This is a genomic window from Acidiphilium multivorum AIU301 (assembly GCF_000202835.1).
GTDB lineage: Bacteria > Pseudomonadota > Alphaproteobacteria > Acetobacterales > Acetobacteraceae > Acidiphilium > Acidiphilium multivorum.
Genome location: NC_015186.1, coordinates 3,280,341 through 3,334,504, shown reverse-complemented (window position 1 = coordinate 3,334,504; position 54,164 = coordinate 3,280,341). Strand labels below are relative to the sequence as shown.

At 70.7% G+C, this 54,164-nt stretch carries 58 protein-coding genes, 1 tRNA gene and 1 pseudogene (2 of these 60 cut by a window edge); 26 read left to right on the top strand and 34 right to left on the bottom strand.

Going from position 1 to position 54,164, the window contains the following annotated elements:
* The 6 genes from ACMV_RS15205 to ACMV_RS15180 all read left to right on the top strand — a co-directional run.
* Nucleotides 1-670 carry the 3' portion of an ABC transporter ATP-binding protein gene (locus ACMV_RS15205; RefSeq protein ID WP_013640978.1) on the top strand. The gene continues 134 nt to the left of window position 1, outside the view, so 670 of the gene's 804 nt are visible here — the last part of the coding sequence; the start codon falls outside the window, past its left edge; it ends in the stop codon at nucleotides 668-670.
* Between the two features lie 7 nt (nucleotides 671-677).
* Nucleotides 678-1,460 carry an urea amidolyase associated protein UAAP1 gene (locus ACMV_RS15200; RefSeq protein WP_013640977.1) on the top strand — a complete coding sequence of 261 codons (783 nt, stop codon included), beginning with the start codon at nucleotides 678-680 and terminating at the stop codon, nucleotides 1,458-1,460.
* A 7-nt stretch (nucleotides 1,461-1,467) separates the two neighbouring features.
* Nucleotides 1,468-2,100: an urea amidolyase associated protein UAAP2 gene (locus ACMV_RS15195; protein ID WP_013640976.1), complete on the top strand. Its 633-nt coding sequence runs from the start codon at nucleotides 1,468-1,470 to the stop codon at nucleotides 2,098-2,100.
* Complete coding sequence (locus ACMV_RS15190; RefSeq protein WP_013640975.1) at nucleotides 2,097-5,585, top strand: 5-oxoprolinase/urea amidolyase family protein; 3,489 nt, start codon at nucleotides 2,097-2,099, stop codon at nucleotides 5,583-5,585. Before ACMV_RS15195 ends, ACMV_RS15190 begins: the two co-directional genes overlap by 4 nt.
* On the top strand, nucleotides 5,582-7,348 hold the full coding sequence (gene atzF, locus ACMV_RS15185) for an allophanate hydrolase (protein WP_013640974.1): 1,767 nt from the start codon (nucleotides 5,582-5,584) through the stop codon (nucleotides 7,346-7,348). The genes ACMV_RS15190 and atzF overlap by 4 nt, the downstream gene beginning before the upstream one ends.
* A 518-nt stretch (nucleotides 7,349-7,866) precedes the next feature.
* A complete protein-coding gene (locus tag ACMV_RS15180) occupies nucleotides 7,867-8,409 on the top strand; it encodes a hypothetical protein (protein ID WP_012040262.1) in 543 nt (180 codons plus the stop codon).
* 55 nt (nucleotides 8,410-8,464) lie between these two features.
* Here the strand turns inward: ACMV_RS15180 and ACMV_RS15175 are convergent, their stop codons facing one another.
* The 7 genes from ACMV_RS15175 to ACMV_RS15145 form a co-directional block, all read right to left on the bottom strand.
* Complete coding sequence (locus ACMV_RS15175; protein ID WP_007424262.1) at nucleotides 8,465-9,769, bottom strand: MFS transporter; 1,305 nt, start codon at nucleotides 9,767-9,769, stop codon at nucleotides 8,465-8,467.
* A 96-nt stretch (nucleotides 9,770-9,865) separates the two neighbouring features.
* The gene (tcuB, locus tag ACMV_RS15170) at nucleotides 9,866-10,984 is read right to left on the bottom strand and encodes a tricarballylate utilization 4Fe-4S protein TcuB (protein WP_013640973.1); all 1,119 of its coding nucleotides are present in this window, start codon (nucleotides 10,982-10,984) and stop codon (nucleotides 9,866-9,868) included.
* Nucleotides 10,971-12,377, bottom strand: a complete 1,407-nt coding sequence (gene tcuA / locus ACMV_RS15165) for an FAD-dependent tricarballylate dehydrogenase TcuA (RefSeq protein ID WP_013640972.1) — start codon at nucleotides 12,375-12,377, stop codon at nucleotides 10,971-10,973. Before tcuA ends, tcuB begins: the two co-directional genes overlap by 14 nt.
* 180 nt (nucleotides 12,378-12,557) lie before the next feature.
* Nucleotides 12,558-13,172, bottom strand: a complete 615-nt coding sequence (locus ACMV_RS21575) for a PEP-CTERM sorting domain-containing protein (protein ID WP_041665139.1) — start codon at nucleotides 13,170-13,172, stop codon at nucleotides 12,558-12,560.
* Nucleotides 13,173-13,484: 312 nt separating this feature from the next.
* Nucleotides 13,485-13,560 (bottom strand) — tRNA-Glu (locus ACMV_RS15155).
* Nucleotides 13,561-13,597: 37 nt separating this feature from the next.
* The gene (locus tag ACMV_RS15150) at nucleotides 13,598-13,870 is read right to left on the bottom strand and encodes a DUF2256 domain-containing protein (protein WP_081432895.1); all 273 of its coding nucleotides are present in this window, start codon (nucleotides 13,868-13,870) and stop codon (nucleotides 13,598-13,600) included.
* Nucleotides 13,791-14,159: a hypothetical protein gene (locus ACMV_RS15145; protein WP_012040258.1), complete on the bottom strand. Its 369-nt coding sequence runs from the start codon at nucleotides 14,157-14,159 to the stop codon at nucleotides 13,791-13,793. Before ACMV_RS15145 ends, ACMV_RS15150 begins: the two co-directional genes overlap by 80 nt.
* A 50-nt stretch (nucleotides 14,160-14,209) precedes the next feature.
* Between ACMV_RS15145 and ACMV_RS15140 the strand changes: the two genes are divergently transcribed.
* Both ACMV_RS15140 and rpoH read left to right on the top strand, forming a co-directional pair.
* Nucleotides 14,210-15,208: an RluA family pseudouridine synthase gene (locus ACMV_RS15140; RefSeq protein ID WP_013640970.1), complete on the top strand. Its 999-nt coding sequence runs from the start codon at nucleotides 14,210-14,212 to the stop codon at nucleotides 15,206-15,208.
* 263 nt (nucleotides 15,209-15,471) lie between these two features.
* Entirely contained in the window at nucleotides 15,472-16,383 is a 912-nt protein-coding gene (gene rpoH, locus ACMV_RS15135; RefSeq protein WP_172637335.1) for an RNA polymerase sigma factor RpoH, read from the top strand.
* A 63-nt stretch (nucleotides 16,384-16,446) separates the two neighbouring features.
* Here rpoH and ACMV_RS15130 read toward each other — a convergent pair whose 3' ends face one another.
* Complete coding sequence (locus ACMV_RS15130) at nucleotides 16,447-17,283, bottom strand: MBL fold metallo-hydrolase (protein WP_007424133.1); 837 nt, start codon at nucleotides 17,281-17,283, stop codon at nucleotides 16,447-16,449.
* A gap of 199 nt (nucleotides 17,284-17,482) precedes the next feature.
* Here ACMV_RS15130 and ACMV_RS15125 point away from each other — a divergent pair, with 199 nt between their 5' ends.
* Nucleotides 17,483-18,028: an ester cyclase gene (locus ACMV_RS15125; protein WP_007424132.1), complete on the top strand. Its 546-nt coding sequence runs from the start codon at nucleotides 17,483-17,485 to the stop codon at nucleotides 18,026-18,028.
* Nucleotides 18,029-18,047: 19 nt separating this feature from the next.
* Here the strand turns inward: ACMV_RS15125 and ACMV_RS15120 are convergent, their stop codons facing one another.
* The 18 genes from ACMV_RS15120 to ACMV_RS15035 form a co-directional block, all read right to left on the bottom strand.
* Complete coding sequence (locus ACMV_RS15120; protein WP_013640968.1) at nucleotides 18,048-18,335, bottom strand: acyl carrier protein; 288 nt, start codon at nucleotides 18,333-18,335, stop codon at nucleotides 18,048-18,050.
* Nucleotides 18,336-18,582: 247 nt separating this feature from the next.
* On the bottom strand, nucleotides 18,583-18,981 hold the full coding sequence (locus ACMV_RS15115; protein ID WP_007424130.1) for a hypothetical protein: 399 nt from the start codon (nucleotides 18,979-18,981) through the stop codon (nucleotides 18,583-18,585).
* 16 nt (nucleotides 18,982-18,997) lie between these two features.
* Entirely contained in the window at nucleotides 18,998-19,567 is a 570-nt protein-coding gene (locus ACMV_RS15110; RefSeq protein ID WP_013640967.1) for a chemotaxis protein CheD, read from the bottom strand.
* A complete protein-coding gene (locus tag ACMV_RS15105) occupies nucleotides 19,564-19,959 on the bottom strand; it encodes a response regulator (protein WP_007424128.1) in 396 nt (131 codons plus the stop codon). The genes ACMV_RS15110 and ACMV_RS15105 overlap by 4 nt, the downstream gene beginning before the upstream one ends.
* Nucleotides 19,959-21,011, bottom strand: a complete 1,053-nt coding sequence (locus ACMV_RS15100) for a protein-glutamate methylesterase/protein-glutamine glutaminase (protein WP_012040254.1) — start codon at nucleotides 21,009-21,011, stop codon at nucleotides 19,959-19,961. Before ACMV_RS15100 ends, ACMV_RS15105 begins: the two co-directional genes overlap by 1 nt.
* A complete protein-coding gene (locus ACMV_RS15095) occupies nucleotides 21,008-21,904 on the bottom strand; it encodes a CheR family methyltransferase (RefSeq protein WP_007423752.1) in 897 nt (298 codons plus the stop codon). The genes ACMV_RS15100 and ACMV_RS15095 overlap by 4 nt, the downstream gene beginning before the upstream one ends.
* The gene (locus ACMV_RS15090; RefSeq protein ID WP_012040253.1) at nucleotides 21,901-22,365 is read right to left on the bottom strand and encodes a chemotaxis protein CheW; all 465 of its coding nucleotides are present in this window, start codon (nucleotides 22,363-22,365) and stop codon (nucleotides 21,901-21,903) included. The genes ACMV_RS15095 and ACMV_RS15090 overlap by 4 nt, the downstream gene beginning before the upstream one ends.
* Before the next feature lie 3 nt (nucleotides 22,366-22,368).
* On the bottom strand, nucleotides 22,369-24,507 hold the full coding sequence (locus ACMV_RS15085) for a chemotaxis protein CheA (protein WP_013640966.1): 2,139 nt from the start codon (nucleotides 24,505-24,507) through the stop codon (nucleotides 22,369-22,371).
* Between the two features lie 14 nt (nucleotides 24,508-24,521).
* Complete coding sequence (locus tag ACMV_RS15080) at nucleotides 24,522-24,887, bottom strand: response regulator (protein ID WP_007423757.1); 366 nt, start codon at nucleotides 24,885-24,887, stop codon at nucleotides 24,522-24,524.
* Complete coding sequence (locus tag ACMV_RS15075; protein WP_012040251.1) at nucleotides 24,884-25,186, bottom strand: STAS domain-containing protein; 303 nt, start codon at nucleotides 25,184-25,186, stop codon at nucleotides 24,884-24,886. Before ACMV_RS15075 ends, ACMV_RS15080 begins: the two co-directional genes overlap by 4 nt.
* Nucleotides 25,187-25,191: 5 nt before the next feature.
* A complete protein-coding gene (locus tag ACMV_RS15070) occupies nucleotides 25,192-26,721 on the bottom strand; it encodes a methyl-accepting chemotaxis protein (protein ID WP_013640965.1) in 1,530 nt (509 codons plus the stop codon).
* Nucleotides 26,722-27,065: 344 nt separating this feature from the next.
* Complete coding sequence (gene proC, locus ACMV_RS15065; RefSeq protein ID WP_012040249.1) at nucleotides 27,066-27,878, bottom strand: pyrroline-5-carboxylate reductase; 813 nt, start codon at nucleotides 27,876-27,878, stop codon at nucleotides 27,066-27,068.
* On the bottom strand, nucleotides 27,875-28,378 hold the full coding sequence (locus tag ACMV_RS15060; RefSeq protein WP_007423650.1) for a type III secretion system chaperone family protein: 504 nt from the start codon (nucleotides 28,376-28,378) through the stop codon (nucleotides 27,875-27,877). The genes proC and ACMV_RS15060 overlap by 4 nt, the downstream gene beginning before the upstream one ends.
* 201 nt (nucleotides 28,379-28,579) lie before the next feature.
* A complete protein-coding gene (gene rpmB / locus ACMV_RS15055) occupies nucleotides 28,580-28,882 on the bottom strand; it encodes a 50S ribosomal protein L28 (protein WP_007423649.1) in 303 nt (100 codons plus the stop codon).
* A 146-nt stretch (nucleotides 28,883-29,028) separates the two neighbouring features.
* Complete coding sequence (locus ACMV_RS15050; protein WP_013640964.1) at nucleotides 29,029-29,736, bottom strand: SDR family oxidoreductase; 708 nt, start codon at nucleotides 29,734-29,736, stop codon at nucleotides 29,029-29,031.
* Between the two features lie 25 nt (nucleotides 29,737-29,761).
* The gene (rlmN, locus tag ACMV_RS15045; RefSeq protein ID WP_012040247.1) at nucleotides 29,762-30,934 is read right to left on the bottom strand and encodes a 23S rRNA (adenine(2503)-C(2))-methyltransferase RlmN; all 1,173 of its coding nucleotides are present in this window, start codon (nucleotides 30,932-30,934) and stop codon (nucleotides 29,762-29,764) included.
* A 16-nt stretch (nucleotides 30,935-30,950) separates the two neighbouring features.
* Nucleotides 30,951-31,469: an invasion associated locus B family protein gene (locus ACMV_RS15040; RefSeq protein WP_007423646.1), complete on the bottom strand. Its 519-nt coding sequence runs from the start codon at nucleotides 31,467-31,469 to the stop codon at nucleotides 30,951-30,953.
* Between the two features lie 92 nt (nucleotides 31,470-31,561).
* On the bottom strand, nucleotides 31,562-31,810 hold the full coding sequence (locus ACMV_RS15035; RefSeq protein ID WP_041665136.1) for a hypothetical protein: 249 nt from the start codon (nucleotides 31,808-31,810) through the stop codon (nucleotides 31,562-31,564).
* 174 nt (nucleotides 31,811-31,984) lie between these two features.
* Between ACMV_RS15035 and ACMV_RS15030 the strand changes: the two genes are divergently transcribed.
* A complete protein-coding gene (locus ACMV_RS15030) occupies nucleotides 31,985-32,203 on the top strand; it encodes an EexN family lipoprotein (protein WP_012040245.1) in 219 nt (72 codons plus the stop codon).
* On the opposite strand, the pseudogene ACMV_RS21995 reads toward ACMV_RS15030, so the two are convergent.
* From ACMV_RS21995 to ACMV_RS15015, 3 genes and pseudogenes are all read right to left on the bottom strand, one after another.
* A pseudogene (locus ACMV_RS21995) lies at nucleotides 32,195-33,076 on the bottom strand (NAD(P)-dependent oxidoreductase); the annotation flags it as partial. The gene ACMV_RS15030 and the pseudogene ACMV_RS21995 sit on opposite strands and share 9 nt — an antisense overlap.
* 18 nt (nucleotides 33,077-33,094) lie before the next feature.
* Nucleotides 33,095-34,273 (bottom strand): CaiB/BaiF CoA transferase family protein, encoded by a 1,179-nt coding sequence (locus ACMV_RS15020; RefSeq protein WP_013640962.1) that lies wholly within the window; start codon nucleotides 34,271-34,273, stop codon nucleotides 33,095-33,097.
* Between the two features lie 10 nt (nucleotides 34,274-34,283).
* Nucleotides 34,284-35,204, bottom strand: coding sequence for a hydroxymethylglutaryl-CoA lyase (locus ACMV_RS15015; protein WP_035188942.1), 921 nt, complete (start codon nucleotides 35,202-35,204; stop codon nucleotides 34,284-34,286).
* Nucleotides 35,205-35,293: 89 nt separating this feature from the next.
* Here ACMV_RS15015 and hisG point away from each other — a divergent pair, with 89 nt between their 5' ends.
* From hisG to ACMV_RS14985, 6 genes are read left to right on the top strand one after another with little or no spacing between them, the layout of a single operon-like run.
* A complete protein-coding gene (gene hisG, locus ACMV_RS15010; RefSeq protein ID WP_007423640.1) occupies nucleotides 35,294-35,989 on the top strand; it encodes an ATP phosphoribosyltransferase in 696 nt (231 codons plus the stop codon).
* Complete coding sequence (gene hisD / locus ACMV_RS15005) at nucleotides 35,986-37,296, top strand: histidinol dehydrogenase (RefSeq protein ID WP_013640960.1); 1,311 nt, start codon at nucleotides 35,986-35,988, stop codon at nucleotides 37,294-37,296. Before hisG ends, hisD begins: the two co-directional genes overlap by 4 nt.
* Before the next feature lie 52 nt (nucleotides 37,297-37,348).
* Entirely contained in the window at nucleotides 37,349-37,567 is a 219-nt protein-coding gene (gene infA / locus ACMV_RS15000; protein ID WP_007423639.1) for a translation initiation factor IF-1, read from the top strand.
* A 13-nt stretch (nucleotides 37,568-37,580) separates the two neighbouring features.
* On the top strand, nucleotides 37,581-38,147 hold the full coding sequence (locus ACMV_RS14995; RefSeq protein ID WP_013640959.1) for a Maf family protein: 567 nt from the start codon (nucleotides 37,581-37,583) through the stop codon (nucleotides 38,145-38,147).
* Nucleotides 38,144-39,016: a ribonuclease E/G gene (locus ACMV_RS14990; RefSeq protein ID WP_012040239.1), complete on the top strand. Its 873-nt coding sequence runs from the start codon at nucleotides 38,144-38,146 to the stop codon at nucleotides 39,014-39,016. The genes ACMV_RS14995 and ACMV_RS14990 overlap by 4 nt, the downstream gene beginning before the upstream one ends.
* Nucleotides 39,013-39,207, top strand: coding sequence for a DNA gyrase inhibitor YacG (locus tag ACMV_RS14985; protein ID WP_013640958.1), 195 nt, complete (start codon nucleotides 39,013-39,015; stop codon nucleotides 39,205-39,207). Before ACMV_RS14990 ends, ACMV_RS14985 begins: the two co-directional genes overlap by 4 nt.
* Here ACMV_RS14985 and ACMV_RS14980 read toward each other — a convergent pair.
* Nucleotides 39,162-39,746, bottom strand: a complete 585-nt coding sequence (locus ACMV_RS14980; protein ID WP_013640957.1) for an LOG family protein — start codon at nucleotides 39,744-39,746, stop codon at nucleotides 39,162-39,164. The two genes, ACMV_RS14985 and ACMV_RS14980, sit on opposite strands and share 46 nt — an antisense overlap.
* Nucleotides 39,747-39,839: 93 nt before the next feature.
* Here ACMV_RS14980 and ACMV_RS14975 point away from each other — a divergent pair, with 93 nt between their 5' ends.
* The 3 genes from ACMV_RS14975 (at nucleotide 39,840) to ACMV_RS14965 (ending at nucleotide 42,565) form a co-directional block, all read left to right on the top strand.
* Nucleotides 39,840-40,925 (top strand): LysM peptidoglycan-binding domain-containing protein, encoded by a 1,086-nt coding sequence (locus tag ACMV_RS14975; RefSeq protein WP_013640956.1) that lies wholly within the window; start codon nucleotides 39,840-39,842, stop codon nucleotides 40,923-40,925.
* 75 nt (nucleotides 40,926-41,000) lie between these two features.
* A complete protein-coding gene (locus ACMV_RS14970; protein ID WP_012040237.1) occupies nucleotides 41,001-41,690 on the top strand; it encodes a phosphatidylserine decarboxylase in 690 nt (229 codons plus the stop codon).
* The gene (locus ACMV_RS14965) at nucleotides 41,687-42,565 is read left to right on the top strand and encodes a CDP-alcohol phosphatidyltransferase family protein (RefSeq protein ID WP_012040236.1); all 879 of its coding nucleotides are present in this window, start codon (nucleotides 41,687-41,689) and stop codon (nucleotides 42,563-42,565) included. The genes ACMV_RS14970 and ACMV_RS14965 overlap by 4 nt, the downstream gene beginning before the upstream one ends.
* A 10-nt stretch (nucleotides 42,566-42,575) precedes the next feature.
* Here the strand turns inward: ACMV_RS14965 and ACMV_RS14960 are convergent, their stop codons facing one another.
* Complete coding sequence (locus ACMV_RS14960; protein ID WP_012040235.1) at nucleotides 42,576-43,535, bottom strand: M14 family metallopeptidase; 960 nt, start codon at nucleotides 43,533-43,535, stop codon at nucleotides 42,576-42,578.
* Nucleotides 43,536-43,653: 118 nt separating this feature from the next.
* Here ACMV_RS14960 and ACMV_RS14955 point away from each other — a divergent pair, with 118 nt between their 5' ends.
* From ACMV_RS14955 to ACMV_RS14930, 6 genes are all read left to right on the top strand, one after another.
* Nucleotides 43,654-44,673 (top strand): mitochondrial fission ELM1 family protein, encoded by a 1,020-nt coding sequence (locus ACMV_RS14955; RefSeq protein WP_013640954.1) that lies wholly within the window; start codon nucleotides 43,654-43,656, stop codon nucleotides 44,671-44,673.
* A 5-nt stretch (nucleotides 44,674-44,678) separates the two neighbouring features.
* Entirely contained in the window at nucleotides 44,679-46,580 is a 1,902-nt protein-coding gene (locus tag ACMV_RS14950; protein WP_013640953.1) for a hypothetical protein, read from the top strand.
* Nucleotides 46,581-46,643: 63 nt separating this feature from the next.
* On the top strand, nucleotides 46,644-49,331 hold the full coding sequence (locus tag ACMV_RS14945) for an AsmA family protein (protein ID WP_013640952.1): 2,688 nt from the start codon (nucleotides 46,644-46,646) through the stop codon (nucleotides 49,329-49,331).
* Nucleotides 49,332-49,341: 10 nt separating this feature from the next.
* Nucleotides 49,342-50,043: an ATP12 family chaperone protein gene (locus ACMV_RS14940; RefSeq protein ID WP_012040231.1), complete on the top strand. Its 702-nt coding sequence runs from the start codon at nucleotides 49,342-49,344 to the stop codon at nucleotides 50,041-50,043.
* On the top strand, nucleotides 50,040-50,315 hold the full coding sequence (locus ACMV_RS14935) for an acylphosphatase (RefSeq protein WP_012040230.1): 276 nt from the start codon (nucleotides 50,040-50,042) through the stop codon (nucleotides 50,313-50,315). Before ACMV_RS14940 ends, ACMV_RS14935 begins: the two co-directional genes overlap by 4 nt.
* A gap of 8 nt (nucleotides 50,316-50,323) precedes the next feature.
* Nucleotides 50,324-51,382: an AI-2E family transporter gene (locus tag ACMV_RS14930; protein ID WP_012040229.1), complete on the top strand. Its 1,059-nt coding sequence runs from the start codon at nucleotides 50,324-50,326 to the stop codon at nucleotides 51,380-51,382.
* A gap of 15 nt (nucleotides 51,383-51,397) precedes the next feature.
* On the opposite strand, the gene ACMV_RS14925 is transcribed toward ACMV_RS14930, so the two are convergent.
* The 3 genes from ACMV_RS14925 to ACMV_RS14915 all read right to left on the bottom strand — a co-directional run bounded on the left by ACMV_RS14925 (nucleotide 51,398) and on the right by ACMV_RS14915 (nucleotide 53,701).
* On the bottom strand, nucleotides 51,398-51,856 hold the full coding sequence (locus ACMV_RS14925; RefSeq protein ID WP_013640951.1) for a hypothetical protein: 459 nt from the start codon (nucleotides 51,854-51,856) through the stop codon (nucleotides 51,398-51,400).
* Nucleotides 51,857-52,000: 144 nt separating this feature from the next.
* Nucleotides 52,001-52,450: a manganese-binding transcriptional regulator MntR gene (gene mntR, locus ACMV_RS14920; protein ID WP_007423558.1), complete on the bottom strand. Its 450-nt coding sequence runs from the start codon at nucleotides 52,448-52,450 to the stop codon at nucleotides 52,001-52,003.
* A 60-nt stretch (nucleotides 52,451-52,510) separates the two neighbouring features.
* The gene (locus tag ACMV_RS14915; RefSeq protein WP_013640950.1) at nucleotides 52,511-53,701 is read right to left on the bottom strand and encodes an MFS transporter; all 1,191 of its coding nucleotides are present in this window, start codon (nucleotides 53,699-53,701) and stop codon (nucleotides 52,511-52,513) included.
* A 91-nt stretch (nucleotides 53,702-53,792) separates the two neighbouring features.
* Here ACMV_RS14915 and gltX point away from each other — a divergent pair, with 91 nt between their 5' ends.
* Nucleotides 53,793-54,164 carry the 5' end (the start) of a glutamate--tRNA ligase gene (gene gltX / locus ACMV_RS14910; RefSeq protein WP_013640949.1) on the top strand. The gene runs 963 nt beyond the window's last position, so 372 of the gene's 1,335 nt are visible here — the first part of the coding sequence; it begins with the start codon at nucleotides 53,793-53,795; the stop codon falls past the right edge of the window.

Here is a 54,164-nt window from a genome sequence, read left to right as displayed (position 1 = left end):
CGGCAAGACGACGTTCCTGCGCATGCTGATGAGCGAGGAGACGCCGAGCCACGGCACGATCCGGCTGGCGGGGGCGGCGCTGCCGGGCGAGCCGACGGCGGACCGCGGCGTGGTGTTCCAGCGCTATTCGGTGTTTCCGCATCTGAGCGTGCTCGGCAACGTGGTGCTGCCGCTGGAGATCGCGGCGGCACCGCTGCTCGGGCGGCTGTTCGGCGCGGCGCGGCGGCGGGCGGAGGCGCGGGCGCGGACGCTGCTGGAGGAGGTGGGGCTCGGGCATGCGGCGTCGCTCTATCCCGCGCAACTGTCGGGCGGGATGCAGCAGCGGCTGGCGCTGGCGCAGGCGCTGATCCTGAAGCCGCGCGTGCTGCTGCTGGATGAGCCGTTCAGCGCGCTCGATCCGGGCACGCGGGCGGATATTCACGGGCTGATGCGGCGGCTCTGGGAGGAGACGCGGATGACCGTGGTGATGGTGACGCACGACATCAGCGAGGCGTTCCGGCTGGGCACGCGGGTGCTGGTGTTCGAGCGGCCGGAGCCCGACGATCCGGCGCGGGGGGCGCGGATCACCCATGACATTCCCGTGCGGCGCCGGGCGCCGCGCAACGGGCCGGGGGACGACCCCGCGGCCGGGACGATCGCCCGCGAGGACGGCCTCGCTAACATCGCGTGAGGGAATGATGGACAATCTCGATACGATGACGCCGGAGCAGTATCGCGCGCGCTACGAGGCGTTGCAGGCGGGGGCGCGGGCGAGGGCGGCGGCGATGCCGGACCTCGGCGCGCCGCCGGCGATCGGCGCTGGCGACGTGATTTCGCGGGAGGTGATTCCGCCGGGTTGGTATGTGGCACTCCGGCTGCGGCGGGGCGAGGCGCTGCATGTGGAGAACCCGCGCGGCACCCCGGGGGCTTCGGTTTTCCTGTGGAATGCCGACGATGTTTCGGAACGGTTCAATGCCGGGGATACGGCGAAGCTGCAATGGACGACGCTGATCGGCGGCGGGCGGGTGCTGTTTTCGGACATGGGGCGGGTGATGGCCTCGGTGATTTCGGATAGCGGCGCGGGGCATGATCCGATCCTCGGGCCGTCGACGCCGGAGACGGCGGGCGGGGCGCGCAACGGGCGCGACAACCTGCGCAGCGCCGCGGCGAAGTTCGGGCTCGGGCGGCGGGATGTCGGGCCGTGCCTGACGCTGTTCGCGAAGATGCGGGTGGACGACGCGGGGCGGCCGGCGCTGGCGGGCGCGCCGCCGCCGGGGGCGTTCGTGACGCTGCGGGCGGAGATGAACCTGCTCGTCGCGCTGTCGAACACGCCGCATCCGTTGGCGACATCGCAGGCGGCGAGCGGGGAAATCGGGATCGTGCGGTATCGCGCGGCGGCGGCGGGGGCGGACGATCCGTGCCGGTGCGCGACGGAGGAGGCCGCGCGCGGCTTCGGGAACAATGACCGCTATTTCGCGTGAGGGCATGATGGAACACCATTTCGACGCGGCGATCCTCGATGTCGTGGTGCCGGCGCGCGCGCCGTTCTCGGCCACGCTGAAGGCGGGGCAGGTGCTGCGGATCATCGACCTGGAAGGCCAGCAGGCGGTGGATGCGCTGTTCTATAACGCCGCCGATCCGGGCGAGCGCTATTCGGCGCAGGACACGCTGGCCGCACAGGCGCGGGCCGGCGGGCGGTATGACCTGTCGGCCGGGTCGGTGCTGCGCTCGAACGAGGGGCGGGCGATGGCGACGATCGTCGCCGATACCTGCGGGTTTCACGACACCAGCGCGGGGGCGTGCTCGTGCGAGAGCAACACCGTGCGGTTCGGGTACGCCACGCGGTTCATGCACGCGTGCCGGGAGAATTTCCTGACGGCGCTCGCGAAATACGGGATGGACAAGCGCGATCTCGTTTCGAATGTGAACTTTTTCATGAACGTGCCGATCCGGCCGGATGGGGAGCTGACGGTGGATGACGGGGTGTCGGCGCCGGGCGGGTATGTCGAGCTGCGGGCGGAGATGGATCTGCTGGTGCTGATTTCGAACTGCCCGCAGGTGAACAACCCGTGCAACGGGTTCCGGCCGACGCCGATCCGCTGCGTGGTGTGGGAACCATGAGGCGGGAGGCCGGGTTTTCCAGAGTTCTCATCGCCAACCGGGGGGCGATCCTGGCACGGATCGGCCGGACGCTGAAGCGGATGGGGATCGAGTCCGTCGCGGTGCATTCGCCGGCTGACCGGTTCACCGCGCCGGTGCTGGCGGCGGATCATGCGGTGGCGCTGGCGGGGAACGCGGCTTCGGAGAGTTATCTCGATGTCGGGGCGATCGTGGCCGCGTGCCGGGCGAGCGGGGCGGAGGCGGTGCATCCGGGCTACGGGTTCCTCGCCGAGCGGGCGGATTTCGCCGAGGCGCTGGCGGATGCGGGGATCGTGTTCATCGGGCCGCGCCCGGAGCAGATGCGGGCGTTCGGGCTGAAGCACACGGCGCGGGCGCTGGCGCGGGACGCGGGCGTGCCGCTGCTGCCGGGCTCGGGGCTGCTCGGCTCGGTGGAGGCGGCGGCCGAGGCGGCGGCCGGGATCGGCTATCCGGTGATGCTGAAGAGCACGGCGGGCGGCGGCGGGATCGGCATGGCGCCTTGCGCCGATGAGGCGGAACTGCGGGCGCGCTTCGCCGGGATCAGCCGGCTGGCGCAGGCGAATTTCGGCGAGGCGGCGCTGTATCTGGAGAAGTTCGTCACCGCGGCGCGGCATGTCGAGGTGCAGATCTTCGGCGACGGCGCGGGCGGGGTGATCGCACTCGGGGCGCGGGATTGTTCGTTGCAGCGTCGTAACCAGAAGGTCGTGGAGGAGACGCCGCCGCCGGGGATTCCCGCGCCGGTGCTGGCGGCGATGGAGGACGCGGCGTGCGGCCTCGCGCGGTCGGTGCGGTATCTCTCGGCCGGGACGGTGGAGTTCATCTACGACGCGGCGACGGAAGGATTTTACTTTCTAGAGGTGAACACGCGGCTGCAGGTCGAGCACGGGGTGACCGAGGAGGTGTTCGGCATCGATCTGGTGGAGTGGATGGTCCGTGCCGCCGCCGGCGGGTTCGCGCTGCCGGCGGGGCTGACCCCGCGCGGGGCGGCGGTGCAGGCGCGGCTCTATGCGGAGGACCCGGCGGAAGGGTTCCGGCCCTCGACCGGGCGGATCACCGCGCTGCGCTATGGCGCCGGCGCGCGGGTGGACGGGTGGATCGCGCCGGGGAGCGAGGTGACGCCGTTCTACGATCCGATGCTGGCGAAGCTGATCGGGCGCGGGGCGGACCGGGCGGCGGCGATCGCGGCGCTGCGGGCGGCGCTGGCGGCGACGGTGGTGACCGGGATCGAGACCAACCGCGCCTATCTGCTGGCGGCGCTGGACGATGCGGATTTCCGCGCCGGGACGATGACGACGGCGACGCTGGGGCGGCTGGACTGGCCGGGCGAAGGGATCGCGGTGCTGGAGCCGGGCGCGCAATCGTCGTTGCAGAGCCTGCCGGGGCGGCTTGGCGCCTGGGAGGTGGGGATTCCGCCGAGCGGGCCGATGGATGCGCGGAGTGCCGCGCGGGCGAATGCGCTGCTTGGCAATCCGCCGGGGGCGGCGGTGCTGGAATGCACGCTGACCGGGCCGGTGCTGCGCTTCCGCAGCGATGCCGAGATCGCGCTTGCCGGGGCGCGGATGGGGGCGACGCTCGATGGCGCGCGGGTGCCGCATGACGCGGTGGTTGCGGTGCGGGCGGGGCAGGTTCTGGCGCTGGGGGCGATCGAGGGGCCGGGGCAGCGCTGCTATCTCGCCGTGGGCGGCGGGTTCATGGCGGCGGAATTCCTCGGTTCGACCGCGACCTTCGCGCTGGGCGGGTTCGGCGGGCATGGCACCGGCTGCCTGAACGCGGGGGATGTGCTGCATCTCGCCGGGCTGGCGCGTGGCGAAGCGCCGGTGCCGGAGGCGGCGGAACTGACCGCGCGCTGGGAGATCGCGCTGCGCTACGGGCCGCACGGGGCGCCGGATTTCTTCACCGAGGCGGATATCGAGACCCTGTTCTCGGCCTCCTACGAGGTGCACCACAACTCGGCGCGGACCGGGGTGCGGCTGGTCGGGCCGAAGCCGGAATGGGCGCGGGCGGATGGCGGCGAGGCGGGGCTGCATCCCTCCAACATCCATGACGTGCCCTATGCGGTGGGGGCGGTGGATTTCACCGGGGACATGCCGATCCTGCTCGGGCCGGACGGGCCCTCGCTCGGCGGGTTCGTCTGCCCCGGCGTGGTGGCGTCGGGCGATCTGTGGAAGCTCGGGCAGGTGCGGCCGGGGGATGTGGTGCATTTCACCCGTGCCGACGCCGACCCGGCGGTGCTGCACCGCTCGGAGACGATGGTGGTGCGGCGGCAGGGGGATGCGAACCTGCTGGTCGAGTTCGGCGCGATGACGCTGGATTTCGCGCTGCGGCTGCGGGCGCACGCGTTGCAGGCGGCGCTGCGGCTGGCGGGGCTGGCCGGCATCGTCGATCTCACGCCGGGAATCCGCTCGTTGCAGGTGCATTTCGACCCGGACGCGGTGCGGGCGCAGGTGCTGCTGGAGGCGATCCGCGCGATCGAGCCGGATTTGCCCGATCCGGCGGCGATGACGGTGCCCTCGCGCATCGTGCATCTGCCGCTGTCCTGGAAGGACGGGCAGGTGATGCTGGCGATGCGGAAATATCAGGAGACGGTGCGGCCGGACGCGCCCTGGTGCCCGGACAATGTGGAGTTCATCCGGCGGATCAACGGGCTCGAGTCCGAGGACGCGGTGCGGCGGATCGTGTTCGACGCCGATTATCTCGTGATGGGGCTGGGCGATGTGTATCTCGGCGCGCCGGTGGCCACCCCGATCGACCCGCGGCACCGGCTGGTGACGACGAAATACAACCCGGCGCGGACCTGGACGCCGGAGAACGCGGTGGGGATCGGCGGGGCGTATCTCTGCGTCTATGGCATGGAGGGGCCGGGCGGCTACCAGCTGTTCGGCCGCACCGTGCAGATGTGGAACAGCCATCCCGGCGGGCGGGCGCCGTTCGGCGACACGCCCTGGCTGCTGCGGCATTTCGACGTGCTGCGGTTCTACCCCGTGGACGCGCGGGACCTGGCCGAGGCGCGGGCGGCGTTTCCGCACGGGCGCTATCCGCTGCGGATCGAGGAGACGACATTCTCGCTCGCGGCGCAGCAGGCGCTGATGGCGGCGGAGGCGGAGAGCATCGCCGCCTTCCGGGCGCGGCAGGGAGCGGCCTTCGCCGCCGAGCGCGAGGCCTGGCGGGCGATGGGGCTCGACGCCGCCCCGGCCGAGGACCTGACGCCGCCGCCGGCGGCGACGGCACTGGCGGCGGGGATGCGCGCCCTGCCCGCCCCGGTGCCGGGCAGCGTGTGGCAGGTGCTGCGCGGGACGGGCGAGCGCGTCGCCGCCGGGGAGACGGTGATGATCGTCGAATCGATGAAGATGGAGGTCCGGGTGACGGCGCCGGCGGCGGGGGTTCTCGCCGCGATCGAGACCGCGCCGGGACAGGTGGTGCGGGCGGGGCAGCGCCTCGCCGTGATCGCGCCGGAGGATGCGGCATGATTCCCGATCTGCTCGATATCGCGACGCTGCGGGCGGGGTTCGCCGCCGGGGCGTTCACGCCGGGGGAGCTGGTGGATGAGGTCTATGACCGGATCGAGGCGTATCGCGATCCGGCGGTGTTCATCGCGCTGCGGCCGCGCGCGGCGGCGCGGGACGAGGCGATGGCGGCCGACCCCTCGTTGCCGCTCGCCGGGCTGCCCTTCGCGGTGAAGGACAATATCGACGTCGCCGGGATGCCGACCACGGCGGGATGCCCGGCCTTCGCCTACATGCCGGCGCGGGACGCGGCGGTGGTCGCGCGGCTGCGGGCGGCGGGGGCGGTGCCGATCGGCAAGACCAATCTCGACCAGTTCGCGACCGGGCTGAACGGCACGCGCTCGCCCCATGGCGCGCCGCGCTGCGTGTTCGACGAGCGCTATATCTCGGGCGGGTCGTCCTCCGGTTCGGCGGTCGCGGTGGCGGCGGGGCTCGCGGTGTTTTCGCTCGGGACCGACACGGCGGGATCGGGGCGGGTGCCGGCTTCGTTCAACAATCTGGTCGGGCTGAAGCCGACACGGGGATTGCTGCCGGCGAGCGGCGTGGTGCCGGCGTGCCGGAGCCTCGACTGCGTGTCGGTGTTCGCCAATGCGGCGGCGGATGCGGCGACGGTGCTGGCGGCGGCGCAGGGGGTGGATGCGGAGGATCCGTATTCGCGGGCGCCGGAGACGGTGGCGCTGCCGGCGCGGCCGCGTGTCGGCATCCTGGGGGCGGCGGAGCGGATCGGCGGCAACGAGGCGGGGTATGCGGCGCTCTATGCGCGGAGCTGCGCGGTGGCCGAGGGGCTCGGCTGGACGCTGGTGGAGATCGACGACGCGCCGTTCCGCGCCGCGGCTTCGCTGCTCTACGAGGATGCGTTCGTGGCCGAGCGGCTTTCGGCGCTGCGGGGGTTTTTCGCGCAATCGCCGGAGGCGTTCGACCCGGCGGTGCGGGCGATCCTGGAGCGGGCGCGCGGGTTCGACGCGGCGGACCTGTTCGACGCGCAAGCGCGGCTGATGGGGCTGCGGCGGCAGGCCGGGGCGGAGCTGGCGAAGGTGGACGCGCTGCTGCTGCCGACCGCGCCGGAGATTTTCACCGTGGCGGCGATGCTTGAGGCGCCGATCGCGCTTAACGCGGCGCTCGGGCGCTATACCAATTTCGTCAACCTGCTGGACATGGCGGCGGTGGCGGTGCCGGCGGGGTTCCGCGCCGACGGGCTGCCGTTCGGCGTGTCGCTGATCGGGCCGGCCTTCAGCGACGCCGGGCTGCTGGCGCTGGGCGATGCGCTGCACCGGGCCGGGTCGCCGGGATGCGGGGTGTCGCGGCGGGCGGCGCCGGGGGCGCTGGCGATGCCGGAGGCGGCGCGGATCTCGATCGTCGTCGCCGGGGCGCATCTTTCGGGCATGGCGCTGAACCATGAGCTGACCGCGCTGGGGGCGCGGCTGGAGGAGACGACGACGACGGCGCCGGACTACCGGCTTTACGCGCTGGCGACGGCGCCGGCGAAGCCGGGGCTGGTGCGGGCGCCGGGATTCGCGGGGGCGGGCATCGCGGTGGAGCGGTGGTCGCTGACGGCGGAGGGGTTCGGACGGTTCGTGGCCGGCGTGCCGGGGCCGATGACGATCGGCCAGGTGACGCTGGCGGACGGGCGGCGGTTTGCCGGCTTCCTGTGCGAGCCGGCGGCGCTGGAGGGGGCGCGCGAGATTACCGGGTTCGGCGGCTGGCGCGCCTATCTGGCGGCGGCCTGACGCGCTAGAGCATCATCCGATCAGATGGAGTCATCTGACCGGATAAAGATGCTCGGGTTATCAGTATGATAGAGCACGACATCCGATCCGAAAGGATCGGAAAGTGCTCTAGCGTCCCGAATCTGAAATCCATCGGATTTCAGATTCAAAGTGGACACTGGAAAAAACAATAGTTTAGTGGCCTGCTTGTCCCTGAAATTCACCCACGAATTTCAGGGGCAGGACACTAGAGCATCATCCGATCAGATGGAGTCATCTGATCGGATAAAGATGCTCTGTTTATCAATATGATAGAGCACTACATCCGATCCGAAAGGATCGGAAAGTGCTCTAGGCGGTTGCCCGAATCGAAACGGCGCGTCCGATGCGGGCGCAAGTCAGGACATTGATAATTCGATTCGGAATGGCATCGAACGATTCGCCGTGGCGGCCGGAATCCGGTTAATATGTTGTTTATATGTCCATAATACTTTGCATCAACAAAAATCAGAAAGGCAGGAATAGATATCGGGTTCGAAATGAGTTTTTTCCAGAAGTCGAAATGGCTGATCCTTGGCGTGCTGTCCGGGTGCGTGGCGGCGCTGGCGGTCGTTCTGCTGGTGAAATACGCGTATGACGATCCGCATCCGTTCAGTAGCCGGCGCGAGGTGTACGACCGGATGAGCGTTTCATATTTCCACAAGATTCGACAGTATGGGAAACTCGACGCGGGGCAGATCCTGCATATCGCGAAAAATCAGGACGTGCGGGACCATAATTTCGTGATGCAATTCGACCCGCATGACATCAACGCCTATCACGTCGAGATCTCGAACGTTCCGCGCCGCGTGTGCCGCTACATGGTCGACATGTCCTATAGCTCGAACATCATCAAGAACATCTATATCGACAATAAAGTGGTGGATCTGGTCCAGGACCAGCCTATCGGCGGGCGGTTCCTGATGGTGAACGGCAAGGCGGTCACGGCCAGCCAGGATGCCTATGCGCGCAGCCTCTGCGCGAGGCGAAGCGGCGCGTTGCGGATCGGGCTCAGCGTGGTTGTCCACCGAAACAGGTATTGAGGGCGGGAGGCGACCCGATCAGGCCAGGCGGCCTGACCGGGTTTGCGTGTCAGTGTCAGTGTTCGAGGTCCGACTGCGTGGTGTCGGCGGTCGTCAGGATCGCGTAGATCGCCGCGATGGCGTAGACCATCACGAGAAGCCCGATATAGACATAGGCACGGTGAATCCCGGCGCTGCGCAGGATGAGGCCGGCGACGATGGGGATCAGGCCGCCGCCATAGACCTGCGAGATCTGATAGCCGAGGCTGGCGCCCGATGCGCGATACCGCGTCGGGAAGTTCTCGGTGTAGAAGGCCGGGATGGCGCCATAGCCGAAGCCGAAGACGAAGCCGAAACCGATGACTTCCGCGACGACCGCGAGGAAGAAGCTGTGCATGTTGATGAGGTAGAAATACGGGATCGCGAAGACGAGAAACACGACGGCTGAGATCAGCAGCACGGTGCGACGGCTTACGCGGTCGGCCATGCGCGCGCCGATATACATGAAGACGAACATGAAGGCGGCGGCGATCAGCCCGACGGTTTCGGCCTGCGTGGCGGTGAAGCCGACGGCTTTCATGTAGCTCGTGCCGAAGACGAACGACAGGAAGAAGGCGCCGCTGAACATCGCGTTCACGAGCGACGTGCGCAGGATGCGCAGGGGCATCTCGCGCCACACCCGGCTCGCCGGCAGGTCGAGCACCGCGTGTCTGGCGCGGTGGCGCTCGAAGACGAAGCTGTCCTCGGTCCGCGACCGGATCACGATGCCGACGATGGCGACGAGGAAGCCGATGAAGAAGAAGATGCGCCAGCCCCAGGCGATGAATTCGGCATGCGTCATCATCGACTTCACGAGGATGACGGACCCGAAGCCGAGCAGCAGCCCGATCGGGATCGCGAAGCCGACCCAGGCGCCCCAGAAGGCGCGATGCCGCGACTTCGCCGCCTGCTCGACGACCCAGGTCGAGGCGGTGCCGAATTCGGCGCCGAAGCTGATGCCCTGGGCGAGGCGGAAGATGATCAGCAGCGCCGGCGCGACCGCGCCGATCGAATCATAGGTCGGCGTCAGGCCGATCAGCAGCGTGCTGACGCCCATCAGGACCAGGGCGTAGACCATCGCGTCCTTGCGGCCGCGGCGGTCGGCGATGTTGCCGAAGATGAAGGCGCCGAGCGGCCGGATGACGATGCCAAGACCGTAGACGCCGATCGCCGCGGCGATGGCCGCCAGCCCCGGCAGCTTGAAGAAGATGCCGCCCCAGACCGTGGCGGCAATGACGCCGGTGACCAGGAAGTCATACTGCTCGATGACCGACCCGATGATGCTGGCCAGCGCGACCTTGCGGATCTGATGTTCCGTTGGCTCGTCTGTCGTGTGATTCATGATGTCTGTGTTCTCCCGGAGCCCGTTCTGGGTCTGCCCTGTCGATTATTGTGTTTCAAGGTCCGGTCGGCAGACCGACACTCGCGCGGAGTGGCTTTACTTCTGCGTCCCGGCGGTTTCGGCCTCGAATTCGGCCGCGTGGCGCACGAGCGCAACCAGTCGCCAGATCCCGTGCACGAACTTTCCGTATGGCATTGTGACAAAAAAGCCAAGAACCACGCCGAGATGGATGCAGAGCAGGATCCCGGCAAACGATGTCGCGCGGAGGACGAGCAGAGCCAGACCCGTCAGGCCGAGCAGGAACAGGGTGACGATGAAGGCGACGTCCATGCCGCGGCTTGCGGGATCGGCGAAGGCGGGCGGGCGCCGCCTCTTCTCCAGCAGCAATCCGGGCGCGCCGGCGACGAGGCCGATGCCGCCGAGCGCCCCGAGGATCACGGGAAGCGAGGTCGGCGGATAGGGGGCCTCGAGATCGAACCCGTAGCTGTAGAGGGTCGCCACGCAGGTCGAGGCGAAGCAGAGCAGGAAGCCGTAGAACACGAAATGGTGAAACAGCCGGCGGTGGTCGCGCGGGGCCTGCTGGGCATCCGGGCAACCGGCGCCGCCGCCATCGAGATAGCGGAGCCTCATCGCATCGTGCAGCGCGCCGGCCAGCGCGCGGGGGCCGATATGCGGCGCGGGGCCCGCGGCGCGCCAGAATTGGCGGATGCCGGCGGCGATCGTGAAGATCGCGTAGAGGGCCGCGAGGCCGAACACCGCGACCATCGCGCCATGCGACATCAGCCGGTAGAAGGCGCCGGGCGCCGAGAGCGGGCCGCCGGCGCCCGAAAGTGCTGGCATGATGGCGGCGAGGAAGCCGGTGACGCAGAGCAGGATGACGGCGGCGTTCACGATGCCGCCGCGATCGAACGCGCCGCCGGCCAGGCGCGGCCAGGCATGCGCCGCGTAGGATTCCCGGCGCGCGGCGGCCATCGTCCGCGGCACGTTGACGGCGAATTCGTGCGGCGGCGCGAACTGGCAATCGTCGAGGCAGGCGCCGCAGCCGTGGCAGAGGCTGGCGAGATGCGCGAGCGTGCCGGGGCTGAACTCCCGGTGCCGCTCCATCGCCGGGAACACGGCGCAGAGCCCTTCGCAATAGCGGCACGAATTGCAGATGGTCATGATCCGCGCGGCCTCGGCCAAAGCGGGGGTGCCGCGAGTGTCAGTTCCGTCCATGGCGCGCCGCCTCCCGACCGGCGATTCGTCCGAACACGCTGCCGATGGTCATGCCGATTCCCGCCGCGTAGCCCCGGCCCAGCACGTTGCCGGCCATGATCTCGCCCGCGGCGAACATGTTCACCGCCGGCCTGCCGTCATTCATGCGGATCCGCGCGTCGCGGCCGACCCTGACGCCGAGATAGGTGAAGGTGATGCCCGGACGCACCGGATAGGCATAGAACGGTGGTTGCTCGATCCGCCGCGCCCAGTGCGATTTCGGCGGCGACAGCCCCTCGGTATGGCAGTCATCGAGCACGGTATGGTCGAAATGCCCCTCGCGCACCGCGTCGTTGAAGGCCGCGAGCGTGGCTTCGAAGCGCTGCGGATCAAGCTCGAGCCGGGTGGCGAGGGTATGCAGGTCGTGCGCCTGCACGGGCGGGTAAAGCGAGGGCATGAACAGGGGGAGCGAGCGGGAATCGAAGACGATATAGGCGATCTGCCCGGGCTGGGCGGCGACGAGGCGGCCCCAGATGGCGTATCGCCGGGGCCAGAAATCCTCGCCCTCGTCGTAGAAGCGCTCGGCGTTGGCGTTGAGCACCACGCCGAAGACGACGCAGTCGAGCCGGGTGATGATGCCGCCGTCGAAGCGCGGCGCCCGCGCGTCGATCGCGACGGCGTGGCATTGCGTCGGGTCGCCGACCGGCTCGGCGCCGGCATCGAGCAGCAGGCGCAGGATGTCCCCGCGATTGTAGGGCGTGCCGCGGATCAGGAAATTGTCGGCGGCGGCGCCCCAGGATTCCTTCAGCCAGTCGATATTGGCCTCGAACCCGCCGGCCGCTGCCACAAGGGTGCGGGCCTTCACCGGCACGACGGCGCCGCCATGCCGGACCAGGGCTTCGCGGAACACGCCGTCCTGAATGTCGAAGCCGATGACTTCCGCCTCGTAGATGACCCGCACGCCGAGGCTTTCGGCGGTGCGGTAGAGCGATTTCAGCATGGCGCGGCCGCCGCCGAGGAAGAAGGAATTGGTGCGGCCCAGGCTGAGCGTGCCGCCGAGCGAAGGCTGGAACCTGACGCCCTGGCGGGCGATCCAGGTCAGCATGTCCTTGGATTCGGCGATCATGAAGCGGGCGAGATCCTCATCGGTCTCGCCGCCGGTCACGCGGAGAAGGTCCTGCCAGAATTCCTCCTCGGTATAGGGGCCGGTGAGGAAATCCGTCGCGCTGTCGTGCGCGCAACGCATGTTCCGCGTGTGCCGCGTGTTCCCCCCGCGGTAGAATTCGGGGGCCGCTTCGAGCACCAGCACCGAGGCGCCTTCGCGCCGGGCACTGATCGCCGCGCACAGGGCGGCGTTGCCGCCGCCGATCACCAGCGTGTCGACCGTCGCGGGAAAGACCGTTTCAGACCTCATGCCCGTGCTGAGTAGAGGCCGGGCGGGGTCAAGTCAAGATTGTATACAATTGAATGCAATGTCGCCGGCGGGGTGCGGCCATGCGGCGGCGTTCGGCGGGAGCACCATCCGATCCGGGCGGATCGGATGATGCCCTATCGCACGGGCTGATCAGTCAGACGCCCACGGCGCGGACTGCGCTCAGGCGCGGCGGCGGTTGCGGCGTGATATCAGGCACAGACCGAGCAGACCCGTGCCGAGAAGAACGAGAGAGCCCGGCTCGGGAACGGCGGTTGGGTCCTTCACCAGGGTGAATTTGGCGCTGACCGTGTGGGGGAAGTATTCATTTGCAAACAGGTTTATATCAAGCTCGCCGTCGTTGTTTGGTCCGAAGTTGAGCTTGAGAAGTGGATTCGTGAATTGGATTGAGTTGTTTTTGATACTATCGATATAAAAAAGTCCGAAAAAATACGTCTGTTTCTTGACGACCGCTGTCCCGCTGCCGTTTGCGCCAAACGAGGGAGGCGGTTGAGTGAAGTCGAATGCGACAGAAAAAGTCTGTTTCCCCGCTGCCTTTTGGTTTGCATACAACGTAAACAGGTTGTCAGTTACCGACTGTCCAACATTGAGTGGAGACAGGGTAAACGTTGGTGCGAGGTCGAAGACTGGGAAGAGTGGATCGCTGCTCACGCCGAGGCCACTGCTTGTGCTCACCGAATATGTCCCGCCGAAGGTGACAGGATCCGCGTGGGCGGTGGCAGCCCAGGCGCCACCGAAGACCATGGCGCCAATAATAATCTTGAAAATCCGCTTCATGGCTTTGCAACTTTCATTTCAATGCAAGACATTCAGGCTGTCGGAACCGCAGCAATTTTGATGCCAAAAAATATATCGGCGAAAATCAGGCTTTTATGAATTCGCCATCGCAAGGGTGTAAAAATTCCTGACGGAGCCGGCGCCTCGGGCGGCGGTGCGGCGCGGAGACAGCGGGGTGGGCTTGCGCGAGCCGGGATGCGAGCGGCGGCGGCATGAAAGTGTCCGGCCTCGGCCATCGCCGCAAGAGGCGCGGATATCGGCCAGATATCCGGTATCTGCCGTTGGCGAAGCGGAAAAATTCGATGATTTGAATGGTATCCCGTACCGGATTCGAACCGGTGTTGCCGCCGTGAAAGGGCGGTGTCCTAGGCCTCTAGACGAACGGGACCGAGTGCGCCGCTAGATAGTCGACTTCGCGCCGGGCATCAAGCGCCACGACGCGGTTTTCCGGTCGCGCCCTGGCGCGCCCGTGCGGCCTCGCGCCGGCCGGTGCGGCAGGCGTCGGAACAGAATTTGACGGCGTCCCAATCCCGCGCCCATTTCCGCCGCCAGGCGAACGGCCGGCCGCAGGCGGCGCAGGTCTTCTGTGGCAGGTCGGCCTTGCGCACCGCGCCGGCCTCAGTGCCGCGGCGCCGCCGTGCCGGCGATCCGCCCCGTGCGCGGATCGACGAAGACCACCGCGCCGCCCTGCCCGTCATGCAGCCATATCGCCACCATGCCGCCCGCCGCCGCGACGCCGGCGATCGCGCTGCCCGCACCGCCCGGCAGTTCGGTCGCGAAAGGCGGCGCGGCGGTGCGCGGCGCGACCGCCGGCGGAGGCGCGGCCGCGTGCTCCGGCGCCACAATCCGCTTGACCACCACGCCGATGACCAGGGCGGTGCCCAGCACGACCAGTATGCCAAGCCCGATGACGAGCGCTTTCAGCCCCCGCAGATTCTGCGCGCCAGCCTCGCGTGCCGGCCTTGGCCGGATTGGTGTATCCTGCATCCGTGAACTCCGAACCCAACTCCGATTCCCATGCAACCCCGCCCGCCGGCATGGCGCCGCCCGACGCCCCATCCTACGGGAGCGGGCCGTTCCGCGCCACGGAGGCCGATGGCGGCGAGCGGCTGGACCGGTTTCTCGCCTCCCGCCTGAGCGAGATGTCGCGCTCGCGGCTGAAGGCGCTGATCGAGGCGGGGACCGTCACGTGCGATGGCGCCGTGATCAGGCTGCCATCGGCCGCGGTGCGGCCCGGCGCGATCTACACCGTGGCGCTGCCGCCCGCCATCCCGGCGGCGCCGCAGGGCCAGGCGCTCGACCTCACCGTATTGTATGAGGACTCCGACCTGATCGTGATCGACAAGCCGGCGGGCCTCGTCGTCCATCCCGCGCCGGGCAATCCGGACGGCACGCTGGTCAACGCGCTCATCGCCCATTGCGGCGACAGCCTGGCCGGAATCGGCGGCGAGCGGCGCCCCGGCATCGTCCACCGGCTCGACAAGGACACCTCCGGCGTGATGGTCGCCGCCAAGACCGAACTCGCCCTCAACGCGCTCTCCGCCGCCTTCGCCGCGCGCGATCTCGACCGCGAATATCTCGCCCTGTGCTGGGGGGCGCCGCAGCCCGCCGAGGGCGAGATCGAGGGCCCGATCGGCCGCGACCCGCGCGACCGCAAGCGGATGGCCGTCGTCGCCCGCGGCGGCAAGCCGGCGCTGACGCATTACCGCACGCTGCGCCGCTTCGGCCTGGGCGCGACGCTCCTCGCCTGCCGGCTGGCGACGGGCCGGACCCACCAGATCCGCGTGCATCTCGCCAGCCGCGGCCATCCGCTGGTGGGCGATCCCGTCTATCTGCGTCGCCGGCCGGCCGCGGCATCGCAGATGCAGCAACCTCAACGCGATTTTCTTCTGGACTTTCCGCGCCAGGCGCTACATGCTGCCACGCTTGGGTTCGCCCACCCGCGCAGCGGCGCGAAGCTGCGGTTCGAGGCCGCGCCTCCGGCCGATCTTGCAACATTGCTGTCACATCTGGGTGCTATTACTCCCCCGACATGACTGCAATACTGGACTGGTATGGTCCTTTTTGTTGACAATCCGCCGATCAGCGTGGTAGACAGGTCACAGTCAAGAGCGGAGTCAAGTGGATCCGCGATCTTTCCCGCCCGTTACCGCCTTTTCAGGGGTTCTCGCGGGACCGTGATACGGCAAGATCGCTGACCTGTGTATACTCCGCGGTGAAGGGACCGGCATCACAAGGGTCTGGATTTTCCACATCCGAATCCATGTCCGGCCCGTAGAGAAGACGAAAGGAGCTACCCATGGCCTCTGGAGTCAGTACGATGGCCCCGAGCGAAGGCAACCTCGCCCGGTATCTGCAGGAAATCCGCAAGTTCCCGATGCTCTCCCCGGAGGAAGAGGACCGGCTCGCCCGCGCCTGGCGGGACAATGAAGACCAGGCGGCCGCCCACAAGCTCGTCACCTCGCATCTGCGTCTCGTGGCCAAGATCGCCATGGGCTATCGCGGGTATGGCCTGCCGCTCGGCGAACTCATCTCCGAAGGCAATGTCGGCATGATGCAGGCGGTCAAGCGGTTCGACCCGGAACGCGGCTTCCGCCTCGCCACCTACGCGATGTGGTGGATCCGCGCCGCCATCCAGGAATACATCCTGCATTCCTGGTCGCTGGTGAAGATGGGCACGACCGCCGCGCAGAAGAAGCTGTTCTTCAACCTGCGCCGCCTCAAGGGGCAGATGCAGGCCATCGAGGATGGCGACATGCAGCCCGAACAGGTGGAAAAGATCGCCCGCGTGCTCGGCGTTCCCGAGCAGGACGTGGTGAGCATGAACCGCCGGCTGACCGCGCCCGACCACAGCCTCAACGCGCCGATCCGCATGGATGGCGAGGGCGAGTGGCAGGACTGGCTGGTCGACGATGCCGACAGCCAGGAAGAGGCGATCGGCGATCATGAGGAGATGACCGGCCGCCGCGCCCTTCTCGCCACCGCGCTGAAGACGCTGAACGACCGCGAGCGGCACATCCTCATCCAGCGCCGCCTGAAGGACGACCCGACGACGCTCGAGGACCTCTCGCAGCAATACAACATCTCGCGCGAGCGGGTCCGCCAGATCGAGGTGCGCGCCTTCGAGAAGCTGCAGAAGTCGATGAAGGCGCAGGTGGCGGAACAGCGCGCCGAGCAGCGCCAGGCGCTGGCCGATCGCGCCGTCGCCTGATCCATAAAGCGGTTTTCCAGCCCCTGCGCCCGCCCCGGGCGCAGGGTTTTTTCTGCCCGAAGCTCAGGCGGCGACCCGCCAGACCTCGCCGTGCTCCTCCGCCTGCGCCTCGGCGCGCAGCTTGAGCAGATGGGCGAGAACGTTGCGTTCGGCGGCGATCTTCAGCATCGGGTCCTGCTTCGCGTAGAGCCGGGCGGCGATGTCCGTCACCGTCGCCGGTCCGGCGCGCAGCGCCTCCAGAATCGCCGCCTCGCGCCGCTGCCGGTGCGCCAGCATCTCCCGTACCAGCTCGCGCGGCCGCTCCAGCGCCGGGCCATGCCCCGGCAGGTAGAGCACCTCGGTCCGGCCGAGCAGGCGTTCCAGGCTCGCGTAATAGGCCTTCATGTCGCCATCCGGCGGGTTCACGATCGATGACGACCACGACATCACGTGATCGGCGCTGAACAGGATCTCGCCCACCCCCGGCACCTGAAAGGCGAAGGCCAAGTGGTCGCTGGCATGGCCGGGCGTGTGCAGCGCCGTCAGCCCCGCGACGACATCCCCCTCGCCGATCGGCCGGTCCGGCCGGAACATCGCGGTCGCCGGGCGATGGAAGCCGTAGGTCGGCGCGCCGGTGGCCGATTGCAGCCCGGCCGTCGCGCCCAGATGGTCGCGATGCGTGTGCGACAGCACGATGCGCCGGATCGGCACGCCCGCCGCCGCCTCGATCACGTCGCCGACATGGATCGGGTCGTCGGGGCCCGGATCGAGCACGGTCAGCCCGTCCTCGCCCTCGATCAGCCAGGTGTTGGTGCCATGATAGGTCATCACCCCGGGATTGCGGGCCACCACGCGGCGAATGCCGGGCAGCACCTGATGCGGAACGCCGCGGCGCGGCTCCGCCTCGGTCAGGAACGGCACGCGCTCACCGGGCCCGGCGCCCGTCCTCCGGTTTCAACTCTGCGGAAATTGTCCATGCGCCGAGCTTAGACCGGCGCCGCGGCCCTTGGCCAGCGCCGCGCCGCCCCCTTGACGCGGCGCGCCACACCCGATGATCTCGCCGCGCACGCCCGCGCCGGCAAGGCGGCGGGGTCGGATCATCACACGGGAGGAGACGCGCATGCCGCAACACGATCTGGAAGCCCTCTGGGAAGCGCATTGCCGCTACGAATTCGAGACCCGCGACGTCGATGCCACCATGGCCACGATGGTCGCCGACCCCTATGTCAACCACATCCCGACCATGACCGGCGGCGTCGGCCATGACCACCTCAAGCGCTTCTACAAATACCATTTCATCGGCGCCAACCCGCCGGATACCGAAATGGTGCCGGTCAGCCGCACCGTGGGCGCCAGCAGCATCGTCGACGAGATGATCTTCCGCTTCACCCACACCTCGGAAATCGACTGGATGCTGCCCGGCATCCCGCCGACCGGCCGGCGCGTCGAGATCCCGCTCGTCGCGATCGTCCGGTTCGAGGGCGACAAGCTGGTTCACGAACACATCTACTGGGACCAGGCCTCGGTGCTCGTGCAACTCGGCCTGCTCGACCCGGCGGGGCTGCCGGTCGCCGGCGCCGAGACCGCGCGAAAGGTGCTGGACAAGACGCTGCCGAGCAACACGCTGATGAGGGCCTGGGCCTCCAGCGAGGGCCGCCCGATCTGAGCGGCCCGCCCGGGGCGCCTCAGTGCAGCAGGCGGGAGCCGGAAAGCCGGCCCAGCTGTTCACGCCTGAGCCGCGCGACGATGTGGCAGAGATCGCTGAAGCTCTCGATCGCCGCCATGCGGTCGAAGCCGATGACGATGCCGAACTCGTCCTCGGCCTCGACGATCAGGCTCAGCGTCGTGATCGAATCCCAGGCGCGCACCGTGCGTGTCGATGCGCGCGCGATCTCGGTCGGCGCGAGATCGGGAAACAGGCGCGCGAAGATCATCCCGACACGCGCCGAAACATCGTCAGCCTGATCTGCCATTCGCACGTGCATCTCCCTCTCCGATCGCGCCGCAAGCCGGCCGGCGCGATGTGCCAGCCCCCGTCAGCCGCGGGAAGCGGCAGGCCGGCGCCGCGACGTTCACATTCGTTCGCGCCGCCGGCGAACCGCGCCGGCAGGACGTCGATGCCACGAACATGGAAAACTTGAATGTGATGGGCATCATAGCCACCAACCGAAGCGGACCGACGACGTGCCGCGAGCCTGGCCAGCTTGCGCCGGCGGCCCGTCAGAACAGTTCGATCTCCCCCGCGGCGGGCAGCGGCACGACATCCTTGGCGCCGCTGAGCCGCTCGGCCAGGGTGCCCAGCACGACGGCGCGCGCCGCCCGCGAAGGATCGACCAGCCAGGTCTCCGGCAGGCCCCGGCGCAGATGCTCCATGAAGGTGCGCAACCCCTGCAGCCTCTGGGTGAGGATGTCGAGCATCTGGGCTTCCTGCCGGCACAGGCTGCTCTCCGGCGAGGCGACGAGCGCCGGGCTGAGGACCTCCTGCATCCGTTCGGCATAGGCGCCGAGATCGACCAGTTCGGCCTCGATGATCGCGAACAGCTCGTTCATCGTCATGCCGGTCGGAATGTCATTCATCGTCTCGTCCGGGAGGGCGTGGCTGATGTCGGATGCGGCCATGGCGGGGGGATTCCGTTCAGAACAGTTCGACCGCCCCGCTCGGCGGCGGCGCTCTCAGGGTGCGCAGGTCGGGCTCGGCCCTCAGCAGGGCGGGCTGGTCGGCGGCCAGGAGCGTCTGCCGCGCCCTGCCGGAGACCGGCCAGAACTGGATCCGCCGCCCCCGCTCCCCGCGCAGGCTGCCGCCGACGATTTCGATTCCCTCGGCGGCGAGGAACCGCTCGGCGAAATCGGCGTTGAGCCGGCCGATATCGGTCAGCCCCTTCATCAGGCAGGCCCCGCCGAACAGCTTCGCCTTCAGCCGGTCGCGGCGGGCGCCGTGGCGAAGCAGGTCGTTGATCAGGAGTTCCATCGCATAGGCGCCATAGCGCATCGCGGCGCCGCCGCCGGCCTGCGCATGGGCATCGCCGGGCAGGAGGAAATGATTCATCCCGCCCACGGACGCGCCCGGATCCCAGAGGCAGGCGGCGACGCACGATCCGAGAATCGTGCACAGGACGGCTTCCGGATCGTGTTCGACCCGATGCTCGCCCTGCACGATGTTGATGCGGCGAGCATAGTCCGGTGATGCGGCGGCAACCGGCGTCACGTCAGGGTCCCGAGCACGGCTTCGATCTTCTCCTTCAGGGACTCGGTGGTGAACGGCTTGATCAGGTAATTGTTCACGCCGTGCTCGACGGCGGTCATCACCATCTGCTTGTCCGCGCGGCCGGTGAGCATGATGAAGGCTGTCTTGCTGATCGGCCCGTGCGCGCGCACCGCCCGCAGCAGGCTGAGCCCGTTGAATTTGGGCATGTTGTAGTCCGAGATCACGAGGTGGATCGGCGTCTTGCGCGTCAGCAGCAGCTTCAGCGCCTCCTCGCCATCCTCGGCCTCGACGATTTCGCCGATTCCGAGCGCTTCGAGCCCGACCCGCGCGAGGCTGCGTATTGTCTGCTGATCGTCGACGACAAGAACGGTCAACGAGCTGGCCAAAGGCATCAGACTGCCTCCCTGTAAGTAAGATTCGTGCTCTTGATGATCTGGTCGGCGATCGCCGGCAGCGGCAACTGCCGCTCCACCGCGCCGATCTCGAACGCCGCCTTCGGCATGCCGTAGACGATCGACGAGGCCTCGTCCTGCCCGATCGTCTCGGCACCGCTCTGGCGCATGGCGGCCAGCCCCTCGGCGCCATCCCGGCCCATTCCGGTGAGGATGACCCCCAGGGCCCGCCCCTTCATGACGCGGGCGAACGAGCCGAACAGAACGTCCACCGAGGGGCGGTGGCCGCTGACCCGCTCGCCCTGATGGAGCCGGCAATGCAGCCGGCCGGACCCCGCGACGCCGGCGATTTCGAGATGGGCGTCACCCGGCGCGACATAGACATGGCCCGGCTGCACCACCGCCCCGTTCTCGGCCTCCGCCACGACCGGCGCGCAGAGCCGGTTCAGCCGGTCGGCGAAGCTGCGGGTGAAGGAGGGCGGCATGTGCTGCACCACCAGCGTGGGCGGGCAGCTCGCCGGAAAGCGGGACAGCACCTCGATCAGCGCCTCGACGCCGCCGGTCGACGCGCCGATCGCGACGAGCCTTCCGTCGGACCTGAACCCGCCGGCCGACGAGACCGCCGCCGGCCGCGCCGGCGCCGCCTCGCGCGGCCGCAGCCGCAGCCGCGTCTTGGCCGCCGCCTTCACCTTCTCGCCCAGCATGTCGAAATCGTGCCGGTCACCCAGGGACGGCTTCGGCACGCAGTCGAACGCGCCGGCCTCGAGCGCCTGCAGCGTCACCTGCGCGCCTTCCGAGGTCAGGCTGGACACCATGATCACCGGCGTCGGCCGCAGCCGCATGATCTTTTCCAGGAAGTCGAGCCCGTTCATGTTGGGCATCTCGACATCGAGGGTGATCACATCCGGATTGAGTTCCTTGATCGCGCTGCGCGCCTCGTAGGGATCGCCCGCCTCGCCGACCACCTCGATCTCCGGGTCGCGCCGGAGCGAGGCGGAAATCACGCCGCGCATCGTCGCCGAATCATCCACGATCAGAACGCGAACCGTCATCCTCTCATCTCCCGGGCACCGGCAAGCCGGTATGTGGTGATGCCATCGTTGCCGAGGGCGCGTTCGGCCGGGCCGCTCACGCGCTCGGAATGGCCGATATAGAGCGCCCCGCCCTCCTCGAGCAGCGGCACCATTCGGGCCCACACCTGTTTTTGCGTTTCGTCGTCGAAATAGATCACCACGTTGCGGCAGAAGATCGCGTTGAAGCGGCCGCGCATCGGCCAGGTGCCGATGAGGTTCAGGGGCCGGAACGCGACGAGCGACCGCGCGGCCTCGGCAATGCGGAACTTGGGCGAATTGTTGTTCGCCGGCTCGAACCAGCGCTCGCGCAATTCGGGCGGCACCGCGGCGATCTCGCTCGCCTCATAGAGGCCGGCCCGGCCGGTCGCCAGCATTGTGCGGTCGATATCGGTGGCCAGGATCCTGATGTCGAACCGCGGCGCCTCCGGCAGCAGGGCCAGCACGGTCAGCGCGATCGAATAGGGCTCCTGCCCGCTCGAACAGGCCGCCGACCACAGCCGCACGCGGCCACCGCTGCGCGCATGGGCCATCAGCGGCGGCAGGATCCGGCTGCGCAGATGCTCGAAATGATGGGGCTCGCGGAAGAACCGCGTCACGTTGGTGGTCAGCGCGCCCAGCATTTCCTGCCGCTCGGCGCCGCCCTGCTGGCTCTCCACCAGTTCGCAATATTCCGCGAAACTGCCGAGGCCGAGCGTGCGCAGGCGTTTCGCCAGCCGGGAATAGACGAGCGTTGCCTTCGATTCGGGCAGCGCGATGCCGGCCTCCTCGCGCATGATCCGGGCGATGGTGCGGAAATCCTCGCGCGTGAGCACGTATTCCGCCCCGTCGATGAGGCCGTCTCCCTCCCGTCGTGGTCGGGGGCGCAGATTCATGCGGCTTCCCGCTCCACCGCCGGCAGCACATGATCGAGCGAGATCAGGCTGATCATCCGCCCATCCACCGGCATCAGCCCGCGCACGAAGCTCTTGACGACGTCGGAGGCAATGTCCGGCGTCGGCTGGATCGCGTTGTCGTTCATCGTCAGGATGTCGGACACGGCATCGACGAGCAGGCCGACCATCTGGCGGTTGATCTGCACGACGATGATCACGTGCCGGGCAGACGGCTCCGAGCGCGGCAATCCGAGCCGGACCGCGAAATCGACGATCGGCAGCACCGCGCCGCGCAGGTTGATCACCCCGCAGATATAGCCCGGCGCCTGCGGCAGCACGGTCGCCGCGGTCCAGCCGCGGATCTCGCGCACGGCCATGATGTCGACACAGAATTCCTGGACGCCGACACGGAAGGCAATCAGTTCGCGGGCTCCCGACCCGCCGGTCATGACATCATTCATCGCTCAACTCGCTGGCATGAGGGTCGGCTCGACGCGACATGCGTCGGCCCGCAGATTGTCGCTCCTCGTCACGGAGACGATGGCATCGACGTCGAGAATCAGGGCGACGCGGCCATCGCCCATCACGGTCGCCGCCGCGATGCCGGGAACCGCCTGGTAGTTCGCCTCCAGGCTCTTGATGACGACCTGGCGCTGGCCCTGGATTCCATCGACCACGAGAACGGCGCGCACGCCCCCCTCGCCCTCGACCAGCAGCGCCACGCTCTTCTCCGGTTCGGCCGGCACCGGGCGATAGCCCAGCGCGGCGCCGACATCGACGAGCGGAATATAGCCACCCCGCATCCCGATCACCCGGACATCGACCCCCAGCATGTGCACCTGCTCGGCGCGGGGCTGCAGCGTCTCGACGATCGCGCTGAGCGGAACGATCAGCGTATGGCCATCGACGCTGACCACCATGCCATCCAGCACCGCCAGCGTGAGCGGCAGGCTGAGCGTGAAGGTCGAGCCCTGGCCCGGCCGCGAGGCGATCGAAATGCGCCCGCCCAGCGCCTGCACCGAGCGCCGCACCACGTCCATGCCGACGCCGCGCCCGGAAATGTCGGAAATCTCGCTCGCCGTCGAAAATCCCGGCATGAAGATCAGGTTGTCGGTTTCCTCGTCGGTCAGCTGCGCGTCGGGCGAAATCAGCCCGTTCTCGATCGCCTTGGCCCGCACCCGCTCGCGGTTGATGCCCGCGCCGTCATCCTCGACCTCGATGACGATCCGGCCGGAGCGATGCAGCGCCGTGAGCTTCACCACGCCTTCGGCCGGCTTCCCGGCGGCAAGCCGCGCTTCGGTCGATTCCAGGCCGTGGTCGATCGCATTGCGGATCATGTGGGTGAGCGGGTCGATGATCCGCTCGATCACCGTCTTGTCGACCTCGGTGCCCTCGCCGTCGGTCAGCAGGCGCACCTGCTTGCCGGTCATCGCCGCGACTTCCCGCACGAGGCGCGGCATGCGCTGGAACACCGAGCGCACCGGCTGGGCGCGGATCGCCATCACGCTGTCCTGGATTTCGCGCGTGAGCTGCTCCAGCTCGTCGAGCGCCGTCACCACGGCCGAGGCGCGGGCCAGCCCGGCCTCGAACACCCGCTGCGAGAGCATCGCCTCGTTGATGACCAGCTCGCCGACCAGGTCGATCAGCCGGTCCACCCGGTCGAGATCGACACGGATCGTGGCGCCGACGCCGTGCGACGCCTCGCTCCGCGCCGCCGGCGCCTCGGCCGCGGCCTGGGGCGGATGGTCACGTTCGGCCGAAGCCGCCGCATTGCGCAGCAACGCGAGGATTTCGTCATCCGACGGCTGGTCGGCCGGCCGGGCCGGCGGCTCCGGCACCGCCGCGCCCTCGGGCTGGCGCCGCTCGATCACCAGTTCGCAATCGTCCTCGACGAATTCGAAGACGGCGCGGACCGCCTCCTCGGAGCAATCCGCATCGAGCGCGATCGTCCAGGTGAGATAGGCGCCCTCGGGATCGAGCGCGGCAAGATCCGGCAGGCACTCGGGGTCGACCGTCACCCGCGTCGGGCCGAGGCGGCCGAGTTCGCGCAGCAGCAGCGCGGTCTCGTTGGCTTTCGCGTAGAGATCGGCGAACGGCTTGAAGCGGATCATCCAGCCCGGCGCCGCCGGCCTTTCCTCCGCGGCGTCGATCGCCACCGGCACCGCCGCGAACGCGATATCGCCGAAATCGTCGTCGGCTTCGTCGGCCGCGGCGCCGGATCCACCGGTCAGCTGGCGCAGTTCGCCCTCGATCCCGGCGATGCGCGCCTGATCGGTGCTGCCACCGTCGCGCGCCGCCCGCACCAGGTCGGCCAGCGCATCGGCGGCGCGCAGCAGGAGCCGCATCGCCTCCGGCGCGGGGTCGAGCCGCCCGGAGCGGATCAGATCCAGTGCCGTCTCGAACACATGGGCGAAATGCACCAGGTCTTCGAGGCCGAACGCACCCGCGCCGCCCTTGATCGAGTGAACGGCCCGGAAGACGGCGTTCACCGTCTCGGAATCGGTCTCGCCGGCTTCCATCCGCATGAGCCCGGATTCAAGCTCGGCAAGCTGCTCCTCGCATTCCTGGAAAAACGTTTCCCGGATTTCGGCCATCGGATCCATCGATCCACCTCCCGTCATGCGGCAACCCGGCGGATTGCGTCCACAAGCTTCACCGGGTCGAACGGCTTGACGATCCACCCCGTCGCCCCCGCCGCCTTGGCGCGGGCCTTCTTTTCCGGATCAACCTCGGTGGTCAGCACCAGCATCGGCGTCGACCGCCATGATGCGTCCCGCCGCACCGCCTCGATGAAACCGAAGCCGTCGAGCCGCGGCATGTTGATGTCGGTCACGATGACATCCGGCGTCTCGGCCTGCAGCACTTCGAGCCCATGCACGCCGTCCTCGGCCTGGACCACGCGAAAGCCCGCCTCGACCAGCGACATGCGCAGCATGTCCCGCATGGTGCGCGAATCATCCACGGTCAGAATCGTCTTGGTCACGCGGAAATGTCCTCCTGAAATTGAAACGCGGCGGGCCCGACACCGAAAAGGTCGAGCGATGCGACCATCTGGTCCGACATCGGCCCGATGCGGAACGCGTGCCCGTCCGCCTCCCAGGTGGCCCGCGCCGAGAGCAGGACCTGGAGGCACTGGCCGCCAAGCCGCTCGACCGCGCCGGCATCGATCCGAAGATCGCCGCCGCGACGGGCCAGCAACGCCTGCGCCAGCGGCGATGCCGCCTTGAGGTCGAGAATGGGATCGAGCATCAGCTGTTCCGTGGTGTCGGTCGTGGTTGACATGTCGTTCAAAAATCCTCCCAGCCGTCATCGCCGGCAGCGGCCGTCACGGCGGCGGACGGCGCCGGCGCACGCGGGGTGACCGGCCGCGCCGGCGCGGCGGCGCGCATCGTTGCCGACGTCTCAAGTCTGGAGCCGGTGCCCGCGACCCCGCGCCGGCGACCGGGGGCGGCACCCGGCGCCGCGACCGGGGCGCCGATCTGGAACCGGCCGATCATCGCGGCGAGTTCGTTGGTTTCCTGCAGCAGGTTGTGGCTGGCGGCGGTGGATTGCTGGACCATGGCGGCATTCTGCTGCGTGGTCTGGTCCATCTGGCCGACAGCGGCATTCACCTGCACCAGCCCGGTCGACTGCTCCTGCGCCGAGGCGGCGATTTCGCCGACGACGCCGTTGATCTCGCCGATCTGGGCAACGATCCGCTCCAGCGCCCGGCCGGTCTGCCCGACCAGGTCGACCCCCGCGACCACCTGCTGGTTCGATGTCGAGATCAGCGTCTTGATTTCCTTGGCCGCGTCGGCCGAACGCTGCGCCAGCGCGCGCACCTCGGAGGCGACCACGGCGAAGCCGCGCCCCGCCTCGCCGGCCCGCGCCGCCTCGACACCCGCGTTCAGCGCCAGCAGGTTGGTCTGGAAGGCGATCTCGTCGATCACGCCGATGATGTTGCCGATCTGCCTCGACGACGCCTCGATCTCGCCCATCGCCTGCACGGCCTGGGACACCACGGCGCCGCCGCGCTCGGCATCCTGCGTCGCGGTGCCGACCACATTCCTTGCGTGGATCGCCGCCTCCGCGGTCTTGCGCACCGTCGCGGTGATCTCGTCGAGGGCGGCGACCGTCTCCTCGAGGGTGGCGGCCTGCTGCTCGGTGCGGCGGGAGAGATCGTCGGCCCCGCTGGAAATCTGACCGGTGCCGGCGCCGATGGCCGCGGCATTGGTCGCGATCAGCCGCATCGCCTCCTGCAGGCGGTCCATCGCGGCGTTGAAGTCGGTGCGCAACGTCTCGAATTCCGGCGCGAACGGCTCCATCAGCCGCTCGGTGAGCACGCCGGCGGCGAGCCTTTCGAGCGCGCCGCCGAGGCTGCGGATCATGCGGTCGAGCCGCTCGCGGACCTCGGCCTCGCGCAGCCGCTCCGCGCGGCTCCGCTCGGCCTCGCGGTCGGCCATCGCCCGCACCTCGCCCTCGGCGCGCTGCCGGGCCAGCTCCGCCTCGCGGAAACGGTCGATCACCCGGGTCAGCCGGCCGACGCAATCGCGATACCCGGTGAAGCGCACGGGCGCGCCGTAATTGCCGGCGACCATCGACTCCATCCGCTCGATCGTGGCGGTGAACGGGTCGGTGATCACCCGCCAGGTGACGTAGCCGCCGACGATCGACCACAGCAGGGTCACGGCGCCGACCACCACGGGCAGCCCTTCCGGCCCGCCGTTGCCGGCCCAGATCACGGCCAGGAAGCCGGCGAGGATCAGAAAGGTCTCCGACCCGAAGGCGACGGCGAGCTTGGTCCGGATCGGCGCGACCTCGCGGAACCAGGTGATCATCGCCCGCCTCCGGACAGGCGCGGCTGCGGCGCGAGCGCTTCCGGCATGGCGCCGGAGCCTCTTCGTCGATGCCGGCCGCACGGCAGGAACTGGCGGTCAAGATCGGTCATGCAATACGACTCCGCACTGGGCACGCCTCCGCGTTTCCGAAACGGCTTCCGGATGCCGGCGGCGAATGTCGCGGCGCGCGCAGTACCGACCCTGTTGGCCCCGCAAACGCGCTTCCTCGCACACCGGCGCGGCTGAAGCCCGCCCCGGCAGCGACCCTATGAGCGAAAGATTATGGGATCGTTAATCCGGCGAACCGTTGCGGCATTTTTTGCCGCCGGCACCGCGCGGCCCGTTCAGCCGGAGGCGAGTTCCCGCGACCGGGCGGTGGCGGCGGCGATCGCCCGGCGCATCGCGTCCGGCCAGGCCGCATCGTCCATCAGCACGGCGAGCGCGCGCTCGGTCGTGCCCTTCGGGCTGGTGACGGCGCGGCGGAGCGCATCCGCCGGCTGGTCGCTCGCCGCGAGCAGCGCGGCCGAGCCGATCACCGTCTGGCGGGCGAGGCGGCGGGCGAGATCCGCCGGAATGCCCTGTTCGAGGGCGGCCGCCTCCAGCAGTTCGACCAGCAGGAACACATAGGCCGGCCCGCCGCCGGAGACCGCCGTCACCGGATCGAGCAGCGCCTCGTCGTCCACCATCGCGACGTCGCCGACCGCGCCGAGCAGCGCCTCGGCCAGCGCGCGGCGCGCGGGCGCCACACCCGCGCCGGCCACCGCCACCGTGATGCCCTGGCGCACGGCGGCCGGCGTGTTCGGCATGGCGCGCACGATGGCGCCGCCCGGAAAGCGGCCGGCCAGCCAGTTGATGGTGATTCCCGCCATGATCGAGACGATGACGGCCTCGCCGGCGAACCGCGCCAGCCCGTCCACCGCCGCTTCCGCCATCTGCGGCTTGACCGCGAGGATCACCGCGCCCGGCGCGAAACCGGCCGGGACCGCCCCGATGGAGGGCACGACCTCGACCCCGTCACCCGCCAGCGCCTGCGCCTCGGCGCCCGGATCGATGACGACGACGCGGGAGACGCCGCGCTCGCGCCAGCCGGCGAGCATGGCCGAGCCCATCTTGCCGCCGCCCAGAAGCAGCAGCGGCGGCAGCACCGCGTCGGTCATGCCTCGCCCGCGCACTCCAGCATGGCCGCGGCCAGCGCCTCGTCCGGCGTCTTGCCGCCCCACAGCACGAACTGGAAGGCGGGGAAGAACCGCTCGCATTCCGACACCGCGATATCCACCATGTCCTCGACGCTTTCGGCCGAGGCGCCGCCGGCGCCGCGCAGCAGCACCGAATGGCGGAACACCGGCATGCCGTCGTCATGGTCCATGCCGAAATGGCCGATCCAGAGCTTCTCGTTCGCCCGGGCCAGCAGCTCGTACAGCGCGCCGCGCCGGCGTTCCGGCGCCTTGAGGTCGAAGGTGCAGGAGAAATGCATCACCGAGATCTCGTGCGACCACGAGAAATAGAGCCCGTAGTCGCACCAGCGCCCGGGCGCCTCGGCCGCCATTTCGCTGTCGCTCCGGCGGTCGAACGCCCAGTCGTTCGCGGCGACGACCTGCTCGACGATATCCAGCGGATTGCTGACGGTTTCGGGGGATTCAGTGGCCAGGGAGGTCATAGAGGATCTCCTCCTTGAGTGCGGGAGCCAAGCCGGAGGCGGCGAGCCGGTTGCCGACCGGCGGATGACCGCTCCGAATCGGAGTGTACCGTAAGTTCATGTGGCGCCGCAATCGAACTCTACAATCCCACGATAAACAAACGATAAAACCCGCCGTGAGGGGCGGGTTTCATGCAGTTCTCGCTATGAGTGCGGCGAGGATCAGGCCGATTTCGCCTCGCGCCGGGCCGCCGCCTTCGCCACGCGGCGCTTCAGGGTGCGCGCCTCGTCCGTCAGCTTGCGGTTCGGCGTGTCCAGCAGGAACGCGTCCAGCCCGCCCTTCTGCTCGATCGTCGCGAGGCCGCGCGGCGTCACCCGCAGCTTGACCGAATGGCCCAGCGCGTCGGACTGCAGCGCGCTGTCCTGCAGGTTCGGCAGGAACCGGCGGCGCGACTTGTTGTTCGCGTGGCTCACATTGTTGCCGGAGAGCACGCTTTTGCCGGTGATGTCGCAGCGACGGGTCATGACGAAAACCTCGATCCAGAAAGCCGGCGTGCCGGCCAGAAGCGGAGACGGAACACGAAAACACGTCCCGCGCCATGGACCCCACGGCGCGGCGTTGCGGCTATATCGCCAAATCCGGCGTCCGGGTCAAGCGCCGGCCGGGCCAGCTATTCGGTATAGATCATTTTCCGGGTCATGCCGCCATCGGCGACGAACTCGGCGCCGGTGCAGAACCCCGAGTCCGGCCCGAGCAGGAAGGCGGCGAGCGCCGCGATGTCCGCCACGGTGCCGACGCGCCCGGCAGGGTGCTGCGCGTGGTCGGACGGGGCGATCGGGTATTTCCCGGTATCGATCCAGCCGGGGCTGATGCAGTTCACCCGCACATCCGGCCCGAGCGAGACGGCAAGCGCATGGCTGAGCGCCACGATCCCGCCCTTCGCCGCGGCGTAGCTCTCGGTGTCCGGCTCGGACATGTGCGCCCGCGTCGAGGCGATGGTGACGATGGCGCCCTTCGCCGCCCGCAGCATCGCCTCCGCCCCGCGCACGAGGAGAAAGATGCTGGTCAGGTGGGTGTCGATCACCGCGCGCCATTCGGCGAGGCCGATCGCGCCGATCGGCTTGCGGATCATGAACCCGGCATTGCAGACCAGCCCGTCGAGCCGGCCCTCATGCGCCGCGACGCCCTCGATCAGCCGGGCGACATCCGCCTCGTCGGCGACGTCGCAGCGCACGAGGCGCACCCCGTCGGGCGGTGTCAGGCCCTCGATGTCGCGATCGGCGGCGACCACGCGCCAGCCGCGCCCGGCGAGATGCGCGCCGATCGCGGCCCCGATGCCGCGCCCGCCGCCGGAGATCAGCGCCACCCGGCCCGTCATCGCAAGTGCCCCGTCGCGCCGCCCCTCACGCCGCGCCCGCGACCTTCGACTTGAGCTGCCCGCAGGCGGCGAGGATGTCCTGCCCGCGCGGCGTGCGCACCGGGGCGGCATAGCCGGCGTCCATCACGATGTTGGCGAAGCGGCGGATGGCGTTGCCGCTCGATGTTTCGTAGGTCGAGCCCGGCCAGGGGTTGAACGGGATCAGGTTCACCTTGGCCGGGATGCCGTCGATCAGCTCGACCAGGCGGCGGGCATCGGCCTCGCTGTCGTTGATGCCCTTGAGCATCACGTATTCGAAGGTGATCCGCCGCGCGTTCGAGGCGCCGGGATAGCGCCGGCAGGCGGCGATCAGCTCGGCGATGTTGTATTTGCGGTTGAGCGGCACGATCACGTCGCGCACGTCGTCGGTCACGGCGTGCAGCGACACGGCGAGATTGACGCCGAGTTCCGCCCCCGCCCGGTCCATCATCGGCACGACGCCGGAGGTCGAGAGCGTGATCCGCCGGCGCGACAGGCCGATGCCCTCGCCGTCCATCACGATCTTCATCGCCTTGGCGACGTTCTCGTAATTGTAGAGCGGCTCGCCCATACCCATCAGCACGATGGTGGAGAGCAGCCGCGGCGTCTCGCCCTTCGGGCTCGGCCATTCGCCGTAGGCGTCGCGCATCGCCATGAACTGGCCGACGATCTCGGCGGCGGAGAGGTTGCGCGTCAGCCGCTGGGTGCCGGTGTGGCAGAACCGGCAGGACAGCGTGCAGCCGACCTGCGAGGACAGGCACACAGCGCCGCGATCCTCGGTGACATCGGGGATGTAGACGGTCTCGACCGCCTCGTGGTCGCGGAAGCGGAACAGCATCTTGCGCGTCTCGTCGGCGCTGAGATGGTCCGCCGCCACTTCGGGCCGGCCGATGGCGAACCGTTCGGCGAGCTTCGCCCGCAGGGGCTTGGCGATATTCGCCATCGCGGCGAAATCGGTCACGCCCTGGTGGTAGATCCAGTGCCAGAGCTGCTTGGCGCGGAAGGGCTGCTCGCCGATCTCGGCCATCGCCGCGGCGAGTTCCTCGCGCGAGAGGCCGACGAGGTCGCGCCGCCCGTCCGCCAGCTCGTTCGAGGGCGGGGCGAACAGCGCGGCCTTGGCGAGGATGCGCGCCCGCGCCGCCTCGTCCAGCCCGTCCGTCGCCGGCGCGTCCGCGCGCATCGCCGCCGTCACCCGGTCAGGACTTCGCCTTGTGCCCGGCCGGCGGGCAGGCCTTGACGATCGCCTTGTAGGCGTCGCCGAACCCGTCGAGGCTGAACGTGTCGCTCACCGCCTTCGCCCCCTTGCCCGTGCTCGCCACGGCCGAGGCGCCGCCGAGGAACGCCTTCACCGTCGCCGGGCCCTTGAGCGCGTAGGCCATGTTGTCCTTGGTGAAGAATTTCAGCGCGGCGCCGCCGACCTTGACCGTCACGTCCTGCTTCTTGGCGTAGGTGACGCCCTGGCTGAGCGAGATCTCGTCGCGGAACGTCGCGCGTTCGGCCACGGTGAGCATCGCCGGCGCGGTCTTCGACCCCTTTTCCGGCTTGGCCGTGGCGAAGGCGTAGCAGACCATGTCCGGGCCGGTGCCGTAGGTCGCCGCCGTCCAGGCCTTGAACGTGCCGAGCGGCTTCGGCTGGTCGGCGGCCCTGGCCGCGAGGGGCGCGACGAGCGGCAGGGCGATCGCGGCGCCGAAAAGGTATGCGGTGGATTTTTTCATGAGCACGAGCCTTACGCCGGCACCCGGCCGGCCGCAAGCGGCGAGACGCGGCCGGCGGGCCGCGAACGGCCCGGCCGGCCGAAGCACGCCGGTCAGTGATGGTCGTAGCGGATGCCGATATCGACCTGGCGCAGCGCCTCGTTCACCGCCCGGAGCGCTGCGATGCGATGCCCGCCCTTGTCGCGGTCGGCGATCTGCAACTGGTGGCGCGCGGCGAGCAGCGCCCGGCGCGCCTGCATCATGTGCCCCTGATATTCGGCCTGGGCGACACCGCCGGCAAGACCGCCGGCGATCAGCGCGCCGCCGAGGATCGCCGCGAATTGCTTGCGCGAAATGTTCATCACGTCGGAACTCCCCATGGTTGACGAGAGTGCTACAAGAGGCGACGAAGATGACCGGATCGCGGCGGTCCTGTGACATTCCGGTGAATTCTTGCCGGCGCGTTCTGGCCGGTGAACGCCGGCCAGTGAGCCCGGGCGCCGCGCCGGCCCCGACACCACGGAGGTTCCAGAGGGATGCGCCACCGCCGCACCGCCGCCACGACCCGCCTCGCGGCCCTGCTGCTCGCCTGCGGCGCCCTCGCCGGCTGCGCCGGCGGCGGCCAGACCGCCTATTACCGCAAGAACCCGCACGCGCTGATGCGCCAGGTGGTCCGCTGCGAGAACAATGGCGGCGCGCTGGCCAACACCCCGCATTGCCGCGAGGTGCTGCGCATCAACAACAGCCTATTCTGAGACGCCGCCGAAGCGCGCGATCAGCGACGAGGTGTCCCAGCGCCGCCCGCCCATCTGCTGCACATCGGCGTAGAACTGGTCGACCAGCGCGGTGAGCGGCAGCCGCGCCCCGGTTTCCTTCGCCTGGGCGAGGCAGATGCCGAGGTCCTTGCGCATCCAGTCCACCGCGAAGCCGAAATCGAATTTTTTCTCCGTCATCGTCTTCCAGCGGTTTTCCATCTGCCAGCTCTGCGCAGCACCTTTCGAGATCGCGCCGATGACCTTCGCCGCGTCGAGCCCGGCGGCCTCGGCGAAATGCAGCCCCTCGGCGAGGCCCTGGACGACGCCGGCGATGCAGATCTGGTTGACCATCTTGGCGAGCTGCCCGGCCCCGTGCGGCCCGATATGGCTGATATTGGCGCCGTAGCAGCCGACCACCGGCTTGGCCCGCTCGAAATCCGCCGCCTCGCCGCCCATCATCACCGTGAGCTTGCCGTTCTCCGCCCCGGCCTGGCCGCCGGATACCGGCCCGTCCATCACGCCGAAACGCCCGCCGGCGGCCTCCGCCAGCTCGCGCGCCACCGTGGCCGAGGCCGTGGTGTGGTCGACGAACAGCGCGCCCTCCTTCATGCCGGCGAAGGCGCCGTCCGGCCCGATCGTCACCGAACGGAGATCGTCGTCGTTGCCGACGCAGCAGAACACGAAATCGGCCCCCGCCGCCGCCTCGCGCGGGGTCGGCGCCGCCGTGCCCTTGTGCTGCCTGGTCCAGGCCTCGGCCTTGGCGTGGGTACGGTTATAGACCGTCACCTCGTGCCCGCCGGCGGCCAGATGCCCCGCCATCGGATAGCCCATCACCCCAAGCCCGATGAACGCCACCTTCGCCATTTTTCTGCTCCTTCCCTGAAATTCCGTTCAGCCGGCGGCGCCCGCCGCGATCAGCCGGTCGATCTCGGCGGCCGGATAGCCCAGCTCCGCCAGCACGTCCCGCGTGTCCGCGCCGGGCGCCGGCACGTCGCGCCGCGCCGTGCTGCGCGCCCCGTCCATGCTGATCGGCAGGCCCGGCAGGCCGATTTTCCGCCCGTCCGGCAGGCTGACCTCGACCAGCCCGCCCGACTCCCGCAGGTGCGGATCGGCGAACAGGTCCGCCGGCTTCGCGATCGGCGCGAAGGGCAGGCCCAGCCGTTCGCAGCGCGCGACCAGATCCGCCGCGCTGAACCGCGCGAAGGCCGCGGCGATCACCGGCAGGGTGCGCGGGCGCGCCGCCCGCCGCTCGGCCTGCGTCGCCAGCCCCGGATCGTCGGCCAGCGCGGCCAGCCCGAACTCGGCGCACAGCACCTTCCATTGCGTGTCGGTGACGACGCCGATGAAGATCTGCTGCCCGTCCTTCGTGTTGAAGATGTCATAGACCGGCCAGGCCACGTCGCGCGCGCTCATCGGCGCCGGCTCGACGCCGGTGATGGCCGCCTGCGCCATGTGCTGCGCCATCAGCATCGCGACGCTCTCGAACAGGCCGGACTGCACGTGCTGGCCGCGCCCGGTCCGCTCCCGCTCGGCGAGGGCGGCGAGCACCGCGATGGCGCCGTAGCTGCCGCCCATGATGTCGATCACCGAGGCGCCGGCCCGCAGCGGCCGGCCGATCGGCCCGGTCATGTAGGCGAGGCCGCCCATCATCTGCACCACCTCGTCGAGCGCGGTGCGGTGTTCGTACGGCCCGGGCAGGAAGCCCTTGAGCGAGCAGTAGATGAGCCGCGGGTTTTGCGCCGCGCAGGCCGCGTAGCCGAGGCCGAGCCGCTCCAGCGCGCCGGGGCGGAAATTCTCGGTCAGCACGTCGGCCCGCGCCACCAGGTCCCGCGCCACTTCGAGCCCCTCGGGCGATTTCAGGTCGAGCATGACGCTGCGCTTGTTGCGGCTCGCCATGGTGAAGAAGCCGATTCCCGAGCCGGTCAGCCGGCGGGTGTTGTCGCCGTCCGGCATCGGCTCGATCTTCACCACGTCGGCGCCGAGATCGCCGAGGATCAGCCCGGTCGTCGGCCCCATCACCATGTGCGCGAACTCGACGACGCGCAGCCCCGCCAGCGGTGTGCCGCTCATGCCGCGCCCCTCACGCCGCCTGGCGATAGGTGCGCGGAATGCCCGCCTTCGCGACCTGGCCGTGCATCGGCTCGGCCGGCAGCCCCTCGTGCAGCAGGCGCCGCGCGGCGATCAGCGCCGCAAGGTCGATGCCGGTGCCGAAGCCCATGCTCTCCAGCATGAACACGAGATCCTCGGTGACGATGTTGCCCGACGCCCCGGGCGCGAACGGGCAGCCGCCGAGCCCGGCGAGGGCGGCGTCGAAATCCCGTATCCCGACCTCGAGCCCGGCCAGCGCGTTGGCGAGGCCGAGGCCCATCGTGTCGTGCAGGTGCAGCCCGCGCAGCGCCGGGCCGATCTCGCGCCGCACCGCCCGCACGACCGACTTGATCTGCGCGGGGTTGGCGTAGCCCACCGTGTCGGCGAGGCCGATCTGCTCCACCCCCGTCTCCGCGAGTGCGGCGGCGATGCGCACCACCTCGCGCTCGGGCACCACGCCGTCGATCGAGCAGCCGAAGGCGGTCGAGCAGGCGACCTCGATTTCCGCCGGATTGCCCGCGCTTTCCATCCACTCGACGATCTGGCCGACCACCGCCACCTGCTCGTCCGGCGCGCGGTTCAGGTTGGCGCGCGAATGCCCCTCGCTCACCGAGACCGGAATGCTGACCCGGTGCGCCCCGGCCGCCACCGCCGCCTGCGCCCCGCGCAGGTTCGGCGCCAGCGCGACGACGACGAGGCCCGGAATCTCCTTCGCGAAGCGCACCACCGCCTCGGTATCCGCCATCTGCGGGATGAGCTTCGCCGGCACGAAACTGCCGACCTCGATCTCCTTCACCCCGGCCTTCGCCAGGGCGGCGATCCAGTCGCATTTCGCCCCGGTCTCCATTCTCGACTTCGCCATCTGCAGCCCGTCGCGCGGGCCGACCTCGCAGATCATCACATGCTCGCTCATGGCCGCAATCTGCGCCCACAGCACCGCCGGGACAAGCCCCGCGCCGCCGGGTTTGGCAGGGCGCGCCGGCAATGCTACGAACCCGCGCGATGACCGCCGTGACCCCATCGCCGAAGGCCGCCGAGGCCGCCACCAACGGGCTCGTGCTCGCCCTGCCCAAGGGCCGCATCCTGAAGGAATGCGCGCCGCTGCTCGCCGCCGCCGGCATCGCGCCCGAGCCGGACTATGCCGACGAGAGCAGCCGGCGGCTGCGCTTCCACACCGCGATCCCCGAGCTCGACGTGATCCGCGTGCGCAGTTTCGACGTCGCCACCTTCGTCGCCTTCGGCGCCGCCGAGATCGGCATCTGCGGCGCCGACGTGCTGATGGAGTTCGACTATCCGGAAATCTACGCGCCGCTCGACCTCGGCATCGGCGCCTGCCGCATCGCCGTCGCCGAGCCGGCGGACGCCGCCGGGCGCACCGATTTCGGCCGGCTCTCGCGCGTGCGCGTCGCCAGCAAATATCCCAACATCACCCGCCGCCATTTCGCCGCGCGCGGCATCCAGGCCGAGATCGTGGCGCTGAACGGCGCGATGGAGCTGGCCCCCGGCCTCGGCCTGTCGCGCCTGATCGTCGACCTGGTGCAGACCGGCTCGACGCTGAAGGCCAACGGCCTGGTCGAGACCGAGACCATCGCCCATGTCACCTCGCGGCTGATCGTCAACCGCACCGCGCTGAAGACAAGGCCGGAGGAAATCGCCCACTGGATCGCCCGCTTCCGCGACGCGCTGGCCGCCGCATGATCCGCCGTCTCCACACCGCCGAACCGGGCTTCGCCGCCGCCCTCGCCGCCCTGGCCAGCGACCGCGCCAGCGCCACCGACGTCGCCGCCCCGGTCGCCGCGATCATCGCCCGGGTGCGCGCCGAGGGCGACGCCGCGCTGATCGACCTCACCCGCCGCTACGACCGCTTTCCCATCACGCCCGAAACCCTGCGGGTGAGTGCCGCCGAGATCGACGCCGCCTGCGCCCGCGTCGGCGCCGAACAGCTTGAGGCGATCGACCTCGCCGCGACCCGGATCGAGGCGTTCCACCGCGCCCAGCTGCCGCGGGATATCGGCTTCACCGACGCCGCCGGCGCGCGGCTCGGCCTGCGCTGGGGGCCGCTCGACGCCGTCGGGCTCTACGTGCCGGGGGGCAAGGCGTCCTACCCCTCCTCGGTGCTGATGAACGCGATTCCCGCCCGTGTCGCCGGCGTCGGGCGGATCGCCATGTGCGTGCCGACGCCGGACGGGCAGATGAACGACCTCGTCCTCGCCGCCGCGTGGCGCGCCGGGGTGGCGGAGATCTACCGCGTCGGCGGCGCGCAGGCCGTCGCCGCCCTCGCCTATGGCACCGAAGCCATCGCCCCGGTCGACCGCATCGTCGGGCCGGGCAACGCCTTCGTCGCCGAGGCGAAGCGGCAGGTGTTCGGGCAGGTCGGCATCGATTCCATCGCCGGCCCCTCGGAAGTGCTGATCATCGCCGATGCCGGGCAGGACCCGTGGCGCGTCGCCCTCGACATGATCGCCCAGGCCGAGCATGACGAGGCGGCGCAGTCGCTCCTCGTCACCGACGATGCGGCGCTGGCCGAGGCCGTCGCCGCCGAACTCGCCCGCGCGCTGGAAACCCTGCCCCGCGCCTCGATCGCCGCCGCCTCGCTCGCCGCCCATGGCGCGATCATCATCGCCCGCGATCTCGACGAGGCCGCCGAGATCGCCAACCGCGTCGCCCCGGAGCATCTCCAGGTGATGACCGCCGATCCGGACGCGGTCTTCGCCCGCATCCGCCATGCCGGCGCCGCCTTTCTCGGCGCCGATGCCCCGACCGCGATCGGCGACTACGTCGCCGGGCCCAACCACGTGCTGCCGACCGGCGGCACGGCGCGGTTCTCCTCCGGCCTGTCGGTGTTCGACTTCCTCAAGCGCACCACCTTCGTCGCCCTCGATCCGGCGGCGATGGCGTCCATCGGACCCGCCGCGGCGACGCTGGCGGTGGCCGAGAGCCTCGACGGCCACGCCCGTTCCATCCGCGCAAGGCTGACCCGCAACCGGGCGGAAAACTTGACCTGAACGCGCCATCGGCTCATTTGAACCGCATGTTGCAATTTTTTATCGAGGTTTGATGTCAAAAGAAGACATGATCGAGTTCAGCGGCACCGTCGCGGAGCTGCTCCCGAACGCGATGTTCCGGGTGAAACTCGACAACGACCATATCATTCTCGCCCATACGAGCGGCAAGATGCGCAAGAACCGCATCCGCGTGCTGGCCGGTGACCGCGTCAACGTCGAAATGACGCCCTATGATCTGACCAAGGGCCGGATCACCTTCCGCTTCAAGTAAGCCGGACCGCCGCATGGCCGACCTGATCCTGGCCTCGTCGAGCCCCCGCAGGCTCGACCTGTTGCGTCAGCTCGGCATCGTCCCCGACGCGGTGATGTCCCCCGATATCGACGAAACCCCGCACAAGGCGGAACCGCCCCGGCTCTACGCCGCGCGCATGGCGGCGGAGAAGCTCGCTTCCGTCACCGCGCCGGGCGCCTTCGTCATCGCCGCCGATACCGTCGTCGCCCTCGGCCGCCGCATCCTGCCCAAGACCGAAACCGAGGCCGAGGCGCGCCGCTGTCTCGACCTGCTCGCCGGCCGCCGCCACCGGGTGCATTCCGCCGTCGCCGCGCGCGGGCCGGACGGGCGCATCGCCGCGCGCAACGTGCTCACCACCGTCGGCTTCGCCCGGCTCGACCGCGACGCCGCCGAGGCCTATCTCGCCAGCGGCGAATGGCGCGGCAAGGCGGGTGGCTACGCGATCCAGGGCCGGGCGGCGGGGTTCGTCGATTTTCTCGCCGGCTCGCATTCCGGCGTGGTCGGCCTGCCTCTGCACGAAACGCTGAACCTGCTGCGCGGCCTCGGCTGGCGGGCATGAGCGCCGTCATCCGCGCCGGGCTGCGCGGCGGCACGGTGCATCTCGCGCTGACCGAATCCGGCACTCTCGCCGGCTACACGCGCTGGCGGCCCGACGCGCCGGATGGCGTCGGCGATCTCCGCTCCGGCCGGATCACCGCCCGCGCCCCGGCACTTGGCGGCGCGTTCGTCGATCTCGGCGACGGATCGGGCTTCCTGCCCGACAGCGCGGGCGGCAAGAGCCTCGCCGAGGGCGATGCCGTCGCGGTCCGCATCACCCGCGCGCCGCAGGGCGGCAAGGGCCCGCGCCTCGCGCTGGCGGAAGGTGTAGCACCCGGCGCGAAGCCCGGCCTGCTCGCCCGCGGCCCCGGCCCGATCGCCGAGTTCCGCGCCCTGCATCCGGCCGCGCCGATCCTCGCCGATGACTGGGAACTCGTCGCCCTGCTGCGCGCGGCGCATGAAGGGGTCGCGCACGATCCGGCCAGCCTCGCCCCGGTGGCGGAGGAGATCGCCGCACTCGCCGAGCCGGTCTTTCCGCTGCCGCAGGGCGCGCGCGGCACGGTCTGCCCGACGCCGGCGCTCACCGCGATCGATATCGATGCCGGCGCGGCCACCGCCGAGCGGGGCGACAAGCATGGCGCGCAGTTGCGGCTCAACCGCGCCATCATTCCCGAACTCGCCCGGCAGATCCGGCTGCGCAACCTCGCCGGCGCGATCCTGGTCGATTTCGCCGGAATGAAACCCGCCGCCCGGCCGAAACTGGCCCCCGACCTTGCCGCCGCCCTCGCGCGCGATCCGCTCCGCCCGCGCCTGCTCGGCTTCTCGGCACTCGGCTTCGCCGAGATCAGCCGCCCCCGCATCCGCCCGCCGCTGCACGAGTTGCCGCCATGACCGACGAACCGGCTCCCGCAAGCCGCCCCCGCCGCAAACCCGCCGGCGCCTGCCCGATCTGCGGCCGGAAGGCGCAGGAGGCGCACCGCCCGTTCTGCTCGGCGCGGTGCCGCGCGATCGATCTCGGCCGCTGGTTCGGCGAGGATTACAGGTTGCCGAGCGACGAGGCGCCGTTGACCGATTCCGAATAGGTCTCGAGCCGGGCGAGCGCGGCCGCCACGTCCGGCACCACCTCGATCAGCTCGCGCGCCGACGGCCGGGCGAAACCGTCCTCGATCACGCCGTCGATCAGCGCCGCCACCCGGCTCGCCCAGCCGCGGATGTCGATCAGCAGGATCGGCTTGGTGTGGCGGCCGAGCTGCTTCCAGGTGAGGATCTCCATCAGCTCGTCCAGCGTGCCGAGCCCGCCGGGCAGCACGACGAACGCGTCCGCCCGGGCGAACATGCGCCGCTTGCGGGTATGCATCGTGTCGGTGACGATCAGTTCGGTCAGGCCGGGAAACTCGACCTCACGGGCGCGCAGGAAATCGGGGATGATGCCGGTCACCGCCCCGCCGGCGCCGAGCGCGGCCCCGGCGGTCGCCCCCATCAGCCCGACATTGCCGCCACCGAACACCAGGGTCATGCCCCGCGCGGCCAGCCCCTCGCCGAGGGCGCGCGCCGCCGCGAGATAGTCGGGCGCCGTCCCCGGCGACGAGCCGCAAAATACCGTGACCGAAATGTGACTCATATTCCAGAATTACCTGCCGAACCTTTCGAGACGGCCGTCCTCGTGGCAGGATAATGCAGGATAGGCAAGCGATCGGCATCAAGAGTTCTTTACATGTCAACCAACCAGACCCCCAGCGGCGAGAGCCAGGGCGAACGGACGCGCGCTCCCGGCTGGCTGCCCGGTGCGGCGATCGGCGCGCTCGGCCTCTGCGCCGTGATCGGCCTCGCCGTGCTCGGCAACCGCCGCGACATCGAACCGACCCGGCCGGTCGCGCCGCCGCCGAACGCCACCGTCCATCCCGCCGCGTCGCCGGCCAGGCCCGCCGGCACCCCGAGCTTCGACACGGTGCGCGTCGATGCCGGCGGCAACGCGGTGATCGCCGGCCACGCCGCGCCCGGCGCCACCGTCACCATCACCGCCAACGGCAAGACGATCGGCACGGTGAAGGCGGATTCCTCCGGTAGCTTCGCCTTCGTCACCTCCCGCCCGCTGCCCGCCGGCGGCCAGCAGCTCGCCCTTTCCGCCACCGGCCCCGGCGGCCAGACCCTGGCCAGCAACCGCGACGTCACCGTCTCGGTGCCCGCCGCGCCGAACGAGGGGCCGCTCGCGGTGCTCGCCGGCAAGAGCGGCGAGCCCTCGAAGGTGCTGAGCGGCCAGGGCCCGGCGCCGGGCACGCTCGGCATCGGCTCGGTCGACTACGACGGCAAGGGCCACGCGCTGATCGCCGGCACGGCGAAGCCCGGCGCGCAGGTCTCGCTCTCGCTCGACGGCGCTCCGCTCGGCACCGCGACCGCCGGCCCGGATGGCCGCTGGACGCTGAAGGTCGAGCACATGCCGGCGAAGCCCGGCACCTTCAGCCTCACGGCGCATGACGCGAAGGGGGCCGTCATCGGCGAGATGAAGACCGCCTACGCCCCGCGCGCGGTCGGCCCGGTCGCGCCGCACCATGTCGTGATCGAGCGCGGCGACTGCCTGTGGCTGATCGCCCGGCGCGTCTATGGCCGCGGCGTCGACTATTCGCTGATCTACAAGGCGAACGAGGCGAGCATCCGCGATCCCAACCTGGTCTATCCCGGCCAGCGCTTCGTGCTGCCGCCCGCAACCGGCGCCGCGCCGGCGCCGGCGGCCGCAACGGCCCGGCCCGCGCCGCCCGCCGCCCGGCCCGCGCCGCCGCCGGCCAGCGCCGGCACGAGCTGATCCCGCACGAGCTGATCCCGCCCCTGGGCGAAGGGCGTTCTTGCCAGTCCTCGCCCCGCTCGCCATAACCCGCGCATGGACATCATCGACTCCGTGCGCGCCGCCCTGGTGCCGCCGCACCGCGCCGGCCGGCCGTTCATCGCCGCCGGCCTCGTCGTCTTCCTGATCGGCCTCGCCACCGCCGGCTGGCTGGCCTGGCTCGGCGCGCTGTTCGCGCTGTTCTGCCTGTTCTTCTTCCGCGACCCCGCGCGCGTGCCGCCCGCCCGGCCCGATGCCCTGCTCGCCCCGGCGGATGGCCGCGTCGTCATCATCGACGAGGCGCTGCCGCCGCCCGAGCTCGGCCTGCCGGCGGTGATGATGCCGCGCATCGCCACCTTCCTCTCGGTGCTCGACGTGCATGTGAACCGCGTGCCGATGGCCGGCATCGTCACCCGCATCTCCTACCGCCACGGCAAGTTCGTGAACGCGGCGGCGAAGGAGGCCGAGGAGAACGAGCGCAACGCCCTCGCCATCCGCCTCGATTCCGGCGCCGAGATCGCGGTGGTGCAGATCGCCGGGCTGATCGCGCGGCGCATCCTGTGCGACGTGCACGAGGGCGACCGGGTGGAAACCGGCGCGCGCTTCGGCATCATCCGCTTCGGCAGCCGCACCGATCTCTATCTGCCGCCCGGCACGGTGCCGCTGGTCGCGGTCGGCCAGCGCATGGTCGGCGGCGAGACGGTGATGGGCCTGCTGCCCCCCGCCGCGCCGCAAGGCGGGTCATGAGCGGGGCGGAAAAGCCGCCGCTCTTCGCCCTGCCCCGGCGCCGCCCGCCGCGCCGCCCCCGCCTGCGCGGCATGAGCTTCAACCGCATGCTGCCGAACCTGCTGACCCTGTTCGGCCTCTGCGTCGGCTTCAGCGCGATCCGCTTCGCGCTCGAGCAGCGCTTCGGCGGCGCGGTGATCGCCATCGCCGTCGCCGGCGTGATCGACGGGCTGGACGGCCGGCTCGCCCGCCTGCTCAAGGCCACCTCCCGCTTCGGCGCGGAATTCGACAGCCTGTCCGACTTCCTCTGCTTCGGCGCGGCGCCGGCGCTGGTGCTCTATCTCTGGTCGCTCAGCGCCTGGGGCGCGTTCGGCTACCTGCCGCCGCTGATGTTCACCGCCTGCATGGCGCTGCGCCTCGCCCGCTTCAACGCGGCGATCGACGAGATCCCGCACGAGGCCGATGGCCACCTGCCCGCCTTCCGCTTCGCCGGCAACTTCTTCACCGGCGTGCCCGCCCCGGCGGGGGCGGCGATCGCGCTGCTGCCGATCTATCTCGGCCTCGAGGCGGCGCGGCACGGCGGCGCCGGCCTCGCCACCCTCGCCCGCGCACCGGCGCTCAGCGCCGCGGTGCTGGTCGGCACCGCGCTGCTCTGCATCTCGACGCTGCCGGTCTGGAACTTCAAGAACTTCAAGGTGCCGCCGCACTACGTCATCGGCATCCTGCTCGGCGTGATCGTCGCCGCCGCGGTGCTGATGGCCGATCCCTGGCTCGGCCTCTCGCTGCTCGTCGTCGCCTACCTGGCGATGCTGCCGTTCAGCCGCCGCAGCTTCAAGCGCCTGCAGGCCGAGGCCGAGGCGCGCTGGCGCCAGGGGGCCGAACGCGGCTCGGAATAGCGCGCGGCGCTCACTCCGGCGCGGCGAAGCGGGCGAGGCGCACGGCGGTATGGCCGCGGCTGGTGCGCAGGCTCGGCATGATCAGCAGGCAGTCGTCGTGCGGGGTGCGGATCTCCGCCGCGCCGTCGCGCGCGAGCAGCGTGTCCCGCCGGCGGATCACCTCGCCGCCGCGGAACGGCCGCACGAAGGCGAAGCGGCCGGTATTGGCGGTCACCACCCGCGAGACCTCGGCGAAGCGCGGCGGCGCGCCCGGCGGCACCGGCCCGATCATGCCGGCGCGGGCGAGCGCGGCATCCACGCTCGCGCGCATCTGCCGCACCGTGTCCTCCTGCCAGTGCTGCCCGGCCTCGACCAGCACGGCCGCGGCATCGCCCGCCTCGGCGAGGAAGCGCGGATGGTCGATCAGCCGGCGCCCGCCGGCATGGCCGCCATCGGCCACCACCAGCGCCGGCGTGCCCATCGCCATCGCCAGCGCCCGGCTGCGCGCGCCCTGGCCGCACAGCACCAGCGGGTCCGAGGGCCAGAGCATCGAATGCAGGTCGATCACCCAGTCCGCCTCGGCGATCAGCGGCCAGATCGCGCGGGCACGGTCGAGCTCGGCGGAGCGGCGCGGGCCTTCCAGCGCCGCCGGGTCCCACACCCGGTTCAGGTCCTCGTCGACGAAGCGCGAGGCGACCGGGTTCTCCGGATCGAAGCGGCGATAGGCGGCGAGGTTGACGAAGCCGAGCGTGAGCCGCCCGCAGGCCGGGCGCGGCCCCTCGCGCAGCAGGGCGTCGAGCACCGCGGCGCCGGCGATCTCGTTGCCGTGCATCAGCGCCAGCACCATCACATGCGGCCCCGAGCGCGGGGCGGCGAAGGTGATGAACCCCTCGATGCCGGTATTGCCCGGCAGCCAGGGCGCAAGGTCGGGCGCCGCGAGCCGCACCTCGAAGCGCGGCAGCGATGCCGTGTCGCTCCCGGCCGCGCTCATCACGGCGGCGCCGCCGGTCCGGCGCGGTCGTGGCGGGCTTTCATTCGGCGCGAACTTGCCATGGCGCCACTCTACCCAGAGATGAAAAACCTGCAACCGTGCGACATGTGTTGACGAAATGTCCGGCTGGCACGAAAACGCCGCGATGCAAGCCGCGCCGACTCTCATGGCCGCAACCCAAGCCATCGCCGACGGACAGGCCGCTCCGGTCACCGCCCGCGTCCTGTGCACCGACCTCGCCGGTCTCCGCTCCCAGGCCCTGGGCCTCGCGGAAGCCGCCGGATTCCGGACCGATTTCCGCGTCATCGCGCCGAAGCGGCCGTGGACCCTGTTCTCGCCGATGCTCTGGCCCGATCCGCGCTGCGCGATCGACGCGGCGGCCCTCGCCCCGCCGGAGGGCGACCTGATGCTCGGCGCCGGCGGGGCCGCCGCCCGCGTGCTGGCGACGCTGCGCCGGCCGGACCTGCCGGCCGTGATCATCCAGCACCCGCGCATGGACACCGGCCGGTTCGACGCCGTGGTGGTCGCGAAGCACGACGGGCTGACCGGCCCGAACGTCATCGTCACCCGCACCGCGCTGCACCGGGTCACGCCCGAGCGCCTCGCCCTCGAGCGCGCGCTGTGGGCGCCGCATTTCGCCGGCCTGCCGCGCCCGCTCGTCGCCGTGCTGGTCGGCGGCTCGAACGGCCGCTACCGGCTCGACACCGCGGCGGCGCGCACCCTCGCCGAGCAGCTCGCCGGGATGATGGACCGCGACCGCGTCGGGCTGATGCTCACCCCCTCGCGCCGCACCGAGCCCGCCGCCCGCGCCATCCTCGAGGAGGCGCTGCGCCCGCGCGGCGCCTGGATCTGGGACATGCAGGGCGAGAACCCCTATTTCGGCATGCTCGCCGTCGCCGACGCGATCGTGGTGACGGGGGATTCCGTCTCGATGGTCTCCGAGGCGGTGGCCACCGACGCGCCGGTGATGATCGCCCGCCTGCCCGGCAAATCCACCCGCATCGGCGCCTTCATGGACGACATGGTCGCCTGCGGCCGCGCCCGGAACTTCGATGGCCGGCTGCAGACCTGGGCCACGGCGGCGCTGAACGACACGCCGATGGCCGCCGCCGAGCTGCGCCGGATGCTGGGAGTCTGACTTCGATGCTCGAGATCGACACGTTCGACAATGTCCGCGGCGGCAACGCGGTCTACAAGGCGCTGGCGCACCCGCTGGCCGCCGCGGCGCTGGAGCGCCTGGCCGCGCGCCTGGCCGCCGCCGGCCCGGTCGCGGTCTACGATCCCGAGCGCATTTTTGCGCCGCTGCGCGCCCTGGCCCCGGCGTTTCCGGTCGATGCCGTCTACGTGCACGACACGCTGGCGATCGGCGAGCGCCGCGGCGGCCTCGCCACGAGGCCGCTGACCGACCTCGTCGCCGCCGCACCCGCCACCGTGCTGATCGCCGCCTTCGACGCGCACCGCCTGGCCGACCGGCTGGCCACCCTGCTGCCCGGCGCCGACATCCTCACCCTCGACGAGGTGCGCCTGCCCGACCGGCTGCTGACCAACCGCCGCCGCTATCTCGACCCGCTGAACTTCGCCACCAATTTCGCCTTCTTCCGCGACGACGACGCGATGACGACCAGCCTCGTCACCGCGAATTACTGGCACGGCTACGGCGCGACCGGCGTGCGCCTGTGGTGCCGCCTGTTCGACGCCGCCGGCGCGGTGCTCGCCGAGTTCGAGCGCGCGCTGCCCGATCACGCCGGCAGCGTCCGCATCGACAGCGCCGAGGTGCGGCGCGCGCACGGGCTCGGGCCGTTCACCGGGCAGCTCTTCATCCACGCCATCGGCGTCGCCGGTCACGATGTGGTGAAATACGCGCTCGACACCCATGCCGCCGGCAACGGGGCGAGCCTGTCCTGCACGCACGACGCCAATGCCTGGCCCTCCGAGCGCTTCGCCGGCCTGCCCGCCCCGCGCGAGGACGAGACGGTGATCCTCTGGGTGCAGAACAGCCACGCCGTGCCGATCCCCGCCGGGGCGATCAGCCTCGACCGGATGGGCGCCGAGGCGCCGGTGGCGCTGGCGGAGCCGATCGCCCCGTTCGCGACCCGCGCCATCGACGTCGCCGAACTGCTGCCCGGGCTGCGCTGGCCGGCGCAGATCGAGCTGCGCGCAGGCCGCCACGTGGTGCGCCCGCGCTACGAGGTGGTGCGCGCCGGGCGCACCCGCATCGCCCACATGAATGTCGAGCGCGCCGACCTCCGCCCCGATCCGGCGATCCGCAGCCTCTCGCCGCTGCTCGGCCGCGGTTTTCTGCTCCCCTTCCCGATCCTGCCGCGGGAGCGGTTCCGCTCGGTCGCGCTGCCGACGCCGATGGCCCACACCCAGGCTGACCTGCCGCTCCGGCTCGACGTCTTCGCGCCGGACGGACGCAAGGTGGCCGAGCACCGGCCCGGCACGCTCCCGCGCGACCATGCCTGCGCCATCGATCTCGACGAGGTGCTGCCGGAGGGCGCGCTGCCGGAAGGCGGGCATGGCGAGCTGGTCTACGACTTCGCCGGGGGCGGCGAGGCGGATGGATGGCTGCACGGCCTGTTCCGCTACGAGGCGCGGGACGGCTCGCACGCCGCCGAAACCAGCTTCGGCGCGCATGTGTTCAACACGCTGATGACCTGGAAGGGCGAGCCGCAATCCTATTCCGGCCCGCCGCCCGGCCTGTCGACCCGGCTGTTCCTCGATCTCGGCAGCGCGACGCGGCCGAGCTTCTGCGTGCTGACCTACCCCGCCTCCGCCGCCTGGCATCCGCACTCGGCCACCGTGCTGATGCTGCACGACGCCGAGGGCCGCGTGCTGGCCGAGCAGAAACTGGCCATCGCCTGCTCGGGTTCGGCCATCGTCGAGCCCTGGCGGATCTTCGGCGCCGAGGTGCTGGCGCGCGCCGCCGGCGGCTACGTCATCATCCGCGACGCGACCTGCCGGCTGTTCGGCTATCACGGCAAGCACGACGGCGCCGGCCTCGGCCATGGCGCGTTTTCGTTCGATCACATGTTCGGGTTCTGAATTCAGCGCAATCCCGCGCCGCCGCCCTCGCAACGATCGCGGTTTTGGCGTAAGGGGTTGATCATGCAGGCAAGACGGACCTTCCGGCGCATCGCGGTCATCGTTGTCGCGATCGTCATTCTGGCACCGCTCGCGGTCATCGGCCTATTCCTCGCGAGCTTCGATCCCAACAGCTACAAGCCGCAGGTGATCGCCGCGGCGGAACGGGCGCTGCACCGGCCCGTCAGCATCGACGGGCGGCTGCGCATGAGCCTCTCGCTGGTGCCGACGATCTCGGCCACCGGCATCACCATCGCCAATCCGCCCGGCTACCAGAACACCAATCTCGCCACCCTGCGGCGGATCGAGGCGAAGGTCGCGCTGCTGCCGCTGCTGCGCCACCAGCTCAACATCCTCGATCTCGTGCTGGTCGATCCGGTGATCAACCTCGAATACGGGCCGACCGGCACGCCCGACTGGCTGATCGGCCAGGGCGCCCCGGCACCCGCCGGCACCGGCGCCGGCACCGGGTCCGCATCCGGCCCGGCGGCCGGCGTCGCCCTGCAATCGGTCTCGATCGAGAACGGCACGATCACCTACCACCCGCCGATGGCGCTGGTCCCGCTCAACGCCGGCCAGCCCGCCGCGCTGGCGACGCCGCAGCCCACCGTCCTGCACATCGCCCGCTTCACCGGCCGCGCCGCCTCGCTCGACGCGCCGCTGCAGCTGGCGATCGACGCGCAGTACAACGGCACCCCCTTCACCGTGGCCGGCACCACCGGGCCGGTCTCGCGGCTGACCGGCAGCGTCGCCGGCGGCGCGCCCTGGCCGGTGGACCTGACCGTGAGCGGCCAGGGGGCGAACCTGCGCGTGACCGGGCAGATCGCCCATCCGCGCGAGGCCAGCGGCTACGCGCTGCACCTGCACGCCACGGCACCCGACCTCGCCCCGCTCGCCGCCTACCTGCCCGCCGCCGACCGCGGCGACCTGCCGCCGCTGCAACAGGTCGACCTGCGGGCGGATCTCGGCCCGCCCGCCGGCGGGACCCTGCCCTCGGTCACCAATGTCAGCCTCACCGCCGGCAAGTCGGACCTGACCGCCTGGCGCAAGGGCCTGTCGCTCCGCTCGATGAACATCACCCTGCCCGCGCTCGACCAGGCGGTGGACGTCGCGCTGGCCGGCCAGTACCAGGGCCGGCAGGTCGGGCTCGAAGGCAAGGCCGGCCCGGTCGGCCCCGTGATCGAGGCGGCCCTCGGCGCACCCGCCCCGGCCCACGCCGTGCCCACCGAGCGCTTCACCATGAACGTCGCCGGCCGGGTCGGCAACGCGCTGTTCAACGCCGCGGGCGGCATGGCGACCCCCTCGAAGCTCGCCGGCGTCGCGATGAAGCTGAGCGCGACGATCCCCGACCTCGCGAAACTCTCCGACCTCGTCGGCACGCCGCTGCCGGCCTGGACCGATATCGGCGTCTCCGGCCTGCTCACCGATCCGGGCGGCCAGGGGCTTGCAAACACGGTCGCGCTGAACAGCCTCGCGATCAGCTCCGCCCAGGCGCAGCTCGGTGGCGCCTTCAGCCTGCGGCTCGGCCCGAAGCCCGACCTGCAGGCGGTGATCCACGCCTCGCGGATCGACCTGACGGCGCTGCTCAAGGCGATGCCGAAGCCGGCGGCGGCCACGCCCGGCACGGCCGGCGCCGGCGGTGCCGCGCCGCCGCAGGCCAGCCCGCAGCCGAAACCGGCGGCGGCGGTCGCGCCGTCGAACCCGCATCTGATCCCCGATACGCCGCTGCCCTTCAACCTGCTCCGCGCGGCGGACGGCAATGTCGAGCTGACGGTGGACAAGCTCACCTATGCCGGCGCCGATTACCGCGCGCTGACGGCGCACGCGCTGCTGCGCAACGGCGTGCTCACGGTCCGCCCGATCAGCGGCGAGCTGCCCGGCGGCCCGGTCTCCGGCACGCTGATGGTCGACGCCGCGGCAAATCCGCCGAGCGTGCGCCTCATCGAACAGGCGCCGGCCTTCCGCCTCGGCCCGCTGCTCCGCCTGCTCGGCCAGCCCGGCTCGGCCTCGGCGACGGTGCAGCTCTACGCCGATCTCGGCGGCGCCGGCTCCACCGCGCATGACATCGCCTCGACCCTGAACGGCTCGCTCGGCGTCTCGACGGTGAACGGCGAGATCGACGGCGCGCTGCTCGACCGGCTGCTGACCGCCGCCGGCCTGCCCGCCGGCGTCGCCGGCGCCCAGGGCCCGGTGCAGCTGCGCTGCTTCGCCACGCGGATCGACGCCCATGCCGGCCTCGCCAGCATCCGCGCGCTGACGCTCGATTCCAGCCGGCTGTTCATGACCGGCGGCGGCACCGTCAACCTCGCGACCGAGGGGCTCAACGTCGTGCTCCGGCCGCAGACCGATCTCGGCGGCGGCGCCACGCCGATCCCCTTCGCGGTCACCGGCACGCTGGCGCATCCGGCCACCGGCATCGCCCCGCCCGGCGACTATGCCCAGGCGATCGCCGCCGCCGGCCAGAAGATGGGCGGCGGGCAGACCCTGTTCGGCCAGATCACCCGCCAGCTCGGCCTGGCGCCGCGCTCCGCCGCGCCGCAGAGCTGCGCCTCGGCCCTGGCTCTCGCGCGGATGGGCCATCCCGGCCCGGCGCCGACCACCGCCGGCCTCGCCACGGGCGGCGGCAACGGCGGCGGCACCGGCAGCGGCAGCGGCCAGGCCCCCGGCGCGGTGAGCGGGCCGCAGAACCTGCTCCAGTCGCTGTTCCACTGACGGCGCGGCGATGAAGCGCATCTGGAGCGCCGTCGCCGTGCAGGCGCTGGAGACGGGCTTCGGCATCACGCTCGATGGCAGGCCGGTGCGCCTGCCCGGCGGCGCCCCGCTCGCCGTGCCGGCCGAGGCCCTCGCCCGCGCCATCGCCGCCGAGTGGGACGCGCCGGACAAGGATCAGGACATCCGCCCCGACGACCTGCCGCTCACCCGCCTCGCCGGCACCGCCGTCGAGCGCATCGCGCCCGACACGGCGCCGGTGCGCGCCGGCCTGCTCGCCTATGGACGCAGCGACCTGCTCTGCTACCGCGCCACCGGGCCGGACGGGCTGGTGGCCGAACAGGCGCGGCTCTGGCAGCCCTGGCTCGACTGGGCCGGCGCCACGCTCGGCGCGCGCCTCGCCGTCACCGCCGGCATCACCGCGATCGACCAGCCGCCGGAGGCGATCGCCGGCCTCGACGCGGCGCTCGCCACCCACGATGCCTGGAGCCTCGCCGGGCTCGGCGTCACCGTCCCCGCCCTCGGCAGCCTCGTGCTCGGCCTCGCCGTCGCGGCGGGCGCGATCGCGCCGGCGGCGGCGCATGACTGCGCGACGCTCGACGAACGCTGGCAGGAACGGCTCTGGGGCGAGGACGCCGAGGCCGCCGCCCGCCGCGCGCGGATCGGCGGGGAGATTGCCAGCGCCGCCCGGTTCGTTAATCTCGCCCGGTCATGATCGCGAAGCATCTGATCCTGTCGGGCCGCGTCCAGGGTGTCGGGTTCCGCGACTGGATGGTGACGCGCGCCCGCCGCCTCGCCCTGGCCGGCTGGGTCCGCAACCGGGCGGACGGCACGCTCGAGGCGCTGGTCGCCGGGGATGCGCCCGCGGTCGAGGAATTGCTGCGCGCCTGCCGCCGCGGCCCGCCGCTCGCCGATGTCACCGACATCGTCGAGACCTTCGCCGAGCCGCCCGCCGAACCCGGCTTCGTCAAGCGCGCGACCGGCTAGGCGGCGCGATGACCGGCCCGGCCCCGCCATCTCGCCAGCGCGCGGCCGAGCCGGGCGGAACCCTGCCGCGCGCCGGCGTGCTCGCCCTCGCCGCCGGGGCGATCGGCGGGCTCGTGCTCTGCGCCCTGCTCGCCGCGCCCTTCGCCGGCGCGCTGACCTGGGCGCTGACCCTCGCCATCCTGTTCACCCCGCTGCAGCGCCGGCTCGAACGGCTGGTGCGCCATCCGGGTGCCGCCGCGATCATCACGGTGGGCATCGCCGCCATCGTCGTCGCCGCCCCCGCGGTGCTGGTGATCGAGCGGCTGGTGCGCGAGGCGGCGGCGAGTGCCGCCTATGTGCAGCAGCACCTCGCCGCCGGCACGCTCGCGGTGCCGCCGCAGGTGGACTGGCTCGCCAGGCAGATCGACCTGCAGGCGATGATCACCCGGGCCAGCGGCCTGCTCAGCACGGTCGGCGCCTCGTTCCTGCGCGGCTCGCTGGCGCAGGCGGTCGAGATCGTGCTGACCTTCTACATCCTGTTCTTCTTCCTGCGCGACCGCGCGCGGGCCGATGCCGCGCTGCGCGCCGTGCTGCCGCTGACCGGGCCGGAGACCGACCGGCTGTTCAGCCGCACCGCCGATACGGTCTATGCCGTGATCTACGGCACGGTGATGGTCTCGACCCTGCAGGGCCTGCTCGGCGGGCTGATGTTCTGGGGCCTCGGCCTCGCCGCGCCGTTGCTCTGGGGCGTGGTGATGGGGATGCTCTCGCTGGTGCCGGTGCTCGGCGCCTTCATCGTCTGGATTCCCGAGGCGGTGCTGCTGGCGCTGAACGGCCACGAGGAGAAGGCGATCATCCTCTCGCTCTGGGGGGCGCTGGTGGTCGGCACGATCGACAACGTGGTCCGCCCCGTGCTGGTCGGCAACCGGCTGCAGCTGCACACGGTGCCGTCCTTCATCGCGATCATCGGCGGGCTGATCCTGTTCGGCCCGCCGGGTTTCGTGCTCGGCCCGCTGATCGTCAGCGCGACGCTCGTGCTGTTCGAGGCGCTGCGGGCGCGCGCGGAAGGCGGCGCCGGCCCGTCCTGACCGGCGCCGCCGCGCTCAGCGCCCGCGGCCGCCGCCGCTCATTCCGCCGCCCATGCCGCCGCCGCCGACGCCGCCCATCCCCGAGCGGTTCTGCATCTGGTCCTGATACTGGTTCTGGTTCTGATTCTCGTACTGGTTCTGGACGCGGTTCTGCTCGCCGTTGCCATTGCCGTTGCCGTTGCGCATCTGCGCGCGCTCGTTCTCGCGGTCGCGCTCGCGAAGGCGGTCGCGCTCGCGCTCGCGCAGCCGCTCGGTCTCGGCGTCGGCCCGCTGGTGCAGCCGGTCCTGCTGGCGCTCGCGCAGGCGCTGCTGGTCGAGCAGGCGCTGCTGGTCCTGCGTGCGAAGCTGATCCTGGGCGCGGGTCTGGTCCTGGGTGCGGGTCTGGTCCTGGGCGAAGGCGCGGCCGGCGCCCAGCGCGGCGAGGCCGGCGGCGGCGAATGCCAGCACGGCGCGGCGGTGACGAAGGGTGGACATGGCGGATGATCTCCTCTGCCTGTGCGATGCACCGGCGCGCCCCGTGGCGCGCCAACGGGCTCAGGCTAGGAGCGGGCGTGGTTGCCCCCCTTGATCCAGCGCAAGCATCGCCCTGCCCGTTCGGACGATGCCCGTCCGGCCGGATCAGCCCCGGGTCTTGAGATAGCGGCTGAAGGCGTTCAGCGCGATGTCCGACACGTGGTGCTCGATGCCCTCGGCATCGGCCTCGGCGGTCTCGGGCGGCACGCCGACCGCCTTGAGCAGGGCGACCACCAGCCGGTGCCGGGTGCGCACGCGCTCGGCCAGCGCCTGGCCCGCCTCGGTGAGGAAGACGCCGCGATAGGGTTTCGCCGTGGCCAGCCCCTCGCGCTTGAGCCGGGCGATGGTCTTCACCGCCGTCGGGTGCGAGACGCCGAGGCGGCGGGCGATGTCGATCGGCCGCGCCTCGCCATTGATCGCGATAAGGTCGGCGATCAGCTCGACATAGTCTTCCAGCACGGCGCTCGCCTGCGCCGTGCGCGCCTTGCCGAACCGGCGCGCCTGGGTGGGCTCGGCGGGCAGGTCGTCGGGCGGGGGGTTCACGGCAGCTGGCATCTCGGTCTCCGCATCGGCCCTGCATAGCCGGCCCGGCGGGGAAACGCCAACCGCGCGCGGTCAGTGCAGTTTCGGCAGCCAGAGGGCGACGATGCCGAGTGCGGGCAGCACCGCGCAGATCTGGTAGACGGTGGTGATGCTGGTCCAGTCCGCCACCACGCCGAGGCCGGCGGCGCCGAGCCCGGCGATGCCGAAGGCGAGGCCGAAGAACAGGCCGGAGACGGCGCCGACCCGGCCCGGCACCAGCTCGTTCGCGTAGACCACGATCGAGGCGAAGGCGGAGGACAGGATCAGCCCGATGATGACCGAGAGCACCACCGTCATCGTCTCGCCGACATAGGGCAGCGCGAGGGTGAAGGGCAGCACGCCGAGGATGGAGCCGATGATCACGGTGCGGCGGCCCACCCTGTCGCCGATCGGCCCGCCGATCATGATTCCCGCCGCCGCCGAGGCGAGGAAGATGAACAGGTCGATCTGCGCCGCCTGCACCTTCAGGCCGAAGCGGTGCATCAGGTAGAAGATGTAATAGGAGTTGATGCTCGAGAGGTAGACGAATTTCGACATCATCAGCACGCCGAGCAGGGCGAGCGGGACCAGCACCTTGCGCGTGTCGAGGTCGGCGGCGGTGAGCGTCGTCCGCTGCCGGGGGCGGGCGTGGCCGCTGGCGCGGAACCAGTGGCCGAGCGCGGTGAGGAGCGCCATGCCGCAGAGGGCGGCGATGGCGAACCAGGCCATGCTCGCCCGCCCGCGCGGCAGGATGAAGAAGGCGGCGAGCAGCGGGCCGAGGGACTGGCCGAAATTGCCGCCGACCTGGAAGATCGCCTGGGCGAGGCCGTGCCGGCCGCCGGAGGCGACGCGGGCGATGCGCGCCGATTCGGGATGGAAGATCGACGAGCCCATGCCGAGCAGGCAGGCGCCGGCCAGCAGGATGTCGTAGCTCGGCGCCCAGGCGATGGTGACGATGCCGGACATCGACAGCGCCATGCCGACCGGCAGCGAGTAGGGCATCGGCCGCGCATCGGTATAGAGGCCGACGTGCGGTTGCAGCAGCGAGCCGGTGGCCTGGTAGACCAGGGTGATCAGGCCGATCTGCGCGAAGTTCAGGTGAAAGCCGCCCTTGAGCAGCGGGTAGACCGCCGGCAGCAGGACCTGCAGCATGTCGTTCAGCAGGTGGCAGATGCTGACGCCGACGAGCACGGCCATGGCGGTGCGGCCGGTGGCCTGGGGGCGGGTCTGGACGGTGGCGCTCACGTGTGGGTCTCCCGGACGGGGAGCGGTTATGCCATGAAAATGCGCGCGAGGCCTCTCGCCCGGCGCAATCATGCCATGCTAGCGGAGGGACATGGTCAAGTTCCGTTTCGCACCCTCCCCCACCGGTCATCTGCACGCGGGCAATGCGAGGCTCGCGGTGGTCAACGCCCTCGCCGCGCGGGCGATGGGCGGGACGCTGCTGCTGCGCATCGACGATACCGACCGCGAGCGGTCGAAGCCGGAATACGAGGCGGGGATCGAGCAGGACCTGCGCTGGCTCGGCATCGGCTGGGACGAGATGGCGCGGCAGTCCGACCGGATGGACCGCTACGCGGCGGCGGCGGAGCGGCTGAAGGCGGCGGGGCTGCTCTATCCGTGTTTCGAGTCGGAGGAGGAGCTCGCGGCGAAGCGGGCGCTGCGGGCGAAGCGGCATCTGCCGCCGGTGTATGACCGGGCGATGCTG

Bases quoted from the DNA above. Each gene is read 5' to 3' on its own strand.
- ACMV_RS15200 (WP_013640977.1), top strand. From the start codon at position 678: ATGGACAATCTCGATACGATGACGCCGGAGCAGTATCGCGCGCGCTAC.
- ACMV_RS15195 (WP_013640976.1), top strand. From the start codon at position 1,468: ATGGAACACCATTTCGACGCGGCGATCCTCGATGTCGTGGTGCCGGCG.
- ACMV_RS15190 (WP_013640975.1), top strand. From the start codon at position 2,097: ATGAGGCGGGAGGCCGGGTTTTCCAGAGTTCTCATCGCCAACCGGGGG.
- atzF (WP_013640974.1), top strand. From the start codon at position 5,582: ATGATTCCCGATCTGCTCGATATCGCGACGCTGCGGGCGGGGTTCGCC.
- ACMV_RS15180 (WP_012040262.1), top strand. From the start codon at position 7,867: ATGAGTTTTTTCCAGAAGTCGAAATGGCTGATCCTTGGCGTGCTGTCC.
- ACMV_RS15175 (WP_007424262.1), bottom strand. From the start codon at position 9,769: ATGAATCACACGACAGACGAGCCAACGGAACATCAGATCCGCAAGGTC.
- tcuB (WP_013640973.1), bottom strand. From the start codon at position 10,984: ATGGACGGAACTGACACTCGCGGCACCCCCGCTTTGGCCGAGGCCGCG.
- tcuA (WP_013640972.1), bottom strand. From the start codon at position 12,377: ATGAGGTCTGAAACGGTCTTTCCCGCGACGGTCGACACGCTGGTGATC.
- ACMV_RS21575 (WP_041665139.1), bottom strand. From the start codon at position 13,172: ATGAAGCGGATTTTCAAGATTATTATTGGCGCCATGGTCTTCGGTGGC.
- ACMV_RS15150 (WP_081432895.1), bottom strand. From the start codon at position 13,870: ATGACGGGCAGGGCGGCGCGGTGGTCTTCGTCGATCCGCGCACGGGGC.
- ACMV_RS15145 (WP_012040258.1), bottom strand. From the start codon at position 14,159: ATGCAGGATACACCAATCCGGCCAAGGCCGGCACGCGAGGCTGGCGCG.
- ACMV_RS15140 (WP_013640970.1), top strand. From the start codon at position 14,210: ATGGCGCCGCCCGACGCCCCATCCTACGGGAGCGGGCCGTTCCGCGCC.
- rpoH (WP_172637335.1), top strand. From the start codon at position 15,472: ATGGCCTCTGGAGTCAGTACGATGGCCCCGAGCGAAGGCAACCTCGCC.
- ACMV_RS15125 (WP_007424132.1), top strand. From the start codon at position 17,483: ATGCCGCAACACGATCTGGAAGCCCTCTGGGAAGCGCATTGCCGCTAC.
- ACMV_RS15120 (WP_013640968.1), bottom strand. From the start codon at position 18,335: ATGGCAGATCAGGCTGACGATGTTTCGGCGCGTGTCGGGATGATCTTC.
- ACMV_RS15115 (WP_007424130.1), bottom strand. From the start codon at position 18,981: ATGGCCGCATCCGACATCAGCCACGCCCTCCCGGACGAGACGATGAAT.
- ACMV_RS15105 (WP_007424128.1), bottom strand. From the start codon at position 19,959: ATGCCTTTGGCCAGCTCGTTGACCGTTCTTGTCGTCGACGATCAGCAG.
- ACMV_RS15100 (WP_012040254.1), bottom strand. From the start codon at position 21,011: ATGACGGTTCGCGTTCTGATCGTGGATGATTCGGCGACGATGCGCGGC.
- ACMV_RS15095 (WP_007423752.1), bottom strand. From the start codon at position 21,904: ATGAATCTGCGCCCCCGACCACGACGGGAGGGAGACGGCCTCATCGAC.
- ACMV_RS15090 (WP_012040253.1), bottom strand. From the start codon at position 22,365: ATGAATGATGTCATGACCGGCGGGTCGGGAGCCCGCGAACTGATTGCC.
- ACMV_RS15085 (WP_013640966.1), bottom strand. From the start codon at position 24,507: ATGGATCCGATGGCCGAAATCCGGGAAACGTTTTTCCAGGAATGCGAG.
- ACMV_RS15075 (WP_012040251.1), bottom strand. From the start codon at position 25,186: ATGTCAACCACGACCGACACCACGGAACAGCTGATGCTCGATCCCATT.
- ACMV_RS15070 (WP_013640965.1), bottom strand. From the start codon at position 26,721: ATGATCACCTGGTTCCGCGAGGTCGCGCCGATCCGGACCAAGCTCGCC.
- proC (WP_012040249.1), bottom strand. From the start codon at position 27,878: ATGACCGACGCGGTGCTGCCGCCGCTGCTGCTTCTGGGCGGCGGCAAG.
- ACMV_RS15060 (WP_007423650.1), bottom strand. From the start codon at position 28,378: ATGACCTCCCTGGCCACTGAATCCCCCGAAACCGTCAGCAATCCGCTG.
- rpmB (WP_007423649.1), bottom strand. From the start codon at position 28,882: ATGACCCGTCGCTGCGACATCACCGGCAAAAGCGTGCTCTCCGGCAAC.
- ACMV_RS15050 (WP_013640964.1), bottom strand. From the start codon at position 29,736: ATGACGGGCCGGGTGGCGCTGATCTCCGGCGGCGGGCGCGGCATCGGG.
- rlmN (WP_012040247.1), bottom strand. From the start codon at position 30,934: ATGCGCGCGGACGCGCCGGCGACGGACGGGCTGGACGAGGCGGCGCGG.
- ACMV_RS15040 (WP_007423646.1), bottom strand. From the start codon at position 31,469: ATGAAAAAATCCACCGCATACCTTTTCGGCGCCGCGATCGCCCTGCCG.
- ACMV_RS15035 (WP_041665136.1), bottom strand. From the start codon at position 31,810: ATGAACATTTCGCGCAAGCAATTCGCGGCGATCCTCGGCGGCGCGCTG.
- ACMV_RS15030 (WP_012040245.1), top strand. From the start codon at position 31,985: ATGCGCCACCGCCGCACCGCCGCCACGACCCGCCTCGCGGCCCTGCTG.
- ACMV_RS15020 (WP_013640962.1), bottom strand. From the start codon at position 34,273: ATGAGCGGCACACCGCTGGCGGGGCTGCGCGTCGTCGAGTTCGCGCAC.
- ACMV_RS15015 (WP_035188942.1), bottom strand. From the start codon at position 35,204: ATGAGCGAGCATGTGATGATCTGCGAGGTCGGCCCGCGCGACGGGCTG.
- hisG (WP_007423640.1), top strand. From the start codon at position 35,294: ATGACCGCCGTGACCCCATCGCCGAAGGCCGCCGAGGCCGCCACCAAC.
- hisD (WP_013640960.1), top strand. From the start codon at position 35,986: ATGATCCGCCGTCTCCACACCGCCGAACCGGGCTTCGCCGCCGCCCTC.
- infA (WP_007423639.1), top strand. From the start codon at position 37,349: ATGTCAAAAGAAGACATGATCGAGTTCAGCGGCACCGTCGCGGAGCTG.
- ACMV_RS14995 (WP_013640959.1), top strand. From the start codon at position 37,581: ATGGCCGACCTGATCCTGGCCTCGTCGAGCCCCCGCAGGCTCGACCTG.
- ACMV_RS14990 (WP_012040239.1), top strand. From the start codon at position 38,144: ATGAGCGCCGTCATCCGCGCCGGGCTGCGCGGCGGCACGGTGCATCTC.
- ACMV_RS14985 (WP_013640958.1), top strand. From the start codon at position 39,013: ATGACCGACGAACCGGCTCCCGCAAGCCGCCCCCGCCGCAAACCCGCC.
- ACMV_RS14980 (WP_013640957.1), bottom strand. From the start codon at position 39,746: ATGAGTCACATTTCGGTCACGGTATTTTGCGGCTCGTCGCCGGGGACG.
- ACMV_RS14975 (WP_013640956.1), top strand. From the start codon at position 39,840: ATGTCAACCAACCAGACCCCCAGCGGCGAGAGCCAGGGCGAACGGACG.
- ACMV_RS14970 (WP_012040237.1), top strand. From the start codon at position 41,001: ATGGACATCATCGACTCCGTGCGCGCCGCCCTGGTGCCGCCGCACCGC.
- ACMV_RS14965 (WP_012040236.1), top strand. From the start codon at position 41,687: ATGAGCGGGGCGGAAAAGCCGCCGCTCTTCGCCCTGCCCCGGCGCCGC.
- ACMV_RS14960 (WP_012040235.1), bottom strand. From the start codon at position 43,535: ATGAGCGCGGCCGGGAGCGACACGGCATCGCTGCCGCGCTTCGAGGTG.
- ACMV_RS14955 (WP_013640954.1), top strand. From the start codon at position 43,654: ATGTCCGGCTGGCACGAAAACGCCGCGATGCAAGCCGCGCCGACTCTC.
- ACMV_RS14950 (WP_013640953.1), top strand. From the start codon at position 44,679: ATGCTCGAGATCGACACGTTCGACAATGTCCGCGGCGGCAACGCGGTC.
- ACMV_RS14945 (WP_013640952.1), top strand. From the start codon at position 46,644: ATGCAGGCAAGACGGACCTTCCGGCGCATCGCGGTCATCGTTGTCGCG.
- ACMV_RS14940 (WP_012040231.1), top strand. From the start codon at position 49,342: ATGAAGCGCATCTGGAGCGCCGTCGCCGTGCAGGCGCTGGAGACGGGC.
- ACMV_RS14935 (WP_012040230.1), top strand. From the start codon at position 50,040: ATGATCGCGAAGCATCTGATCCTGTCGGGCCGCGTCCAGGGTGTCGGG.
- ACMV_RS14930 (WP_012040229.1), top strand. From the start codon at position 50,324: ATGACCGGCCCGGCCCCGCCATCTCGCCAGCGCGCGGCCGAGCCGGGC.
- ACMV_RS14925 (WP_013640951.1), bottom strand. From the start codon at position 51,856: ATGTCCACCCTTCGTCACCGCCGCGCCGTGCTGGCATTCGCCGCCGCC.
- mntR (WP_007423558.1), bottom strand. From the start codon at position 52,450: ATGCCAGCTGCCGTGAACCCCCCGCCCGACGACCTGCCCGCCGAGCCC.